The sequence below is a fragment of the Rhodococcus sp. C1 genome (assembly GCF_020809065.1).
In the GTDB taxonomy this organism is placed as follows: domain Bacteria; phylum Actinomycetota; class Actinomycetes; order Mycobacteriales; family Mycobacteriaceae; genus Rhodococcus_F; species Rhodococcus_F qingshengii.
Genome location: NZ_CP078080.1, coordinates 4,255,001 through 4,312,671 on the forward strand (window position 1 = coordinate 4,255,001; position 57,671 = coordinate 4,312,671).

Sequence of the window (57,671 nt, forward strand, 5' to 3'; positions counted from 1 at the left end):
TCAAACTCTCCGTTGAAGACTCTAGATATCACCAACCCGAAGGCCGGCTAATCAGTCATAGACAAAAAGAGTCAAATCACTAGCAAAAAACTCAACTAGCAAAAAATGTGTCGGCAACCATTCAGACGGAAGAATGAACAATCACCGACGAAAAATACTCACACCACACACAAACCAACCAAACCCCAAGAGGCGGTTGATCATTCGCGGATGTGAAGTACCAAAAAAATTTTGGCACTGACATTCATCGACACACTGTTGAGTTCTCAAAGAACACGCACACACCATCACCACGACCCTATGGCCGCCGCTCCGGGGCAACTTTTCCAGCCTATCCCAACCAAGTCACCGGCGCAAACCGGAACCCCGTGAAGAAAAACTGGATTGTGTTCGCCAGGCACTTCGTACAACCTCGTGTCACTCACCCTCGCAGGTGGGAGTCGGTGTCCGTGTCGCTCTGACCTGGACAAAGTTACGCGAAGATCAACACAACACCAAATCACCAGGTCAGAGCACTGCAGTCGGTTAACAGGCGATACTTTTCTCGAATTTTTGCTTCTCGCGATGACTTTCTGCGCCCACTGCGGTCTGTATGAGCAGGAACCAACAGGAACCGAAGCGTTCAGTAATCAATCAACCGAGTTCAAGGAGCACCCAATGTCTCGCCTTCTCTTCGTCAACATGCCGGTCAAGGACGTCGCCGCTACCCGTGCATTCTTCAGTGGCCTCGGCTTCGAGTTCAACGACATGTTCAGTGACGAGAACACTGTCTCGATGATCGTCAGCGATTCCGCCACCGTCATGTTCCTGAACGAACCGCGTTTCGGGGACTTCATCGCCGACGACATCTGCGACACGTCGAAAGCTCGTGAAGCACTGATGTGTGTGTCGGCCGACAGCAGGGAGGAAGTCGACACCTTCGTCGACGCAGCGATTGCTGCCGGCGGCAGCAAGTGGATGGAGCCCCAGGATCACGGCTTCATGTACGGACGCGCATTCCGCGACCTCGACAATCACGTCTGGGAGGTCATGTGGATGGACCCGGCTGCGATTGTTCCCCAGCAGTAACGCACAGCAACAGCAGTAACGAGCAGTCGCGCGGGTCCCTCCATACCGGAGGGCTCGCGCAACTCCTTGCCCCTACAACTCGGCAGGGCCCCTACAGCTCGGCAGGCAATCCGAACCGTGCGAACAGAATCAGATCGAAGAAACACGTCACGTGCGAGATCCCGGACTCGGTGACATCGAGAACGTGCAACTGGAAAGCGCGGTGAACACCATCGGGCTCGCGCATGTAGAGGCCGAACGCCGGCTGACCGTTCGCAGCGGTCGGAAGTAGGCGCATCGCTCCTGGTCCGTCGGCCGGGCATTTGGTTCCGATGAGTTGCCCGATTGCCTCGGGGCCCTGGTACCAACCCTCGAACGGAGGCATCTCCCAGATGGCTTCGCGCGTGAACAGTTCGACGATGGCCTCGACGTCGTAGCTCTCGAAGCTGTGCACGTAGTCGCGAAGCAACTTCCGGGCAGCCTCGGTAGTCGGTTCCACGAGATCGTCCTCGGTGGGTCCGATGTGATTGATCTGCGCGCGAGCCCGCTGCAGCAGGCTGTTTACCGCAGTGGTTGTGGTGTCCAGCGCCTCCGCAACTTCCGACGCCTTCCACTGGAGAACGTCACGCAGAACCAGAACCGCACGTTGGCGCGCGGACAAGTGCTGCAAAGCGGCGACAAGGGCGAGCCTGACCGAATCGCGATTGACGACCATGACGGCCGGATCATTGACGTCGCCCAACGCAGAATCGGCAATCGGTTCCAACCAGGCAATCTCGTTGCGCTCGATCAAATCGTCGGCCGGGTCCGAACTAGGTGCGCCGAGGCCGGTCGGGAGGGGACGCCTCGATCTCCCCTCCAGCGCGGTCAGGCAGGTATTCGTCGCGATGCGGTAGAGCCAGGTCCTGAGAGATGACTGGCCCTTGTAACCGTCGAACCCGCGCCAAGCCCGGATGAACGTCTCCTGGACCTGGTCTTCGGCGTCGTGAATCGACCCCATCATGCGATAGCAGTGCGCCAGCAACTCGCGGCGGTACGGATCGGCAAGAGTGAGGAAATCACTGTCCAACGCCTGATCGACTGTCATTTGTTCAGACTAGTGGCCGAGCGCCCGAAACACAGGCGTCGGCGAGAATTCGATCAGGCAGGCGCCTGCACCGCAGTCAACCTGGATCTCTTCCGGAGAACGAACCCCAGTGATTCGTAGAGTCTGATCGCATTCGTATTCGATTGCACTGCATGGAGAAATGGCAGCTCGCCGCGCTCGCGAATCCCGGCAGCGACGGCACGGATCAGCGTCGTACCCAGGCCTCGACCCCGAAAGTCGCTGTCAGTGCACACCGCACTGATTTCCGTCCATCCCGGAGGGTGCAACCGCTCCCCCGCCATGGCAACAAGTCTTCCGTCGACGCGAATGCCGTAGTAACTGCCCATCTCGACGGTACGAGGAAGAAACGGTCCTGGCTTGGTGCGCTCGATCAATGCCAGAATTTCGGGAACGTCGCCCGTTCCGAGAAGTTCGACCGACGGATCAACGGAGACTTCGAGTGCGGATCCGTCCATCTGCACCGAGCCGAACTGATCCACAACGCGCCACCCTTCCGGCGGGCGGTGATCAAATCCTCGCAAACCTACTGTGCCGCCAGGACCTACGAGTGTGCGTAGGTTCTCCCAGTCCTCGGCGTCCAACTCGGGCGGATGACCGACAAACGGCGCGACCGTCGGGTCGTATCGCGCAACTCTCCCTGCCCAGCGAGCGAATTGCGCATGATGTCCGCGAAGTCCTTGTCGCACAGGATCGTCCAGCGGATGGGTGCCGACATCCGTGTCAACTGTCTCGACAAACGACGCCAGGGTCGCCTCCGTGGTCATCGAACCTCTTCCTGCCCTATTTGCCTGTGATGGAGGCGAACGAACCTCCCCGCCCACCTCTATGACAACGCTAGGAACACTTGCTGTCGTAGTCGCCGGATAGAATCAAGATGATTCTGACCTCGACCTGTATTTCCGGCGTCAATCAGGGCTCGATTGCAGATCTGCACCAGGACATTCGTCGCGACGCCTCACCAACCGGAAGGCTATTTGGCATGAGCAACTCCGACCCGATCAGGTCTGCATTCGACCAGTTGCCCCTGAAGGAGATGGACGCTGCAACGCTGGTCTTCGCCATCGAGAGCGCCGTCGACGAGCTGGCGATCTCGGGTGAAACCCTACGGCTCGCCATGGAGGTCGCGACCCTTGCGCACCTCGATCAGTTCAGAAAGAACGGGATCAAGTCCGACGAGGATCCCTACATCGTTCATCCCCTACGAAATGTATTGCGGCTGCTTCGGTACGGGTGCTCCGATGTCGAGATCCTGAGCGCAACCGCGCTTCACGACACGGTCGAGGACCGACCACACGCCGTCATCGCGCTCCTCGGTGGCCAGACTGCAGACGACATGTCCGCATCCGAAGCGCAGGAACGTGCGTCAACACTCATCGCCTCGCGCTTCGGCCACAGAATCTCCGAACTTGTTGAGGCAGTGACCAATCCAATCGACTACCCACACGACAACACCACCGCCGGATATCAGGATCACGTCATCCGCGCGATAGCGGATCCCGCAGTGTTCCTCGTGAAGTTCAGCGACTTCGTCGACAACGCGGGAAGCGTGAAGTACCTGAACGGGACCGACAGACTGAGACTGGTCACGAAATACGAACCACTCGTGGAGCACTTCAAGCGGACTTCACTTGCTCTCGGCAACGCATTGCACCTCCCTCCCTCAGGACTCGACGCGATCGCAAAGCACATCGCAACCATCGAAGGCGATTTCTCGCATACGGTCCGACCGGACATAAAAAATACTCGCCAGTAGTACCGATCAGTAATAATCGAGCAACCCAGAGAATTCTCCGAATATGCGATTTTGTTACCAGTGAGTATTCACTTTCTTGCCGATTTCATAACCATCGTGATCCGTGTCACAAGTCCGAATTCCATTGCACCGCAATGATTTAACGCCATATGTGTAACCGTGGTTCACGTTGACTAATATTCTTCAATTCGCCCAGGTGACATGAGCGTCGACATACTGCATTCTTAGATAAACCAGGGATTCCCTGGAAGCAGACACAATATGTTGCTGATTCGTGATTGGAGCGGTTCTGAGTCCACGCCTGCAGGGTGGCGCACAAGGCACACAGTGTCTCAGCGCACACAGCGCTTCGGTGCACACAGTGCTTCAGCGCAGGGGACTCGACGAACCGGAAGGGCAATCACTTGCCGACGCGCAACCGGGGGAAACACAGCGCATCGCGGCGTAGTTCACGAACCGGGGAATCCGGGTATGTGGGACACGGTCGGCTCATATCGCAACGTACGTGACGAAGAATCTCATCAAGGACGGTGGCAGTGACAATGTTCAAACGAATCGCAGTGGTCAATCGAGGTGAGGCCGCGGTCCGGCTGATCAGGGCTGTACGCGAACTGAACGCCGAACACGACTACGGCATTCGCGTCATTGCACTGCACACCGAGGCCGAGCGCCGCGCCATGTTCGTCCGCCAGGCCGATGAGGGCGTGACCCTGCGCAGCACCGGCACCGGTAGCCCGTATCTCGACTACGCCGAACTCGAGCGAGCACTCCTCGCAGCCAAGGCTGACGCAGTCTGGGTCGGCTGGGGCTTCGTGGCCGAGGATCCCGCCTTCGCGGAGATCGTCGCGAAACTGGGCATCACGTTCATCGGCCCGAGCGCCGACGCAATGCGCCTGCTCGGCGACAAGGTTGCCGCCAAGATCCTGGCCGAGAAGGTCGGCGTACCGGTCGCCCCGTGGAGCGGCGGACCGGTCGAAACGCGCGCCGACGCTCGTCGTCATGCTCAGTCCATCGGATATCCCCTGATCATCAAGGCCCGAAGCGGCGGCGGCGGACGCGGTATCCGCAAGGTCTGGGCCGAAGACGAACTCGAAGTTGCACTCGAGCGCACGCAGGGCGAAGCAGAGCGGTCCTTCGGCGACCCCGTCGTCTTCCTCGAACGCCTTGTCACCGATGCACGCCACGTCGAGGTACAGGTCATCGCCGACAACCACGGCAATGTCTGGGCTCCGGGCGTTCGCGACTGCTCGATTCAGCGTCGCAACCAGAAGGTCATCGAAGAATCCGCCTCCCCCGTCCTGACCGAAGAACAGTCGGACCACCTCAAGAAGGTTTCCGCCGAACTGGTCAAGGCAGCCGGGTACCAGGGCGCAGGCACGGTCGAATACCTCTACCAGCCCGAGAACAAGCTCTTCACGTTCCTCGAGGTCAACACCCGCCTGCAGGTCGAGCACCCGATCACCGAGGTCACCACCGGAATCGACCTCGTCAAACTGCAGATCCTGGTCGCCAGTGGTGACGAATTGGTCGGTGACTGCCCGCCCGCATTCGGCCACGCCGTCGAAGCCCGCCTCAACGCCGAAGACGCCGACAACGATTTCGCGCCGGCACCCGGCACCGTTCAGCTCCTCAAGTTCCCGCTCGGCTCCGGCATCCGGGTCGACACCGGCATCGCTGCCGGGGACGTGATTCCGCCCGACTACGACTCGATGGTCGCGAAGGTCATCGCGTGGGGCCGCAACCGCTCCGAGGCACTTGCGCGTCTGCGCACTGCCCTTCGTGAAACCACCGTTGTACTCGACGGCGGCACTACCACCAAGTCGTTCCTCCTCGATCTACTCGATCGCGACGAGGTCATCTCGGCATCCGCGGATACCGGCTGGCTCGACCGCACGGGCGCCCTCACCGGCACCACTCGCCGCGCGGACGTCGCGCTGATCGCCACCGCCATCGATGCTTACGACGCCGAGGAGTCCCTCGAGCGTGCGGCCTTCCTCGCCTCGGCACGTGGCGGCCGCCCACGCGCCAATCACGCGATCGGCCGTACCGTCGAGCTCAACTACCAAGGTCAGGCATACAAACTGACTGTCGGGCGTATCGGCCCGCACCGCTACCGCGTCGACGGAGACGCCGGAGACATCGAGGTCGACGTCGATCGTCTCGGTGACTTCGAGTCACGGCTGGTGATCGGTGATCGCCGCTTCCACGTCGTTTCCGTCGTGAGCCCGGCTCGCTATCTCGTCGAGGTCGACGGCATCAGCCACCAGATCAGCCAGGACGACGCCGGCGTAGTCCGCGCGCCGGCTCCCGCCGTAGTGGTAGCAGTACCGGTCGCGGTCGGCGACGACGTCGAAGCCGGATCCACTCTGGTCGTGCTCGAATCCATGAAGATGGAGACCGCGGTTCGCGCTCCGTACGCGGGCAAAGTGCGTGAGGTTCTCGCTACCGTCAACTCCCAGGTCGATGCCGGCGCACCGCTCCTGCGCGTCGACCAGGTCAGTGAGGAAGCTGTCACGGAGAAGGCTCCGCGAGTCCAATTCGATCTTCCCGCAGCAACTTCCGGGTCCGATACCCGCGCAGATGCACTGGCACAGCTGGAAGCACTGACCGCGATGATCAGTGGCTACGACGTCAGCGGCAAGCACGCAAACGCTGTTCTGGCCGAATACGACGCACTTCGCAGCGCACTCGAATCCGAGGACCGCGAACTGGTCCAGGCAGAACTGGCTGTGCTGACCACCTTCGCCGACATCTGCGAACTCTCGCGCAACAAGCCCACCTCGGGCGAGTCCGCGAAGGACGAGTCCGTCCACAGCCCCCGCGAGCACTTCCACACCTTCCTGCACTCACTCGACTCCGAGCGCGAAGGTTTGCCGGCGTCGTTCCGCACGAGACTCGAACGGGCACTTCGCCACTACGACGTCACCGATCTGGAAGATCGCCAGGCCGTCGAGGAAGCGGTGTACCGACTCTTCCTGGCTCTGCAGCGCATGGAAGCCCAGATCCCGGTCATTGCAGCACTTCTCGAAGGCTGGCTCGTCGGCGACAAGGCTCCCGGTTGCTCGGCGCAGGAGCTCAACGAGGTTCTCGATCGACTCATCGTCGCGACGCAGGTCCGCTACCCCGTCATCGGCGACGTCGCCCGCAACCTTCGCTTCCGGTTCTTCGACGAGCCGCGCATCCGCAAAGTTCGCGAAGACGTCTACGACGGAGTACGCGGCAACCTCGCCTACCTCGAAGAGCAGCCGGACGCTGCAGATTTCGACGAGCGAATCGCCAATCTCGTCGCCACTCCCGAACCACTCCTGGACCTGTTGGGTCGAAAGATCGGCCTCGGCAACCGCGATGGCGGCCCTCTGCTCGAGGTCATCACGCGTCGCTACTACAAGATTCACTCGTTCGAAGACGTCCGCGTTTTCGAGCACGTCGACCGCCGTTTCGTAACCGGTAACTTCGACCTCAAGGGCGACGGGCTGCATCTGGTCTCGACGGTGGCCGAATTCGACGCTCTCGGAACGGCTCTCGACGATGTCGCCACGATCGCGCAGGATGCTCCATCCGGTCGCGGGCTGGTAGTCGACATCTACCTCGACTGGCCTGATCAGCCCGCCGACGGCGACGCGCTCGTCGAGACGCTGCGCACCGAACTCTCGCGCAACGAGACGATCACACGGTCTCGCCGCGCGACGGTGATCATCTGCAACCCGAACGGGGATCCGGTCCGGTGGGTCACCTTCCGCCCCGTCGACGGCGAACTGGTCGAGGACCACATCATCCGCGACATGCATCCGCTCACGGGTCAGCGTCTGGACATGTGGCGTCTGAAGAACTTCAACGGCAAGCGTCTGCCGGCTCCGGAGAACACCTACCTGTTCCACCTCTCCGCCAAGGAGAACCCGAAGGACGAGCGCCTGATCGCTCTCGCGGAAATCCGTGACGTGACACCGCAGCTCGACGACGAAGGCCAGATGGTTGCGCTTCCGGCCATCGAGCGCACACTTGCCGCGTGCCTCGACGGCATCCGCCGTGCGCAGTCCCAGCGCGGAGACAAGCGTCGACTGGCAGCCAACCGCGTCGTGCTGTACGTGTGGCCGGTCGCCGACGTTCCCAGCGAACGCTTCTCCGTGATCGCTCAGAACGCAGCCCGACTGACCGTCGGCGCCGGGCTAGAAGAGATCACACTCATCACCCGCCTGAAGGACCGAAAGGGCGGCGCGCCCAAGGAAGTTGCGCTGCGATTCTCCTACCGCGCAGGTGCCGGTGTGGTCATCAACAAGACCACGCCTCCCACCGAACCGCTGCTCCCCCTCGACGCGTACGCCCAGAAGGTCCAGAGTTCGCGGGCACGCGGCACGGTGTACCCGTACGAGCTGATTCCGCTCCTGACCGGCACCAAGGGCACCTTCGTCGAGCACGACTTCGACGAAGCGGGCGTCCTCTCACCTGTCGAGCGTCCGTACGGGCTCAACAAGGCCGGCATCGTCGTCGGCCTCGTGAACACTCCGACGCCGCGCTATCCCGAGGGAATGACCCGTGTCGCGCTCTTCGGTGACCCCACCAAGGCGCTCGGTACCGTGGCCGAGGCCGAATGCTCACGCGTGGTCGCTGCCATCGACCTGGCCGAGAAGTTGAACGCCCCGGTCGAGTGGTTTGCACTGTCCTCGGGTGCCACCATCTCGATGGAGAGCGGCACCGAGAACATGGACTGGGTCTCCCGTGGCCTGCGCCGGATCATCACCTTCACCCAGAACGGCGGTGAAATCAATATCGTCGTCACGGGAATCAACGTCGGCGCTCAGCCCTACTGGAACGCCGAAGCCACCATGTTGATGCACACCAAGGGCATTCTGGTGATGACCCCGGACAGCGCGATGGTGCTGACCGGCAAGCAGTCTCTCGACTACTCCGGTGGTGTGTCGGCCGAGGACAACTTCGGTATCGGTGGTTACGACCGCGTCATGGGCCCCAACGGCCAGGCACAGTATTGGGCCCCCGACCTCACTGCGGCGTGCGAGATCCTGTTCCGTCACTACGCACACTCGTACCTCGCTCCCGGCGAACGGTTCCCGCGCCGCGCAGCGACGACGGACCCTGTCGATCGCGACGTGCGTAGCTTCCCGCACACCCACCCGTCGAGCGACTTCGAGACGGTCGGCGACATCTTCTCCTCGGCGAAGAACCCGGATCGCAAGAAGCCCTTCGACATTCGCACCGTAATGCGTTCGGTGGTCGACCAGGACCACTCTGTTCTCGAGCGTTGGGCCGACATGGCCGGCGCCGACACCTCGGTCGTTCTGGACGCGCACCTCGCCGGACATCCGGTCACAGTGGTGGGCATCGAATCCCGCGCGATCCCACGTAAGGGGCACTTCCCCGCCGACGGTCCCGACACCTGGACGTCGGGAACGCTGTTCCCGAACTCGTCGAAGAAGACTGCCCGCGCGATCAATGCTGCGAGCGGCAACCGTCCGATCGTGGTGCTGGCCAACCTGTCCGGCTTCGACGGTTCCCCGGAGTCGCTGCGCAACATCCAGCTCGAGTACGGCGCCGAGATCGGCCGCGCCATCGTCAACTTCGACGGACCGATCGTGTTCTGCGTCGTCTCCCGCTACCACGGCGGCGCGTTCGTCGTGTTCTCCGGTGCGCTCAACGACAACATGGAAGTTCTTGCTGTCGAAGGCTCGTTCGCGTCGGTACTCGGCGGCGCCCCCGCCGCCGCAGTGGTCTTCACCCGTGAGGTGAACACCCGCACCAACAACGACCCGAAGGTGCAGCAACTGGAGGCAGACTTGGCAGCAGCCAAGGATGACACGGAGAAAGCACATCTGCGCGTAGAACTGAACGCTCAGCGCATCGCCGTCCGCTCCGACAAGCTCGGCGAAGTGGCATCCGAATTCGAAGCGATCCACAACATCCAGCGGGCCCGAGAGGTCGGCTCGGTGGATGAGATCGTCCCTGCCGCAGAACTGCGTCCGCAGATCATCGCAGCAGTCGAACGCGGCATGAAGCGCGCACTCGCGCAGTAAGTTTCTCCGCACGTCGAGCGGTCCCGCGAAATGCGGGGCCGCTCGATTTGTGTCCAGGCCTCGATTTGTGTCCAGGCAGCGCCTGCGTCAGACGCCCTCGAGCGCCTCTCCGATCTCTTCGAGGACGTGATTGTGCTGCTCTGTTGCGAGCAGATGCCCCGCTGCAATGGTGACTGCCACGGGCCACTCGATGATCTCGAAGGCGACCATCAGTCCCATCACCGCAAAGTAGGCGATCTGCTCGGGTCTCGGAACAGGGATGGCACCGACGATCGGTAGCTCCAACTCGAAGCTCCGTGCCGAACGGACGGATTCGACTACCGCGCGGTGATCGACGGGGTTCGTGTGGTCGACGGTGTTCTGGGACATGTCACGATTCCTCAGGATTCATCTCGGGTCGCCCGGGAGTTCGGCGACGTGTCACTTCCAGCAGCGACGCTCACAAGCGTGTCCGATTCACCGGTTTCCGCTTCTTTGATTTCCACGTCGCTGATTTCCACGCTGTCGCGGGCGCTGACTCCCCCGGTTCGGGAGGTGTACGCAGTGCTCGTTCGCGTCGGGATCTTGCGAATCGTCGACTGACCGTTCGCGTTCTCCTCAGTTGCGGCAATCCGCTCCAACGCCCGCGGGGCCAGCGCCGCGAGCAGCGTCGCCGCCGACGCGCAGCCCACCGCTTGGCCCCAGGCGATGGGACCGAGCGGCGTGCAACCGAGAAATTGGCTCACCACGGGTGTGCTGACGAGCGTCGCCAGCGCCGCAGCGGATCCGGCAACGGTTGCGACCACCAGCGGACTGCGTGATTCGAGCAGCGTCTGCCCCAGTTGGGTGCCCACCAGGGCAACCAACGCCACCGTCGACGCTCGCCGCCTCCTACCGCTCGCCCGGGCCAGAAGCCACGCTGCCAGCGCACCGATTGCCGTGGCACCGCCGCGGACAGCGATCGTCTGCCACAACGCATGAGCGTCCATCTGTTCGGACTTCTCGGATCCGTTCTCGGACGGGGTGCTCACCGCAAGCGCGGCAGCGGGCAAGGCGTCCGTCATCAGATTGACCAGTAGCAACTGCCTTGCGTTGAGCGGTGATTCGCCGGACAACGCAGAACCGATCAGCGCGAATGCGACTTCACCCGCGTTGCCTCCGAGCAAAACCCCTACCGCTGATCTGACCCGCCGCCACAATTGACTGCCCTCGTCCAATGCGTCGGTCAGTCCGCCGACACGGCCGTCGAGGAGCACGATGTCTGCGGCGCCGCGCGCCGGATCACTGTCGGTCGACGCCACCCCGATTCCCACGCTGGAAACTCGGATCGCCGCAGCATCGTTCGCGCCGTCACCGACCATGGCGCACACCCGCCCGTCGGTCTCCAACGCTTGCACGATCTCGACCTTCTGCTCGGGTGTCACGCGCGCAAAGACGCTGCTGCCGCGGACCGCATCCCGTCTTTCGGCGCGAGAGAAGTTCTCCCAGTCAGGACCGGTGACAACATCCTCGCGTGCGACGTCCAACCCCAGTTCGGTGGCGACCGCGGCCGCTGTTGTCGGATGATCCCCGGTCAGCACGCGCACTTGCCGTCCGTCGCCTCGAAGTTCTCGAACAAGTTGCGTTGCTTCGGGTCTGAGCGTGTCCGAGAGTCCGAGAAGGCCGACCGCTTCCAACCCCTCGGAGCAACACTGTTCGAGAAATTGCGAGTCTTCGCCTGCGCGTCGCGCGTCGTGTTCCGACAACTCGCGCTGGGCGACGGCAACCACCCGCAGTCCGCGTCCGGCCATGCTTTGAACGTGCTTCGCCGACACAGCATTCGGATCTCGTCCTGCTTCGGTCACGAATTCCGGCGAACCTTTGAGTGCGATCCGCCTGCCGAGCAAAGCTGCCGAGTACGGCCGCCCCGACCTGAACGGAACGAGGTTGTTCGCCTCGACGTCACCGAAAACCGAAGCATCGTCCAGAGCTTGCTGGGCTGCATCGACGACGGCGGCATCCGTCGAATGAAACACGCGATCGTCGCGACTTCCCAAGGCACTGCGCGCCGCAACTTCCAGAATCTCGCTTTCGTCCCAGCCGTCGACGCGTTCGACCGCGGCCACCCGTAGCTTGTTCTCGCTGAGGGTTCCGGTCTTGTCGAAGCAGACCACGTCGACACGACCGAGCGCTTCTATCGATCGTGGCGCACGAACCAACACTCCTGCTGCAGTGAGCCTTCGCGCTGCGGCCTGCTGAGCCAGAGTGGCAACCAGAGGCAGCCCCTCCGGCACGGCAGCCACAGCCACGGCCACACCTCCGGTGACGGCGCGGCGCAGACCGGTACCACGAAGCAGACCCGCGACTGTCACCAACGCCCCACCGCCGATACTGGCCGGCAGGGTCGCCCTCGTGAGTTCGCGAAGTCTGTTGGTCAGGCCCACAGCAGGTCCGGATCGGGACACACCGACATCGGCACGCCTGGTCACCGTTCGGGCTCCGATGGCCGTGACCACGCCACGACCGGATCCGGCAAGCACTGTTGTCCCTGCGTAGGCCATGCACCGTCGCTCGGCCAGTGGCATCCCAGGGGTCGGGTCGGTCTGCTTGTCGACGGGCAGGGACTCTCCCGTCAACGACGACTCGTCGACTTCCAGTGATTCGACGCTCAACAGGCGACAATCTGCGGGCACGATGTCCCCGGACTCGATTGCCACGACGTCACCGAGTTCGAGCGCGTCGGCCGCTGTCTCGACCGTGCCGTCGTTGGTTACTCGCCGAGCTACCGGTTCCTGAGTCCGCAAGAGCCGCTGCACCGCCCGCTCCGAATGAAGCCGTTGAACAGCGGACATCGCGGCATTGCCGACCAAGACCGAGCCGACCAGGACGGCGTCTACCGGTGAACCGAGGACTGCACTGGCAGCGGAGCCGGTCGCCAACACAGGCGTCAGTGGATCCGCCAATTCTGTTCGCAACGCCGACAATCCGTCACGGATCAACCTGAACCGTGCGGGCGCTCGCACACGAGCTTCCGCACGGTGCGGTGTATGTCGGATGGATTCGGATAGTTCGCGAACGACAGCATCACCGTCCATCTCATGCCAGGTATCGCTCGGAGCACCGACAGGGACGGGCGCTTTAATCACAGATCGGGACAAGGTGTATCCGGTCCACAGTCCCGCGGCCGAACCAGCCGTGACCGGCCCCGGCCCTGCCCCTCGAACTCCCGGAAGCATGATCAAGGCACCCAATGCCGAAGAACCTGAGGAGAGTTCGACACCGCGCCTCGTCGCTGTTCGAGCAGCCGGGAGCGCATGGACAACCCGCCACGCCCCGGCCAAGTCGGTGTGGATGTCGGCACTCACGTGCTCGCCACTCGGTGGTGAAATCCCGATGCGTAGCACTGCCTGTCCCGATATCGCCCTACTCGACACGATCGCAACTGTCCGACCCTCGGCCACCAACGCCGAGAGAGCCTCGCGCAGGCCGGCTTCGGCAGTCGATTGCGCCGGATAGAGCTCGTCGAATCCACTTCGCAGTGATCCGAGCCCGTCGTCGTCGATCGTGACGGCTGCGACCCCGGCCGCACGTATTTCGCCTATCAGTGTTTCCGCCAGACCTTTTCGCACGGGTCGCACGACCACTTCGGCGCCGCCGATGCGGTGCCTTCCCACTCCGACAGTTCCGTCGTTCAGAGCTTTCCTGGCTTGTTCCCACACTGCGACGCGATCCGACTCGGCCACCTCTCGTATGTCGGAAACCCGGAGCGAGTCGTCGAAGAGGACGCTCGGATCGACGAGGACGGTGTCAATACGATCGAGCATGCGTAGAGCCGCAGAGTCCGAAACGGCGGTGTGGTGCGTCCGACACAGACCGTATGACACACCAGCAGCGAATGATTCGCGCGACATCCGAAGCGGCCGCGGCGCCGAAACCTTGATACTCGTCGCGACGGTGTCACCGCCGGCGGACACGGTAGCCAGTGCAGCCCCGGCCGCCAGCTGAACCCCAGCGATCCTGTCGGCATAACGCTCCCCCGGACCACTCGGGTCAGGCCTCGTGGAAGCACCGCGACCGCCAGGTTCGAATGACCACACCCGCCGAGAGTTTCGCGCCGCCAGAGTTTCGCGCAGCAGCATCGTCCGCAGCCCGAAATCCACGCCCAATGACGCAGGCGCATAGGTCAGAACATCCGCGAACGACGTCGCCGACTCCAATGCGAAGTCGGTGAGCGAACGGCCAAGGCGCTGTTCGATTCGCCGACGCACCCGGGGTTGATAATTGATCGCCGACGCGGCCGCCGAGACATAGGCGGAACCTGGGATTCGCGGGGCACCGAATATCGATCCCGCTGCTGCAGGAATCATCCCCACACCCGCCAACGCGAGGGTGCCGGTCCGCAACGCCACGTCACTGACAGCGGTTCGCGGAATCGTCGAACCGCCCACCAACGCGAGTCCCGACAACGCCAGGCGCGGCGGCAAAGTTGCCACCGACACCGCACGCCGGGCCATCGCTGAGAACATCAGTGAGTGGATCGAGTGTGCGAAGAACTGTGAGTTCGATCCTGTGACCGGCCGGCCGCCTTGTGGGAGTTTCCGCTCGATTCCTTCTTTACCTGTTCCGGCTTGCTCGTGCGGCCAACCGCCTTGACCTGGCGATCCGGCCGACCGCTCTTGCGATCCCATTCGTGGAGTACCAGGGCCGTGCCGCCGACTGCCAAGAGCACCGGCCATTCCACCAATCCCGCCGCACCCACGGCCGCCATCGTGAGAACCGCCGTCGGCGTCGAGGAACTACCCGCACGAATTCCGTCTCGGACACCCTCCGCCGATCCGCGTATCCCGCCCGTCACTCCACCGATCACTCCACCGCCGACGGCTCCGGCCACCGTCGTCGTTGCGTCTGCCACACCACGAACGACGCGGGTGGCTTCGTCCACAATCATCATCGGACGCTCCTATCAGCAGTCCATCGAAGAATTCAGTATTTGAGGCCATACCCAACACCGACGGCGGCAATCACGATCCGATACATTTTTCGGCGAACCTGGCGAGGGCGCGCCATCGCCAGCGCCGTGAGAGGGTACGGTGCGGGATGCAGCGACCACCTTCATCGACGGGAGTTCCACACAGTGGCGATCATCGGAAATTCGGACCTCGACATCTTCCGACTTAGCTTGGGCGGCAACCCTTTCGGATGGACAGCAGACGAGAAGACGTCCTTCGAGATCCTCGACTCGTTCGCCGAAGCCGGTGCAAACTTCATCGACACCTCCGACTCGTACACGGCGTCGGCTCCCGGCAATTCCGGCGGGGAATCCGAAACGATCATCGGGAAATGGATCACCGATCGGGGACTGCAGAACGACATCGTCGTCGCCACCAAGGTGGGTAGCCATCCCGATTTCAAGGGCCTGAAGGCCGACAACATCGCGGCCGCAGCTGAGGCGTCGCTGCAGCGCCTGCAGACGGACTGCATCGATCTGTACTACGCGCATTTCGACGACCCGCAGACTCCGCTCGAGGAAACTCTCGAAGCCTTCAATGCGTTGGTCGTCGCGGGCAAGGTTCGCTATCTCGGAATCTCCAACTACAGCCCCGACCGCGTCCGGGAGTGGCTGCGGATCACCGAGGAGAACGGTTACGCCGCGCCCATCGCGCTGCAACCGCACTACAACCTGGTTCACCGCAAGTCGTACGAACCCGAACTTGCCCAGATCGCCACCGACAACAACATCAGCGTCTTCCCGTACTTCGCTCTCGCTTCCGGCTTCCTGACCGGAAAATACAAGACCCGCGCGGACATCGAAGGCAGCTCCCGCGAACGACTGACGGCCGGATACTTCAGCGACGCCGGACTCGACGTCGTCGCGGAACTGGCGACAATCGCGCAGGCACACGACAGCGAGATCTCGACCGTCGCGCTGGCCTGGCTGCTGACTCGACCGGGCATCACCGCACCGATCGCGAGCGTCAGCCGGCCCGAGCAGCTCCCGGCGCTACTGGACGCCCCGAATCTGGTGCTCTCGTCGAATGAACTGGACACTCTCGAACGGGTGTCGGCGGCAGTCGGAGCCTGAGATCAGGCAGTTTTGAGATGAGCGCCGAGGGCCGTGTTGTTGATCGTCCAGAACGACCAACCGTCATGGCTCTCGGTGTCGCCTGAGATGTGACCGGTGACGGCATTTGCGGCCGCGGTCGGATCTGGGAATCGGCGGCCTTCCATCGGTCCGCGCATGATCTCGACGACCTCGGTGGTTTCGTCGAAGCGCCCGACCCAGCGATATCCGTGGCAATCGGCTGTCATCTCGAGGCGATTGTCGACGACTTCGATCTCCTCGACACCGCTGGCGCGACGCTTCTTCGCGGCGACTGGCGACGTCTTACGCTTGGTCGCAACCGGGGTCTCGACGTAAATGCTCGGATCCTTGACCGCGGCCAAGCCCAGCGCATCCCAACGATCGTGACCGTGCACGACGCGCCCACGCGGAATCGCGTGATGGCCGGTGCGATTACGTCCGGGGCTGTCCATGATCCACAGGTCGACCTCGGCGCGGATGTCGTCGGCGACCTCGTTGGAGGGCAACATGTAGAACTCGTGCGGATCTGCTGCCAGGTCGACGAACACCCAGAACTCGGAGCGGGTGTCGTCACTCTCGAGCGACTCGTCCTGACGCCTGGCCTGCCAGTCACCGTCGAGCTTGGACCGCACGCGGACGATTCGGCTGACACCGTCAGCGCCCGTCACCTCGACGGGATTACGACGTGAGTGCGTGAGACGGACAGCCTTGCCCCCACGCTGCGTAGCTTCGGAAATGAACGCATTGATGCCGCGGCTTGCGGTGTCTTCCATGATCGACCTGTCTCGAGCGGGTACGCCCGCATCACCGGATCGGCATCGGGGTCGAGCATTGAGCGAAATCCCGGCCTTTACTTCGATCGTGTGGCCGGTCAGTACCCCCGACCTTACAGCTCCGGCGACGGCCTGACTACGGCGCCCGACGCTCGTTCCCAGAGGTCAGCAGTGCAATGTCCCCGTAAAGCGCCGCCCGGTGAGCGAACATCAGCTCTTCCACACCGTCGAATTGATCCCCGACGTAGTGCGTGTTTGCAGCCGAAAGTTCACGTGAGCCCGAGCGCGCGAGTAGGTCGTCGATCCGGCTGTCGAGGCTCGCTGCATGCGCAACCGCGCGCTGCGAACTCAACTGATCCTCGGCCCGTGCGACCAGGTCACCGATCCGCGCGAGGGCCGCGACGCGCTCGACCAGCTGGTCCCAGACCGCGCCGAGCGCTTCCCTGCGCGAAGCGATTCCAGCTCGGGTTCCCTCGTCGCGTGCCAGTGCAGCCGCGTCGTCCAACTCCGCAAGAATCGAACGCAGCGCGACGGTGTCGACCGCGATCTGGGTGATCTCGTCGGCCAGGTCGAGTTGGTTGCGCTGAATGACGAAGTGGTCGGAATGCCACGCGCTGGAGCTTTCGATCCGGTCGAACAGATTCCCGGCGAGGTAAAGCAAGGCGTCGTACTCACCGGCGCGTCCCTCGGGTTCTGAATCGACCAGTCCGTCGAGGACTTCCGCGATGCGCCTTCCGGCATCGGCGATGACACCGGTTCCCTGGACCTTCCCGAACTGGGCGGCAAGTTTGTCGAGTGCTGCGTTTCCACTGCTGGCCACGACACCGAGCCCCACCGGCAGCTTGGCTGGAACCGGTGTACGGGTGAGCCCGGCAAAGAGAGCCTCGCGTTGCTCGACGTCGAGATGCAGGCCGTCGCGCCGGTCCTTGCGGATGGCACGGACACTGCTCGCGAAGTGACGATTGGAATGCACGATCGCCGATCGCATCGACTGAACGCGCTTGTCGAGCGCCTGCACCCGTCGTTCGAGGACAACCTGAACAGGGCCGATGCGAGTCGCGAGCAGTCGACGTCTGGTGCGGGCCAGCTCGTCGGTGAGATACCGCAACTCCGAGAAGCCGCCGATCTCCGGGAACGAACGTCCGACACTGCGCCGGTTCGCCAGGATCGATCGCGTCGACTCGTCCCCATACCCCCCGGCAATCAGCAGCGCGACATCATCGGACAACTCCGGCCGGTTCGACTCGACGGTTCCCGCCGCACACCACTCCCTCACTCGGGTGGAGATGAGCGTTCGCCGTTCGGTCACCGATGCCACGACAAAGACGTCGTCAGTTCCGTCTCTCATCTCACGGCCATCCGTCATCTCACGCCTCCTGCTGGGTGCCGGTTACCACTGTTCCAGAATCTGCCGACACGCGCCCGACCCCTGCGACCCAGCTCGACGCACCCCTGCCATACCGTAGGCGGGTGACCTCCCTGCGATCAGACGCGCACGCAGGTCACTCGCGCGCATCGAAGACTGATCCAGCAGTTCAACCGCTGCTTCCCGACCTCGCGATCGAACAACTTCAGTCCTTGTTGCATGTACGTTCCTGGACTCTCGCGGAATGGTTCGCGATGGCCGACCAACGCGGATTCCTCGCGCCCGCGGCCAGTGTCCCGCTCTTCATGGAAGCCGCGCTGAAGTATCCCGAGCACCGCGAGGCGCTACTTCGCCTCGCCGGTCGACGCGGGCAGTACCTGGCGGAGCAGAACCCGGATTGGGCCCAGCTACGACGAATCGGATCACGCCGGGACGAGCTGTGGCTTTCGCCCGATCGGGACGACCGTACGGCCTGGTTCGATTACATACGTACGGTCGACCCGGAACTGGCGAGCGAAGAGCTCGAGATCGCTTGGGACGACGAGGCCACGGCAAGCCGGCTGCACTTCCTCGACCATCTCGACGTCGGGCTGGGTGAACACGACTACGCGCTCCTCGAGCGTGCACTCGACGATCCAGCCGTGCGGGTCCGTGAGCGTGCAATTCAACTACTACGGCAACTCCCCCGATCTCCGTTTGCCTCTCGAATGGTCACTCGGGCTCGGTCCTGGGTGCGGCTCGAGACGAAGCCCTTGCGGCCGCGCCTTGCCGTCCGATTGCCCGGCTCGCTCGACGACCTCGCATTTCGTGACGGCATCGAAGACGTCCACTACAAGAACAAGGGCATCCGGCGCTGGTGGTTACGGCAAGTCGTGACCGCCACTCCGCTGACGCTGTGGGAATCTATGGCCGGTTCGCCACGCGAGGCCCTCACCATCCCCATCGAGAAGCAATGGCGCGCGGTGATGATCGAATCATGGATTGCCGCAACCGTTCTCCAGAAGAACACCGCGTGGGCGTCGGCATTTCTGGAGCGGGACGGGCGCACGACCGACCGGAGAATCGTCGCCATCGCGGACCCACGCGAGCGCGTCGAGTACATCGTTGCCGGCCACGCGGACGAGTACCTTCTGGGCGTCGACGGCAGCGCACTACTCGACGGCATCGACCGCCCATGGCCCCTGGCCGTCGCCGAAAAGTTGTTGAATGCCTTGGAGAACGAAGCGATGGAGCATGCTGCGACGGGTGAGGACTTGGGCATCCACTCGCGTCACAGTCACTTTTCCACCCTGCGAAGCGTGCAGGCGCGCTTCCCTTTCGACGCCGTACCGCTTCTGCAGGACGCGGCGGCACGAACGAGCGACCCCGGGTGGCAACAAGCGTTCACCGACAGCGCCGTCAACATCGAGCAGCGCCGACTCCGCTTGGACGTCCTGCGCAATCACCGCTGAACGACGAAGGGGCCGCATCCTTGGAACGGAATGCGGCCCCTTCGTCGTTCGTGAAAGATCAGACCACGCTGACCATCTCGTGATCAGCCACACCGGCGGCCAACACCCGAAGGTGATCTTCGGTGCTGCCGAGGGTGTGCTCGATGGCGACGAGACGGCTCACGTAGTGCCCCACCGGGTACTCGGCGGTCATACCGATACCACCATGCATCTGGATCGCCTCCTGGCCGATGAGCCGAGCCGAACGCCCGATTTGCAACTTCACCCGCGAAGCGATCACTGGATCGACGACGCCGTCGGCAAGGGACATCGTTGCGTACAGACTCATGCTGCGTGCCAACTCGAGCGAGACGTACAGGTCGGCGGCGCGGTGTGTCAGTGTCTGGAACTTTGCGAGGGGAACCCCGAATTGCTTACGCGTCTTGAGGTATTCGGTGGTCAGGCGTAGCGCCTCTTCCATCGCTCCGACAGCCTCGGCGCACAGCGCGGCCTGCTCACGGATCTGCGCGGCCTGGATCAGAGCAGTAGCGTCACCGCCCTCACCGAGTGCTTCGGCCGGCGTATCGGTGAACTCGATCTGCGCCCCGCGCAACCCGTCGTGAGTGGCGTAGGACTTGCGTACCAAACCGGAGGCATCGCTCTTGACGAGGAACAGTCCGACGCCACCGCTGGGGAGCGCAGCGCTCACGACCAAGATGTCCGCCGTCGCGCCGTGGCCGACGGGATTCTTGATACCGGTGATGGTCCAGCCGCCGTCGACCTGGGCCGCCGCGGTGGCCCGTTCGGTTGCCGGCCAACGGATTCCGGGTTCCTGGTCGGCGAACGCGAGGAACGTGGTGCCCTCGGCCACTCCGGGAAGAATCGACGAGCGCTGCTCTGCGCTGCCCCCTTCGGAGATGAGCCCGCCCGGCGTCACGACCGCGTCGAGTAGCGGCTCGGGTGCCAAGCGTCGACCGATCTCGGTCATGACCGCGCCGATTTCCACTGGGCCGGCGTCCATGCCGCCGTCGTCCTCGGAGAATGTCAGGCCGAGCAAGCCGACCTCGGCCAACTGCTTCCAGACCTGCGGGCTCCACCCGGGATCGGAGTCGATGATCGCGTTGCGCTTTTCGGCGTCGTAGCTACGCGCGAGGAGATCCTTGGTGGTGTCGCGGAGAAGTTTTTGTTCGTCGTTGAGTTCGAAGTCCATGCCACGCCTCACAATCCGAGGATCGAGGAGGCGATGATGCTGCGCTGCACTTCGCTCGATCCGCTGTAGATGGATACCTTGCGGTAGTTCAGGTACGTCGGGGCAGTGTGCTGCGCCCAGCTCGCGGAGGCGATGTCGCTGCCCGCGTCGTACGGCAGTGAATCAGGGCCGGCCACGTCCATCAGCAGTTCGACGCTCGCCTGCTGCAATTCGGAGCCACGAAGCTTGAGCAGCGACGACGCCGGGTTCGGCTGGCCGTCAGCGGAACTGGCGACCACCCGGAGCTGAGTGAGCTCGAGGGCAAGCAATTCGTTTTCGAGTTCGGCGAGGCGAGCAGCGAAGAGCGGATCTTCGAGCAGTGTTCCGTTGCCGACCTTGACCTCGGCAGCGCGGGCCTTGGCCTGGGCCAGACGAACCTTCGAGAAACCGACGCGGGTGACACCGGTGCGCTCGTTGCCGAGCAGGAACTTGGCGTAGCCCCAGCCCTGGTTCTCTTCACCGACCAGGTTCTCTCCCGGAACGCGGACGTCCTCGAAGAACACTTCGTTGACCTCGTAGCCGCCGTCGATCAGCTTGATCGGGCGGACCGTGACGCCAGGCGTCTTCAGATCGACAAGGATGAACGAGATGCCGGCCTGACGCTTGGGCGCATCGGGATTGGTGCGCACGAGGCAGAAGATCCAGTCGGCGTACTGTCCCAGCGTCGTCCAGGTCTTCTGACCATTGATGACCCAGTCGTCGCCGTCGCGGACCGCACGGGTCTTGAGCGAAGCGAGATCGGAACCGGCCTCGGGTTCGGAGAATCCCTGGCACCACCAGATGTCGAGGTTCGCAGTCGCCGGAAGGAACTTCTCCTTCTGCTCCTGCGAGCCGAAGGCCGCGATGACCGGACCGACCATGTTGGCGTTGAACGCCAAAGGTTCGGGAACCGACGCAAGCTGCAGTTCGTCGAGCCAGATGTTGTGCTGGACCGGGGTCCAGTCCTTGCCGCCCCACTCGACCGGCCAGTGCGGTACCGCCAGACCGTGAGCGTTGAGGATCTGCTGCGCCTCGACCATACGGTCGCGCCCCAACTCCTCGCCGTGGGCGTACGCCTCCCTGATGTCCGCGGGGATTTGCGTACGGAAGAACGTCCGCATCTCGTCGCGGAACGCTAGTTCCTCGTCGGTCAATGCCAGGTTCATCGGGATTCCTTCGCACTCGAAACCGGATTCATGTTCGGTTCGACCGTACCCCGACAGCTATGGAGGCGGAACAGGTACCGCAAAAGACGGCACTCGGGGCCGACCTCCTACACGGTTTTCAGGACCAACAGGTAACCCCCGCCCGCGGCGTCGATGCTTGTTTCGACATTCAACGCGGGAGCCAGACGCGACAACCGATCGATCAGCCAATCCGACGCTTCCTGGGCGTCGTCCTTGCCGGGGCAGCGAGCGACGGCGACGCGGCCACCCTTTCGCTCAAGCTGCTCCACGACCCCGATGATCGGGGCGGGATCCACGACGAACAGCCGATCCGGCCATTCCACAACAGGTTTGACCGCACCCTTCTTGGTGTTGCATGCGCGGTGCGCCAAGCGTTCGACGCCACCTTTGGTCTTGCCACCCTTTTTTGCGGTGTTGATGCTGTCGATACTCGGGCCGCGCGGATCATTGACGGACATATCGGGATCGACCGGTTCGTCACACAGCCAGCAGCGCCAGGATTCACGTTCGCCGACTTCTTGAAGGGTGCTCATGTGGCAACGGTACCGTGCGCACTTTCGGCTGCTTCCGCTACCAAAAGTGCGCACGGGGCCGAAGGCCCTACATGTCTGCAATCGCCTCCAGCGGCTTTGTCTTGGCCGCTCGGTTGGCCGGCCACAGCGCCGCCAAGACACCCACCACACCCGAGCCGATCAGCATTCCGACCACCTGACCCCACGGGATCGTGATCTTGTCGAGGCCCTGATCCGCGAGAGTGCTCACGAAGGCCCAACCGAACGCGATGCCGAGAACAACTCCGACCGCCGCGCCGTACACCGCGATGAGGACCGACTCGAGGTAGATCGTGCGTCGCATCTGTCCTCGCTGCATGCCGACAGCTCGCAGCATTCCGATTTCTCGTCGCCGCTCGACCACCGAGAGTGCCAGGGTGTTGATGATGCCCAGGATCGCGATCACGACCGCGAGTGCAAGCAGTCCGTAGAGGATCGCCAACAACGTGTTGATCTGCTGGCCCTGAGTTCCCTTGAACTCCTCACGATCCTGCACCTGGACGACGACGTACTTCTCCGTGGCCGTTTCGAGCTCGGATCGCAGCGTTGTCAGATCCGCGCCAGGCTTCGCCTTCACCAGCACCACGAAGTCCGGCAGACTCTCGGCCGGCATCAGCTTCCTGTACGCCTCGTCCGAGACGATCCACGAGCCGATCAGCTGGTTGTCCTCGAACACTCCCGCGACAACGGTCTGGTACTCGACGCCGCCAGGACCGGTCAACGTCTGGGTCGAGCCGACAGTCCAGCCCTTGTCATCCGCAGTCGACTTCGAGACGAGCATGTTGTTGCCGGTCAGATCGACCGTGCCCTCGAGGATCTTGTACTCGAGCACGCCTTCGATCGGGCCGTCGAACGAAGCGCCCTGCTCGTCCTCACCGTCGACCTTCGCACGCACTCCGTGCAACGACGTCGCGCTCTGCACGTCGGGCACCTGTCGGACCGCGTCGGCCGCACCTCGCGGCACGCCGATCGCGTTGGGACCGGTCAGGATGTAGTCGGCCGAAACACCCACGTCGACAAGAGCATTGATGCTCGCCTTGGCCGAGGAACCGAACACTCCGATGACCGTCACCAGCATCAGACCGAGAGTCAACGCGAATGCCGTTGCGGCCGTGCGACGGGGATTGCGCACCGCATTGGTACGAGCCAATCGCCCTATGGCACCGAACGGCTTGGCGAACACGGCACCGAGCGCGCCGACGATCGGCCGCGACAGCGCGGGAGCCCCGAGAAGCACCGCGATGATCAACGAGAACGCACCGAGGCCGACGATCAGCGCCGCGCCACCACCGGTACCGCGAGAGCCGAACACGAGCAGTGCCACACCGATCACGCCGAGAATCGCACCGATCAACGTCCGCACTCGCAGTGAGTCACCGGTGGAGGCGAACTCCTCACGCATGGCCGCCACCGGCGGGATCTTCGACGCACGACGAGCCGGGGCGTAAGCGCTGAGCGTCGTGACGACGACGCCGACCACCAACGCGACGATGATCGTGCGGGCACCCACCTGGAGCGGGCCTTCCGGCAGACCGACGTCGAATGTGTTGAGGAGACTGCGCAATCCGTAGGCGAGACCGATACCGCCGAGCAGACCGATGATGCTGCCGATGAGTCCGACCACGAGCGCCTCGGTGACCACCGAACGGCCGACCTGCGCTCGGCTCGCACCGATCGCACGCAGCAGCGCCAGCTCACGAAGACGCTGCGCCACGATCATCGAGAAGGTGTTGTAGATGATGAACGTTCCGACGAGCAGAGCAATCGCGCCGAACGCCAACAGGAAGTAGTTGATGAAGCTCAGCGCCGAGTCGACCTCGGCCTTGGTCTCCTCACGAACCTGGTCGCCGGTCTGCACCTTGAGATCGGGGAAAACCTGCTCGACGCGTTGCTGCAGTTCCGTCTGCGACACCCCGTCGCCCGCGACGTCGATGTACTCGACGTGTTGGCCGTCGGTGAAGAGTCCACGGGCCTGCTCGTCGGTGAAGAGCGCGCCGATGAACCCGCCGGTGTCACTGCCCGCCCCCTCGTAGATACCGGACAACGTCACGTCCACGATTCCGCGGGCCGGTGCCAGAACCTTGGCGGAGTCCCCCACCTTCAGTCCGGCTCGCTCGGCGGCGCTGGTGTTCAGCGCGACCTGACCGGTCTGCGTCGGAGGCGCGCCCTCGACGAAGGTGTCGGGTTCGGCAATCGCCTGGCCCGGCGGTAGGTAGGACTGACCGATACTCGGCGCGCCGCCGGTCTGAACAGCGCCGCCGTCTGCGTTGATCAGGACGATCTGTCCACTGACGGCCGGGGCTACCGCTCGGACGCCGTCGACTGCGGCAAGTTTGTCGACATCCTCGACCGGAACGCCACTGGTGTTGCGCTCTTCCATCGATACCCGGACGTCGACGCCCTGGGCGGTGTTCTCGAAGATCGAATCGAAAGTCTTCTGGAGGGTGTCGGTGAAAACGAACGACCCCGCGACAAAAGCCGTGCCAAGCACCACGGAGAGAACCGTCAGCGCAAGTCGCACCTTGTGTGCCGCCAAGTTGCGCAGGGAAACCTTGCGCATCGGCGAGTTGCTTACCGAAGCCATGTGCTCAAGCCCCGGCTTCCACGTTCACGACCGCCTGCGGAGCGTCCAGACGCTTCATCCGGTCGAGGACCGAATCCGCCGTAGGCTCGCGCAATTCGTCGACGATCTTGCCGTCCGCGAGGAACACCACCCGGTCGGCATACGCCGCTGCCCGCGGATCGTGCGTCACGATCACCACGGTCTGGTTGAACTCGTCGACGGCCGCCCGCAGGATCGAGAGCACCTCACCGGAGGACTTCGAATCGAGGTTTCCGGTCGGCTCGTCGCCGAAGATGATCTCCGGCTGACCCGCCAGCGCACGCGCACACGCCACACGCTGCTGCTGACCACCCGAGAGCTCTCCCGGCCGATGATCGAGGCGATCCCCGAGACCCAGCTTGGTCAGGACGCTGTTCAACCAGGTCGGGTCCGCTTTGCGTCCCGCGATGTCGAGCGGCAACGTGATGTTCTCGAGCGCGGTCAGGGTCGGCACCAGGTTGAACGCCTGGAAAACGAAACCGATGCGATCGCGTCGCAATTGGGTCATCTGTTTGTCGGAAAGCGTCGTGAGTTCCGTGTCACCGATGAGAACGGAACCCGAACTTGCGGAATCCAGACCGGCGAGGCAATGCATCAGCGTCGACTTACCGGAACCGGACGGCCCCATGATCGCCGTGAACTCACCGCGGGCGAAATCTGCGGACACCGAACTGAGGGCGTGCACCTGGGTATCTCCGGTGCCGTAGGTCTTGGACAGGCCGACTGCGCGGGCCGCGACATCCTGGGCGTGCGAACTCATGATCGCCTTTCCTGTTCACTTCGGTGCTAATTTGCGGGCGTGACGGGCGCCCGTGAAAACACGGACGCCCGCAATGGTTGGTTCCATCCTGTCGGGTGGCGGGCGCGCCCGCCATCGGGGACCACCCTGATATCTGCGGCCGAGCCGGTCAGGGTCGGGGGAATGCGACCCCTCCTGCTTGTGCGCATTGACTGGAAACAGCGATACGAAGACCGGGCGCACATTAACCTTGTGACACCAATCACACGAGAGAGGCGGCCGAATGTCCGACGCCACCGCTGGAATCATTTTCGATCGGCTAGAGCACTGGGCGACGGTCAAGCCTGATCAAGCAGCGATGACCTTCCAAGGGACCGAATTCACGTGGGCTCAGTGGCGGGACCGCATCTTGCGTATCGCCGCCGCCCTCGCCGAATCAGGCATCGGTGCCGGCGACACTGTCGCGTTCGTCGACAAGAATCATCTGTCCTGTCTCGAAGTCACCTACGCCGCCTCACTACTCGGCGCCGCGAATGTCGTTCCCAACTGGCGACTTTCGAGCGAAGAGCTGGATTACGTCCTCGCGGACTGTGGCGCTCGCATTCTGTTCGTCGGCAGCGAACTACTCCCCCAGGTCGTCGCGATGCGAGACCGCTTGACGGCCGTCGAATCGATCTTCGCCGTCGGCGGTGAACACGACGAATTCGAGCCGTGGATCGACGAGGTCACACCGCTGCACTCCCGCCCCGAGGTGAGCCCCGATGCCACCGCTCTGGTTCTCTACAGTTCCGGGACGACCGGTCGCCCCAAAGGTGTCCAGCTCACGCATCGAAACCTGTTCGCGCACAGCAACAATGTCCTCGAAATCCTGCCGGCCCACGAGGATCACCGATTCTTGATCGCGATGCCGATGTTCCACGTCGGCGGAACGTGCTACGCCATCATGGCAATTCACACCGGTGGCCGCTGTTACTTCACGAGAGAAGCCGACGGACCGTCGATCTTCGCCGGTCTCGCCGCCGGAGCCAACATCGCCTTTCTCGTCCCACCGGTCATTGCCGGAGTCCTGGCCGCAGGCGAGCAGGCGGTCGCCGCCTTCAAAGCATTCAAACGCATCACCTACGGCGCCGCCCCCATGCCGCTCCCACTGTTGCGCGCGGCACTCGCAGCGTGGCCGGACACCGAATTCGTGCAGGTCTACGGCATGACCGAAATGGCAGGCGTCATTACCGCGTTGATGCCGGACGTTCACCGCGACGAGTCGCAGGTCGAGCGCATGGCATCAGCAGGTACGGCGATCCCCGGCGTCGAGATGCGCGTGGTGGACCCCGTCACGCTCGAGGACGTGCCCACCGGAACGACCGGTGAACTGTGGTGGCGATCCGAACAGTGCACACCCGGATACCTGGGCAAGCCTGAGGCGACGGCCGAAACGATTACCGCAGACGGGTGGCTACGTAGCGGCGACATGGGCCGCGCCGACTCCGACGGCTTCGTCTTCATCGAGGACCGCCTCAAGGACATGATCATCACCGGCGGCGAGAACGTCTACTCCCCCGAGATCGAACGAGTACTGGTGGAGCATCCGGCAATCGCCGAGGTCGCGGTCATCGGCGTTCCCGACGACCGTTGGGGTGAAACCGTCAAGGCTGTCGTGGTTCTCACTGCCGAAGCGCAGATCGACGAAGCCGAACTGATCACCTATACACAGGAACGCCTCGCAAAGTTCAAGTGCCCGACCAGTATCGACGTCGTCGAGATTCTTCCCCGCAATCCCACCGGAAAGATCCTCAAACGCGACCTCCGCAAACCGTACTGGGAGAACCGCGAACACAAACTGGTCTGAGTTCGCGTGCTGTAATGGGGCGGTGACTTCGCGCCGCCCCACCACACCCAATCCGACCGATCCGTGCCCGTGCGGCAGCGGCAACGCGTTGGCCGAATGCTGCGGCAAGTACATCAGCGGAGTAGCGCACGCACCGACCGCCGAAACCCTGATGCGTTCGCGTTACACGGCTTTCGCTGTGATGGACGACGAATATCTCACGCAGACTTGGCATCCCGACCATCGCCCAGCCCAACTCGATCTCGACCCCGACCAGAAATGGCTCCGGTTGGAGATCCTGGACATCGAACGGGGCGGGCTGTTCGATTCCGACGGCGTCGTTGAATTTCGCGCTCACTGCACATTCGGACGCGAGCGGGGAATGCTCCACGAACGCAGTCGATTTGCGCGAACAGAGGGTAAGTGGCTCTATGTCGACGGCGATATCGGTTAGGTAACTCCGGGCACCGCCGCCGCGGATCCCGATAACGCGAGCCCTACGATCGAGTCATGACAACGAACCGGACGAGATCATTTGCCGCTGTCGCTGCCATCGCAGTGGGCGTGAGCCTGACTGCCTGTTCGCAGGACGCGGAGACCACTCCCACGGCAGCCACCTCGGCCGTCACCTCGACCTCGACCTCGAGTGCAGCAGCGTCGACCACAGAACCAGTCCCGACGGACAGCTCCGACAAGACGTCGGCTGCGGGCACCGAATCCAAGCTCACCGTCGTCGACATCCGAGTGGGCGAGCACGACGGATTCGATCGTGTCGTCTACGAAATGGGCGGAACCGGCACACCCGGTTGGCGCGTCAAGTACGTCGACGCGGCGACGCAGGAAGGCAGCGGTAAGCCCGTGGACATCGAGGGTGCCGCAGTGATCCAGGTCCTGATCGACGGTTCCGCATATCCCTTCGACAGCGGAGTCGAGCAGTACTCCGGCCCCAACCCGGTCCCCGGCGTCGGCGGAGTCGTGACCGAGGTCAACGGGTCCAACGTCTTCGAGGGAGTCACGCAGTCGTTCATCGGCGTGACCGAGAAGCAGCCGTTCACGGTCACGACGCTCAGCGACCCTCCTCGCGTGGTGGTCGACGTGGCCCGCTGAGGCCGCACTTGACCTGAAGTTTGGTTGAGGTTCTACCTTCGTGTCGTACCGGCCACGTAATCTTCGTGGCCGGCGACCGGAGGGGCGAAGTCATGAGTATGGAAGTCACCGCGTGGAACGCGATGTACAACGCGATGCACGCGCAAGAAGATCGGCGCCCGTTCTCGAAGGCGACACTGAAGCGGATCGCGACGTTCGCAGTTCCACAGAAACGCAACCTCAGCTGGTACCTCGTACTGAGTGTCGTCACTGCTGCGCTTGCCGTGGCAACACCTGTCCTGGCCGGGCGTGTGGTCAACGCGATAGTCGGCGGCGACGCCGTCGACGTGGTCGTCAAACTTGCCGCCCTGATCGCACTGGTTGCACTTCTCGAAGCCGCTCTGGGACTGTTGACCCGGTGGCTCTCGGCCAGCATCGGCGAAGACCTGATCCTGCATCTGCGCACCACCGTCTTCGATCACGTCCAGAAGATGCCCATCGCGTTCTTCACCAGAACTCGAACCGGAGCACTGGTCAGCCGTCTCAACAACGACGTCATCGGCGCTCAGCGCGCCTTCAGCGACACCTTGTCCGGAGTGGTCAGCAATCTGGTCACCCTGGTGATCACGCTGATCGTCATGCTCGGGATCTCCTGGCAGATCACCGTCCTCGCGCTGCTACTTCTCCCGATCTTCGTCATCCCCGCACGGCGCATGGGCGCAAAACTTGCAGCACTCAATCGTGAAGCAGCCAACCATAATTCGCTCATGAGCACCCAGATGACGGAGCGGTTCTCCGCTCCCGGCGCGACTCTGGTCAAGCTGTTCGGCCGCCCGTCGCAAGAATCTGCGGAGTTCGCGGTTCGCGCCAGGCGTGTGCGCAACATCGGAGTCCGGACCGCAATGCTGCAGTCCGTCTTCGTCACAGCACTGACGCTGGTCTCGGCCCTTGCTCTCGCCCTCGTCTACGGACTCGGCGGCTTCTACGCGCTGCGCGGACAGTTGGACGCAGGCGCCGTCGTGGCGATGGCACTGTTGTTGACGCGGCTGTACTCACCGTTGACCGCACTGGCCAGCGCCCGGGTGGACGTCATGAGCGCCCTGGTCAGCTTCGAGCGGGTATTCGAGATTCTCGATCTGGCGCCGCTCATCACCGAGAAGCCCGATGCACGCACGGTGCCGCAGGGCCCGGTGTCCGTCGAGTTCAAGAACGTCACTTTTGCTTACCCATCCGCGGACAAGGTGTCTCTCGCGTCCCTGGAGGAAGTCGCGATCCTCGACACCCGCGGCGGCGAGGACGTGTTGCACGACCTGTCGTTCCGCACCGAAGCAGGACAGATGGTCGCCTTGGTCGGCACGTCCGGTGCCGGAAAGTCGACCGTGGCGCAGATGATTCCGCGCCTCTACGACATCGACTCCGGTTCGGTCGAGTTGGGCGGCGTCGACGTCCGCGACCTCAGTGCCGATTCCATCCGGGAGACCGTCGGCATGGTCACGCAGGACGGGCACCTGTTCCACGAGAGCCTTCGATCCAACCTGCTCCTTGCGCGACCGGATGCCACCGAAGAAGATCTGCGTGAGGTTCTGGAGCGCGCACGGCTCACCGACCTGGTTGCGTCGCTGCCCGACGGACTGGAGACCGTGGTGGGTGAACGCGGTTACCGCCTCTCGGGCGGCGAGCGTCAACGCCTGACCATCGCACGCCTGCTCCTGGCCCAGCCTCGCGTCGTCATCTTGGACGAGGCCACCGCGCATCTCGACTCGACGTCGGAAGCTGCGGTTCAGGAAGCACTCGGCGAAGCACTCGCCGGGCGGACTGCGGTGGTGATCGCTCACCGATTGTCGACGATCCGTTCCGCGGACCTGATCCTTGTCGTCGAGGCAGGCCAGATCGTCGAGCGCGGCAACCATGAGGAACTGCTCGCGCGCGGCGGCCGCTACGCCGAGTTGTACCGCACGCAGTTCGACACCAACGCCCGGAAGAACGGCGCCCTCGCACCGACGCCGATCTGATACCGCGCAGCGCCTTGCCCCCCACACAGAAAAGCCTTGCCCCCCACACAGAAAACAGGCGCTGTCCTCCTCGCGGAGGGCAGCGCCTGTTTCAGTCTTCATGACAGTCGTTGAAGCTGTATGTCAGTCGTTGTAGCGATCGCGTCCGCCACCGCGGCGGTCGTCACGTCCACCACGATCGTCCCGGCCACCACGGTCGCCACGGCCACTCGGACGTCCCTGCGGCGGCCCGAAATCAGGCTGCAGCTGGATCAGGACGCCGGAGATGCGTGTGCGACGCAAAGCTTCGAGAGTCTCGTTGGAGAGGTCGGCCGGCAGCTCGACGATGCTGTGATCCGGGCGAATGCTGATGTGCCCGAAGTCGCTTCGACGAAGCCCACCCTCGTTGGCGATGGCACCGACGATGGCACCCGGAACGACGCGGTGACGCTTGCCGACTGCAATGCGGTACGCGGCCAGCTCCTGGCCCTCGGGCCCACGCGAGCGCGGGGCCGGGCCATCGTCGAAACGACGGGGAGGACGTGGTTCACGAGGCTCGCGCTCACGACGCGGCGGTGCCGGCGGCTCGGGAGAAAGCAAGAATGCTTCGCCGTCGCGCGACTGCAACGCCAGAGCGGCAGCGATGTCGATGAGCGGAACGTCGTGTTCCTGGTCGTAGTCCTCGATCATCTTGCGGAACATCGCGAGATTCTCCGAGGCCAGGCTCTCGGTGATGGAGTCACCGAACTTGGCCACGCGCTGGGCGTTGACGTCGTCGACACTGGGAAGCTGCATCTCCGCAAGCGGCTGACGGGTCGCCTTCTCGATGGACTTGAGCAGATGACGCTCACGCGGGGCGACGAACAGCAACGCGTCACCCTGACGACCGGCGCGGCCGGTACGACCGATGCGGTGGACGTACGACTCCGTGTCATGCGGGATGTCGTAGTTGACGACGTGGGAGATTCGATCCACGTCGAGGCCTCGAGCGGCAACGTCGGTCGCGACGAGGATGTCGAGGGCGCCGTTCTTGAGCTGACCGATGGTCCGCTCACGCTGTGCCTGGACGATGTCGCCGTTGATCGCGGCAGCCGAGTGCCCGCGGGCCCGCAGCTTCTCCGCCAGGTCTTCGGTGGCCTGCTTGGTACGGACGAAGATGATCATCGCCTCGAATGCCTCGACCTCGAGGACTCGGGTCAGTGCATCGAGCTTGCGCTGATGAGCAACCTGAATGTAGCGCTGCGTGATGTTCGAGGCGGTCGACGTCTTGGACTTGACGGTGATCTCGACCGGATTGTTCAGGTACTGCTTCGAGATCCGGCGAATCGAGCCGGGCATCGTTGCCGAGAACAGAGCGACCTGCTTGTCCCCGGGGGTGTCGCGGAGGATGCGCTCGACGTCCTCCTGGAACCCCATCTTGAGCATCTCGTCGGCCTCGTCGAGAACGAGGTACTTGAGATTGGTCAGATCCAGGGTGCCCTTTTCGAGATGGTCGATGACACGACCCGGGGTACCGACGACGACGTGTGCGCCGCGGCGCAGGCCCGACAGCTGGACGCCGTAGCTCTGGCCACCGTAGATCGGCAGCACGTTGAGTCCGGGGATGTGCGCGGAGTACTTGCCGAATGCCTCGGCAACCTGAAGCGCCAGCTCACGCGTGGGAGCAAGCACCAGCGCCTGGGTCTGCTTGATCGACGTGTCGATCCGCGACAGGACTGGAACTGCGAAGGCTGCGGTCTTGCCGGTACCGGTCTGTGCGAGACCGACGACGTCCTTGCCTTCGAGCAGCGGCGGAATGGTGGCAGCCTGAATGGGCGAGGGCGACTCGTAGCCCACGTCTGACAGTGCCTTCAGTACCCGATCATCGATGTCGAGGTCGGCAAATGTTGGGGGTTCGGGGTCACGCTCAATATCACTCATTTGACCAGCAGTTTAGCGGATAGAGTATAGACACGACGACATACCGGGGGTGCTTTTACGACAGATCCACCCTCCCAGCGGGTTTCGCCTAGCGTAGGAAGCATGACCGAAGCCACCGCAGCCACCCCCTCCCAGACCGTTGTCGCGATTGCCCAATTCGCCCCGGGGACGGACAAGAAAGCCAACCTCGAATCACTGCGATCACTGGCTTCCGATGCAGCAGCACGCGGCGCGAAAGTTGTCGTGGCGCCGGAATACTCGATGTTCACCGCACCGAAGACGGATGAGCGTTTGATCGAGTCCGCGGAGGACCTGGACGGCGAATTCGGTTCGGCGCTGGCGTCGGTCGCCGCGGAGTTCGGAATCTTCCTCGTGGCAGGAATGAACGAGCGGATCGACGACGTGAGCAGAATCTCCAACACCCTCGTCGCGATGGACCCGAACGGCGAACTGGTGGCGACCTACCGGAAACTGCATCTTTACGACGCTTTCGGTTACCAGGAGTCGGCCGTGATCCGCGCGGGCGAGATCACCGAACCGCAGACTTTCGGGTGCGACGGCCTGACCTTCGGCCTCCAGACCTGCTACGACCTGCGCTTCCCGGAAGTCACCCGGCGCATCGTCGACGTCGGCGCAGACATCTTGCTCCTGCCCGCCCAGTGGGTGCCGGGGCCGCTCAAGGAAGACCACTGGACCACTCTCGTGCGCGCCCGGGCCATCGAGAACACGATGTACATCGCAGCGGCAGATCAGAGCGCGCGCGGCGGCGCGGGTGCCAGCATGATCGTCGACCCGATGGGCGTCGTGATGTGTTCACTTGGCGAGCAGGTCGGGGTCGCCACCGCACTCGTTTCGGCTGCTCGCATCGCCGAGGTACGCGAGAAGAATCCCGCTCTCGCGCTGCGGAGGTTCACAGTCTCGTCGCGGTGACCTGCAGCGAGTAGCGTCGAACTGGTCGGGGTTCGAGCTTCTCGAGGACAACGCAGTGACCCAGTATCGGGATCGATCTTCCGCCGGCAGATTTCTGGCCGGGCGGCTCGAGACCTTGCGTATCGACAAGCCCGTCGTTCTCGGACTCCCGCGCGGCGGAGTTCCGGTCGCAGCCGAGGTGGCTGCGGCATTGAACGCTCCGCTCGACATCGTGGTGGTGCGCAAGCTCGGCAGTCCGTACAACCCGGAACTGGCGATGGGCGCTATCGGTGAGGGCGGCGTGCGGGTCCTCAACCACGACGTCATCGCAGCGGTTCGCGTCTCGAAAAGAGAACTCGTCGCCGTCGAACGCGACGAGCGAACCGAATTGGAACGGCGGGCGCATCTCCTGCGCGAGGGGCGGACCCCGGTTTCCCTCCACGGATGCACTGCGGTGATCGTCGACGACGGAATGGCTACGGGCGCGAGTGCCGCCGTTGCCTGCCGATGCGCGCGCACCGCGGGTGCTGCCTCCGTGATCGTCGCTGTCCCAGTAGCGTCCCCCGAAGCCATGAGAGTGATCGCGTGCTCCGCCGATCGGGTCGTCTGCCCCTTCGTTCCTGCCCTGTTAGGCGGCGTCGGTGCTGCATTCGAGGACTTTCATCAACTCAGCGACGACGAAGTGCTGTCCTTCCTCGCCTGAGTGCACACCTCTCCAGCCTGAGCACAGTCCAAGAGATCTCTGAGAATTTGTGATGTGTGCAACATTTCGCTCCTCGGTGCCGATAGCCCAAATGGAACAAAAAGAATTCGGCTTTCTGGAGGAACCGTGACCATCTCGACCGATACCGTCGACGCCGTCGCAGCTGCGTGCCGTGACCGCCTGGGCGACCCTTCCGCCTGGGTTGCGTCAGACGCTTATCGACAGAGCCTCGCCCTGTGCATCATCGAATCCGTTCAGTCCACGTCGGGCCACAGCGAAGTGACCGTCGTCGATCGCTACCTGGCGTACCGGAAAGCCCGCGAGGACAAACCCGTCACGGATGGCGCACGCGAACTACTCCGCACCTTCGAGGAAGCCGGCAGTTCGGACCAGTGGGCAGGCAAGATCGGCTCGTACAAGCGTCGCTACACGGCGACGGGTGTCCCGATCGAGGCACGGCACATCCAACAGGTCGCCGAGAAACTCCATCACTTGCGGATCAACAGCGTCGAGGACCTGCTGTCGGCCGCCGATTCCGACAACGCTCTCGAAGCCGTTCACCATGCCTGGGTGGACGCGTGCGGAGACGGTTCCGAAGTGACCTGGGCCCACCTGTTGATGTTGGCCGGAATTCCGCACACCGATCTGGGGACCGCTGCCGACACCTTCATCAGCGCGACACTCGGCACCACCGAGTTGCCGGGAGACACCTCGGAGATCCTTGCAGCTACTGCAGAGCAACTCGGAGTGGATCCGGACCGATTGGACTACGCAATTCGGCGGTGGCTGTCCGTGCACGGTCGCACGCTCCAACACGTCGCCTGAGTACCTGTAAACAGGCGGTCACACTAAACTGCAGGTCAGCGCCCGACCAGTTCTACCGAATAGTAACGACAGTGCAAAATGACGACTAATGTGATGCAATGCACATCAGAAATGTCAGTAGTCACTGGAGGGGTCAATAGTGCGCGAGTTCTCAGTTCCACAGTCGTTCTCAATTCCGGAGAACGTATCCATGGCCGACTCCGTGTTCCGTCACGCCGAAGAAGACCCCACATTCGTGCCGTTCAAGAGGCCGTCGAACGGTGGATGGGTCGACGTCACTGCAGCTGAATTCGCGAAGCAGGTCTCCGCAGTTGCCAAGGGCCTGATCGCGTCAGGTGTCGAGCTCGGCGACCGCGTCGCTATCCTGTCCGCGACTCGCTACGAGTGGGTCGTTCTCGACTACGCCATCTGGACTGCCGGCGGATGCACCGTCGCGATCTACGAGACCTCCTCCCCTGATCAGGCGCAGTGGATCCTCGAGGATTCAGCGACGACACTTCTGGTCGTCGAAACGGCCAAGCACGCGGAGACTCACAAGGAAGTCACCGACGGCGCAGAAGCCCTCCGCGAGGTTCTTGTCATCGAGTCGGGTGCGATCGACGAGCTGTCCAGTCGCGGTTCGGCAATCACCGACGAAGAACTGCACACTCGTCGTCACCAGGTCACCGCTGCCTCGCCCGCGACCCTGATCTACACCTCCGGAACCACCGGACGCCCCAAGGGTGTCCAGCTGACGCACTCCAACTTCTACGCCGAGTCCAACGCCTGCCGCCTGGCGATGCCGGAGTCCATGGTCCCCGGCAAGAAGACTCTGATGTTCCTGCCGCTTGCCCACGTATTCGCGCGGGCGATCTCCTTCGGCGCTTTCGACGCCAAGGTCACCGTCGCCCACACGTCGGACCTGACGACGCTGCTCGAGCAGTTCGCCGGCTTCAAGCCCAACTTCATCCTCTCGGTGCCCCGCGTGTTCGAGAAGGTGTACAACTCGGCTCGCCAGAAGGCAGTCGACGGCGGTAAGGGCAGCATCTTCGACAAGGCTGCTGCCACCGCCATCGAATACAGCGAATCCCTCGAAAAGGGTGGCCCCGGACTGGCACTCAAGCTCAAGCACGCGGTATTCGACAAGCTCGTCTACTCGAAGTTGCGCGCAGCTCTGGGTGGCGAGTGCGAGCGTGCAGTCTCCGGTGGCGCAGCCCTCGGCGCGCGCCTCGGCCACTACTTCCGCGGCGTCGGCATCCCGATCTACGAGGGCTACGGACTCACGGAGACCAGCGCCGCAATCACCGTCAACACCTCGAGCGCGCAGCGCGTCGGCACCGTCGGCAAGCCGATCAACGGCCATGCAGCACGGATCGCCGAGGACGGCGAACTCCTCCTGCAGGGCCCGGTCGTGTTCGCCGGCTACTGGCACAACGAGAAGGCCACTGCCGAATCCATCGTCGACGGCTGGTTCCACACCGGCGACCTCGGCTCGATCGACAACGAGGGCTACGTCTCCATCACCGGACGCAAGAAGGAAATCATCGTCACCGCGGGCGGCAAGAACGTCGCACCGGCAGGCCTCGAAGATTCCCTGCGCGCGCACGCTCTGATCAGCCAGTGCCTCGTCGTCGGCGACGGTCAGCCGTTCATCGGTGCACTGATCACCCTCGATCCGGAGACTCTGCCCGGTTGGGTCGAGCGCAACGGCCTGCCCGCCGGCACCCCGATTGCCGATCTGGTGAAGAACGCCGACCTGATCGCCGAGATCGACTCGGCCGTTGCCGACGCGAACAAGAAGGTCTCCAACCCCGAGCAGATCAAGAAGTACACGATCCTCGAGGTCGACTTCACCCAGGAGACCGGTGAATTGACGCCGACGCTCAAGCTCAAGCGCAACATCATTCACGAAGCTCACAAGACCAAGATCAGCGACCTGTACGCCTGATCGATCGTCTTTCACGAGTCTGGCCCGGTTCGAATGCGAACCGGGCCAGACTCGTTTCACTGTCCGGCGGAGAGTAGTTCCTTTTCGATCTCGGATGGAAGGCCGTGCACCGCACGATCCTCCCGCTGAGTCGGCAGAGTTTCCCGCTGCATCCACTCCCAGGTATCGCGCACGGTGTCTTCGACGGGCCGGCACCGCAGCCCTGCTTGCCCCGCCTTGGCGGTGTCGGCTTCGAGGAAGCCCGCGAACTCACCCTCCTGCGGCACCCAACACGGAAGTTGTGTCCACGGCTGCGCTCCAGCGGCCGCCAGCCTGTCCTCGTCGATCCACACGAGTTCAGCGTCCGAACCGGTGGCAACCACGCACGCCTGGAGGAGTCCGGAGGTAGTGGTGTGGCCGGACGGGCTGATGACGTCGTATGCCCCGCTGATCCCGGCGGCCAGTCCGGCCAAGACAAAGGTTGCGATGTCGCGGGCATCGACGTACTGCAACGGTCTGGTCGGCACTCCGGGAGCAACGACACGTCCGCCCGCCGCGATACGCTGCAGCCACCACGGCAACCGCCCGATGTCCTCGCGCGGGCCGAGGATCAACCCTGCCCTCGCGAGTAACGCGTCCGGGAAGGATTCCAGGACAGCGAGTTCGGCCCCGCGTTTGGCGGACGCGTAATCGCTGTAGTCATCGGAGGTCGCAGATGCGGCCACCACTGGTGAGGTCTCGTCTACGTGCAAGCCCCATTGGTAGACGGATCCACTGGAGATGTATGCGTACCGGTCGACGTGACCGAGTAAGACGCGCGCATTTTCCCCGATCACTCGGGGGCTACCCGACCAGGTGTCGACGACAAGATCCCATCGACGATCACCGAGCGCATCAACCATCGCACGCTGATCGGTGCGATCCGCGAACAGGACCTCCGCTGTAGGTGGTGGCGCTCCGGTGAGCCCACGATGGAGCACTGTCACCTCCCAGCCCCGAGCCAAAGCGGCATCGACGAGAGCGTGGCCGAGGAACCGTGTTCCTCCGAGCATCAACAGCTTCATGAGGGCCATCGTCACTTGAAAAGCGTCGTGCGGCAACACGTTCGTCTGGTAGCGCAATTTCCGGCGACTGGGGCACGGACGAACCGCTCAGATACCTCGTCCGGGATTGAGAACGTTCTTCGGATCGAATGCGGCCTTGACTGCAAGCATCATTTCGCGTTCGGTCTGGCCGACCATGTCCGCCATGTACGGCGCTTTGAGAACCCCGATACCGTGTTCACCGCTGATCGTTCCGCCCAACGCCAGTGCGCCGGCAACGATGTCGTCGAAAGCTCCGCGCGCACGATCCTGCGCACCCGGTTCGGCAGCGTCGAACACGATGGTCGGGTGGAGATTGCCGTCGGCGGCGTGACCGAAGGTTCCGATCGTGACGCCGTGGCGATCGGCCGCTTCACGAATGCATTCCAACATGGACGGCAACGCCGGCACCGGCACCGCGACGTCGTCGAGAAGTACCGTGCCCAACGCCTCGAGAGCCGGCAAGGCCATGCGGCGCGCGGCGGTGAACTCTTCACCTTCCACCGGATCGTCGGTGTGGAAAACCTCTCGGGCCCCGGCACTTTCGCACGCCGCGGCGCAGTCCGCTGCCTCGGCGGCCGCCGACCTACCGTCGCACTGGATGAGCAGCATCGCCCCGGCCGATTCGTCCAGCCCCATCTTGGTCAGCCGATTGACGGCGCCGATGGTGACGTCGTCCATCAACTCCATCTGACACGGTTCGGCCACTGCCGACACGGCGAGGACGGCATCGATCGCGGACTCCGCGGAATCGAAGAAGGCGACCACAGTGGTCGCGGCAGTGGGCGCCGTACGCAACCGCATCGTGGCTTCGACGATGACCGCGAGAGTGCCCTCCGACCCGACGAGCAGATGTGTCAGGTCCAGCCCCGCAACGTTCTTGCGCGTCCGTGCACCGGTACGGATCACACGCCCGTCGGCGAGTACCGCCGTCAGGGCCGCAACGTGATCACCGGTGACGCCGTACTTGGCGCAACAGATGCCGCCTGCATTTGTCGCCAGATTGCCGCCGATACTCGAGATGGACCGGCTTCCCGGATCCGGTACGTACCAAAGACCCTGCTGTGCAGCAGCTTCCGCCAGGTCACCGTTGATCACTCCGGGCTCCACCGTGGCGGTGCGCGCGGCAGGATCGATCTCGAGAATGCGATCCATGCCCGCGACGCTCAAGACGATGCATCCGTCGAGTGCGTTGGCGGCGCCGGCCAACCCGGTACCTGCCCCTCGTGTCACCACCGGAACGGCGAGTTCGTGGGCCACCGTCATGACCGCAACGACGTCGTCGACCGTCTTCGCCTTGACCAGCGCGGCGGGCCTTCCGGCTGCGGTGAGCAGTGATTGATCCCGGACGTACGCACCCATTCGGTCGGGATCGGTTGTCGCCCTGTCCCCCACCGCTTTCTGCAGACGCTCGCCCAACAGATCGATACTCGTGGTCATTGCGTTCGTCCTTCGTAGAATCCGCGCACATGGCGCTCGACCAAAACGGCAGCCTCGTCAACTGCACCGCGCTCGATCGCGTCGGCGATACCCTCGTGCTCTGCCAGCAGTGCGCCGAGCGTGGCCGCCGAGTTCTCGCGCGAGTCGAGTTCACTCAGCAGGTAGCCGGCGATGCTGTCGCGGAGAACCGTCATGACCAACCCGAACGCCTTGTTCCCGCCGGCTCCGGCCAGCGCAACGTGAAAGTCGACATCGGCGTCGTGGAATGCGACCGAGTCGTCGGCAAGGGTTGCGACGCGCATCCGCTCGATCGCAGCCCGGGCGCCGTTCGGCACCGCGACGACAGTGCGCAGCGCAGCAGCTTCGAGCAGCACTCGCAATTCGACAAGATCGCCCAATGGAACTGCACCCACCTGCAACGCCGTGCTGAGAGCTGTGGCTGCGGAATCGGCCGTATGCTCGTGCGTCACCCGAGGCCTGGCAGTAGAAGTGGTGTCCGCGCCGGTCAACAATCCCTGCGCTTGCAGGACCCGAAGGGCCTCACGGACCGTCGATCGCCCCACCGAGAACGTCTGCGCGAGTTCCTGTTCGGTCGGCAATGCCTCGCCGACGGGAAGCGAGCCGTCGAGTATGGCAGCACGGATTCTTCCCGACACGGCAAGGCTGAGCGGCATGCGCGACAACGGAGTCGTATCCATGCCGCGACGCTACCACCCCTTGCCTGCTTGTCTGACAAACTGTTTAATTGAGGAAATTCGTGACCCGGACCACAACAGAGAAGGTGCCGACCATGACCGACAAGCTCGAATTGGATCCCGCGACCACCGCCGTCGTGCTCATCGAGTACCAGAACGACTTCACCACCGAGGGCGGTGTCCTCCACGAGGCCGTCGCACCAGTCATGGAATCGAACGGACTCCTCGCGAACACCGCCGCGCTGGTCGATGCGGCCCGGGCGGCGGGTGTCACCGTGATGCACGCACCGATCACCTTCGCCGAGGGGTACAACGAAATCACCTCGCATCCGTACGGAATCCTCAAGGGCGTCGTCGACGGAAAGGCTTTCGTGAAAGGTTCGTGGGGCGCCGCTATCGTCGACGACCTCACTCCGAAAGACGGCGACATCGTCATCGAGGGCAAGCGCGGACTCGACACTTTTGCCAGCACCAACCTCGATTTCATTCTGCGCAGCAAAGGAATTCGCACGATCCTTCTCGGCGGCTTCCTGACCAACTGCTGCGTCGAATCGACCATGCGCACCGGATACGAGAACGGTTACCGGGTCATCACACTCACCGATTGCGTGGCAGGCACTTCGGTCGCCGAACACGAGAACGCGATCACCTACGACTACCCGATGTTCTCGCATCCCGTCACGTCGAAAGAGGTGCTCGGCGCGCTCTCCTGAGAGGACTACCTGGAATGCGCGAGAAGGAATTCACGGCTGACGTTGGTGACACTGGCGTGAACCTTCTCGTGCAGCAGGTCGTGACCGGCGTCCTCGAACTCACGCATCTCGACGTTGCGCAGCGTCCGCGCCCAGTCCCGGACGGGATCGACCGGGGCGATCCGGTCGTCGGTACCGTGAACGACCAAAACCGGGATGCCCGCGTCGGAGAGTTCCGCCCACCCGTGTTGCTCGACCGCGCTGCGCGGGATGCCGCACAGCACTGCGGAGGCAAAATCGTGATCGCGATGAGCCAGCATCGTCAGCGCCGTCACGGCACCTAACGAATGACCCATCACCGCCTGCGGAACTTCGGGCAGTTCCGCCAAGGCGATGTCAGCCAGCGCGGCTGCATCGGCAGCAAGATCGGAGAGCGGAGCCCCGACTCCCGGATCACCCTCCGACAAACCGTGCCCGGTGTGATCGATCGCCCACACGTCTATCCCCGACGCCGTCATTGCGCCCGCGAAGCGGTGATACTGGCCGCTGTGCTGGCCGAGACCGTGCAGAAAGACCAGTGACACCGTGGGCACCGCACCCCCTGCCGCCGGCCAATGCCGAAAGTGCACCTGACCGGTTCGTCCGTCGAAGAAAGGCATGATCGTCATTCTGCACGCCGCTACCGATATCCGCGGCTCGTGAGCGATTACTGGTGGGTTGCCTTGTCGGTGAGCGATGGCACAATCGCCCTGTGTTCCTACTCGATGATCAGATCGTCTACAGCGCCAGCGACCTCTCGGCTGCGGCCTTGTGCGAGTTCGCACTGCTGCGGCAACTCGACGCCCGAACCGGTCTGATCGCGGCCGAGGCCGCCGAGGCGGATCCGATGCTCGAACGGACGTCGAGCCTCGGCGACTCGCACGAGCGCGAACAGCTTCAGAAGTTCATCGATCAGCACGGAGACGGCGTCGTCGTCATGCCGCGACCGGAACACTCACGCGCAGGCCTGACCGCTGCCACGTTGGCCACCGTCGAGGCAGCACGATCGGGCGCGCCAGTCATTTATCAGGGAACCTTTTTCGACGGCCGATTCCTCGGGTTCTGCGATTTCCTCGTCCGCGAAGGCGACACCTACGCGGTCTACGACAGCAAGCTCTCCCGGCACGCCAAGGTGTCGGCACTTCTACAACTCGCCGCATACGCGGATGCGTTGGAGCGCAATGCAATTGCCGCCTCCGATCAAGTTCATCTACTGCTAGGCGACGGCAGCACGTCGTCGCACGACATCGGAGACATCGCGCCGGTATTCGCGGCACGTAGAGCTGAACTCGAACGAGTCCTCGACGAGCACCGCGCCGAGGGGAAACCGACACAGTGGCTCGACGATCGGTACCTGCGTTGTGGTCGATGCGACACCTGCAGCGTCGAGGTCGAAAGCCATCGAGACCTGCTGCTGGTTGCGGGTGTCCGCGGCAATCAGCGTGAACAGCTGATCGTCTCGGGGATCACGACAATCGACGAACTCGCCGCGAGCACCGGCCCAGTCGAGGGAATCCGCCGGGAAACACTCGACAAGCTCCGTGCACAGGCAGCGGTTCAACTACGCCAGGAACTGTCCGGCGACGCCGAATTCGAGGTCTACGAACCCTCGGCGCTCGGCGGACTCCCCATCCCCGACGACGGCGACATCTTCTTCGACTTCGAGGGCGATCCGCTCTGGGCCGAGGACGGGTCCACCGATTGGGGGTTGGAGTATCTGTTCGGTGTGGTCGAAGGGCCTGCGGACGACTACGTGTTCAAGCCGTTCTGGGCACACGATCGCGAGGGTGAGCGCCAGGCGCTCCTCGACTTCCTCGATTACGTCACCGCGCGTCGAGAAGCTCATCCAGGCATGCACATCTACCACTACGCCGCGTACGAGAAATCGGCGCTGTTGCGCTTGGCCGCACGTCACGGTGTCGGCGAGCAGACCGTGGACACCCTGCTCAGCGAGAACGTGCTCGTAGACCTGTACCCGATCGTCCGCGCGTGCCTGCGGATCGGACAACGCTCGTACAGCATCAAGAAACTCGAGCCGCTCTACATGGGTGAGCACGGCCGTGACGGTGACGTGACCAACGCCGCCGCCTCGGTCGTCGCTTATGCCGACTACTGCGAATTGCGCGACGGCGGACAAGCCGACCAGGCCAGGGAACTTCTTCAGGGCATCTCCGACTACAACGAGTACGACTGCGAATCCACTCTCCGCCTGCGCGATTGGCTCGCCGAGCGCGCCGCAGAACATGGTGTCGAACTTCGAGAGCCGACCGGACAGATCAAGATTCCACTCGAAGAACTCACCGAATCGGAAATCGCACTCCGCGACTTCGCCGGCCACAAGGCCGGTTCGACACGCACCTCCGATCAGCAGGCTGCTGCTCTATTGGCCGCAGCAGTCGGTTACCACAATCGCGAGCGGAAGCCGTACTGGTGGGCCCACTTCGACCGATTGGTCACACCGATCGAAGACCTCGTGGACATCCGCGACGTCATGGTGGTCGAGCAGTCCGAAATCGAAACGGACTGGCACAAGAGCACCGCGCGGCAGAAGAAGTTTCGTCGCCACATCCAATTGACCGGAAGTTTCGGCACCGGAACGTCTTTGAGCCCGGGCAGTGATCTTTTCGCGCTCTACGCAACCCCCTCCCCGGATGCCGTTGCAAGCGAGAACCCCACCCAGCGCGGCACCAGCAGCGTCAAGGTCACCGCCGTCGTCAAGTCCGAAGGGCTCGACGTGGTCACCGTGGAAGAACTGCTCAGCGGTGACGAATACATCGATTCCCCTGTCGCGTTGGCACCTGGTCGTCCGATTCCCACCGGACGCATGGAGAAGTCCATCGCCGCTGCCGCGTCCGACGCCAGCGAGAGCCTGCCCGAACTGCCACACATCGCGGCAGTCGACATTCTCAGGCGCAGCACCCCGAGAACCCTCTCGGGTTCAGCGCTGCCACCTGTCGGCACCGACAACAACTACGCCGACGCCATCACCGCCGCACTTCTCGACCTCGATGATTCCTACGTGGCAGTACAGGGTCCCCCTGGTACGGGCAAGACCTACACGGGCGCTCGTGTCGTCAAGACACTGATCGAACAACACCATTGGCGAATCGGCGTGGTGGCACAATCACATTCGGTGGTCGAGAACATGCTCGGCGGCATTCTGAAGGCCGGCGTGGACCCTGCACTGGTCGCGAAGAAGGGCAGCCGGAGCAAGACCGCAGAATGGCAGGACATCGCATCCGAAGAATATGCGGGATTCATCGCCGAGGCCGAAGGCGTCGGCTGTGTCATCGGCGGCACTGCGTGGGACTTCTCGAACACCGATCGTGTTCCAGCGGGCAGCTTGGACTTGCTCGTCGTGGACGAAGCAGGCCAATTCGCGCTGGCGAACACCATTGCCGTCGCGATTTCCGCGCGAAACCTGTTGCTGCTGGGCGATCCGCAGCAGTTGCCGCAGGTGAGCCAAGGCACTCACCCCGAACCGGTCGACGAATCGGCACTCGGTTGGCTCGCCGAGGGACACGGCGCACTGCCACCCGAACTCGGCTACTTCCTCGAGAAAACGTGGCGGATGCACCCGGATCTGTGTGCGCCCGTGTCCGCATTGTCGTACGAGGGCAAGCTGCATTCCCAGGAAACCGTGAGTGCGGCAAGAAAGCTCGACGGACTCGCTGCCGGAGTACACACGGTGTTCGTCGATCACCGCGGCAATTCCACCTACTCCCCGGAAGAGTCCCAGGAAATCGTTCGCCAGATCCAGGGCCTTCTCGGTACGCCTTGGACCGACCCGAGCGAGTTCGAGGGAACCAGGCCGCTGGAGCAGTCGGACATTCTCGTGGTCGCGGCGTACAACGCCCAGGTGGGCACCGTCGAGCGCGATCTCACCGAGGCCGGTCTCACGGAGGTCGAGGTCGGGACCGTCGACAAGTTCCAGGGCCGCGAGGCTGCGGTGGCAATCGTGTCGATGGCCGCATCTGCCGTCGAGGACGTCCCGCGAGGGATGTCGTTCCTGCTGTCGCGAAACCGTCTCAATGTTGCTGTCTCACGCGGCAAGTGGTGCGCGATCATCGTTCGATCGCACGCGTTGACGCAGTACATGCCCAGTACGCCTGCGGGATTGGTCGAACTGGGTGCATTCATGAGGCTGACGAGCTAGCCGAAGCCTGTCTTACCTGAAGCACTGCCCTACCCGAAGCACTGCCCTTCGCCGCGATAGGTGGGAACCGAGGTTCGGGTGCCGTCGGCTTCGACCACGTACACGCGGTCGAAGCGCTCGCACAGCTCGCCGGCCTTGGCGTGACGGAACCACACGCGGTCGCCGATCGCGATGTTTCCGGCTTCCTTCCCGGTGACCGGCGTCTGGACTTCGCCGGCTCCTTCGTTGCGGAGCAGTTTGAGACCAGCGGGCCAGACCGGTGACGGAACGCGGGTGGCTCCGGCAGGTCCCGACGCGATGTATCCGCCGCCGAAAAGGGTCGTGACCGACGGCGTCGGTTTGCGCACGGCCGACAGCGCGAAGAACAGCGCCGGATCGGGACGGAAGGCACGGTAGCGGTCGAACAGGGTCGGTACGTACAGTCCGGAGCCTGCTGTTACCTCGGTCACCACAGGATCGGCCGAGCTGACCTCCAGCGACCCCGTACCGCCGCTGTTGACGATCTCGAGTGCACCCACGGCATCGGTGACGGCCGCGACCACAGCGCCCCTTCTGGACGCCAATTCGCGGGCAGAGGCTTTCTTGACCCAACCGATCGGAGCACTGGTGTCAGGAAGGCCGGCAATCTGGGCTTCGTAGAACATCACTCCGACGACGGAGAATCCGCGTTGGCGCGCACGCGCCGCGAGTGCGGCGACCGCGCCAGGTTCGCGCAGTGGCGAGCGTCGTACGCCCAGATGGATCGGGCCGATCCGCAGTGACGCGTCGACGTCGAGACACACGCGGACAGGCGCATCCCCCGTCGACGCCGAACGAATGAGGTCCAACTGCGCATCGTCGTCGACCATCAAGGTGATCGATGCGAGAGCGGTGTCGTCGGCAGCGAGATCCGCGATGGCGCCACGATCGGCAGTCGGGTACCCCATCAGGATGTCCCGTGCGCCGAGCCCGACCAGCCACAGAGCCTCGCGCAGTGAGTACGCCATGATTCCGCGGAATCCGCCGGACGCGGTCAGTGTGTCGCCGAGAGTTTCAGCCAGAACCGTCCGACAACGAACCGATTTGCTCGCCACTCGCACCGGGGTTCCACCGGCGCGGCGCACCAGGTCGGCTGCATTACTGCGCAGTGTGGTCAGATCCAGAGCAGCCAGAGGCGGGTCGAGTTCTCGCGTGGCAGCAGTGAGTCGATCAAGGGTCCTGGTCACAGATGATCCAATCGTCGCGGCGTGCGACCAGTCAATCACCAATCCTGGACGTATGTCCAGGATTGCGGTTCTACTGAGGCGCGACCACGGCTTTGTTGGCGATTACCTGAACCATTTCTCCGAACTCGGCAATAGTCGCGTCGGAGTCACGATCGACCAGCCATCGCAGAACAAGGCCGTCGATCATTGCAAGACTCAGTCGCGCAATCGAACTCAACGGCTCCGTCCACACCGTGCCCGATATCTTGGCGCACTCTTCGAGAAACGACACCGCGAGCTCATCCATTATTCGGTACTGCTCAAATGCAACCGCCCCAGCACGTTCGGCTCCGAGATTGCGACTACGCAGTGCCTGCGCGGTAATTTCGTAGGTCAACAACTGACGATCCGGGGTTGCCTCGATAGTCGGCCACATTCCGGTCAGGCCGATGTGCAGCAATTCCCTGAGCCCCTGCACGCCACTGAGATCCGGCGCGTGGCGGACCTGCGCGAACGCATACTGCATCGACGCACTGAGTTGCAGAATGAGCGTTTCACCCATTGCCGCGATCAGCGCTTCCTTGCTCTCGAAGCAGTAATGAACGACGCCGAGCGATACCCCGGCCTCCTCTGCCACCGCCCTTACCGTCACAGAACTGACACCGCGCTGTTCCGCAATAGACAAGGCGGACTCGACCAATTGTGTGCGGCGTTCGTCCGCCGGGAGCCTGTTCAGCATCCAATGATCGTAGAACGCAAATGACAAAATCTTCGCGCAATACTTGCCTGGACGACCGTCCAAGTACATTATTGCGTAATGGCTTCGGACACTTGGCAGAACTGGGCGGGCACTCAAAGCGCCGCGCCGCGTCGCTTTGCGACGCCGACAAATACCCGTGAACTTTCGTCGTTGGTCGCCGAGGCCGCCTCGCGTGGCCAACGTGTGAAGGCCGTCGGCGCCGGCCACTCGTTCACCGGTGTCGCGGTCACTGACGGTGTCCTCGTCAGCCTGGACAACTTGAGCGGAATCGACTCGATCACACCGACCGACGACGGTGCCCTGGTCACTGTTTTTGCAGGCACTCGCCTTCATGCTCTCAACGACGCCTTGTGGCACCGCGGATATGCGATGGCAAATCTCGGTGACATCGACGTCCAGTCACTGGCCGGCGCGACGTCCACCGGCACGCACGGCACCGGCGCACGATTCGGCGGTATCGCCACACAGATTCGCGGAATCGAGATCGTTCTCGCCGACGGATCCGTCGTTACCGCAAGCGCCGACGAAAACGTCGAGTTGTTCGAAGCGGGCCGCCTCGGGTTGGGCGCAATCGGCATCATTTCGAAGATCACTCTCGCCTGCGTTCCGCGATTCACACTTCGCGCAATCGAGGAACCCGACACGCTGTCTCACATACTGGACACCCTCGAGGGCGATCGCCTGGGCCTGGATCACTTCGAGTTCTATTGGTTCCCGCACACCGATCGTGTCCTGACGAAGAGCAATACGCGACTCCCCGGAGATACCGAACCCGATCCGGTGGGCAAGGTCCGCGCGTTCGTCGACGACGAACTCCTCTCGAACACACTCTTCGAAGGTGTCAACCGCGTTGCCACCCTGGCACCGGCCGCGATCCCGAGAATCAACAACGTGTCGTCCCGATTGCTCGGCGCCCGCGAGTTCACCGATCGCAGCTACCGGGTATTCGCGTCTTCGCGCCGGGTGAAGTTCAAGGAGATGGAATACGCGATTCCCCGCGAACACGTCACCGAGACACTCCACGAAATCGACCGCTGGATGAAGAAGTCCGGAACTAACGTCGCATTCCCCGTCGAAGTACGTTTTGCTGCCGCCGACGACCTCTGGCTCTCCACTGCTCACGGACGCGACACCGCATACATCGCCGTACACCAGTACCACCGACGCCCCGAAACCGAATACTTCGCCGCAGTGGAGGCAATCGCGCGCGCCGTCGACGGCCGGCCGCATTGGGGAAAAATGCACAACCGGACCGTCGACGACCTGCGTCCTACGTACGACCGACTAGACGACTTTGTCGCCGTTCGAGACAAGTACGACGCGAATCGTGTGTTCGACAACGAATACTTGCGTCAGGTACTCGGCGACTGACGGTCAGTGCCGCAGCAGTTCCGCTTTTCGCGCATCGCTCGCAAACGAGGCTTTGATCGAGTTCCGGGCGAGGGTGTCTCGCTCGGCCTCGGTCAGACCCAGGGCTCGGCCCAGTTCGGTAAAATTGTCGTCGACGTATCCCCCGAAGTAGGCCGGGTCGTCGGAGTTGACCGTGACGATCAAACCCATCTCGAGCATCGATCGAAGCGGGTGATCCGACAGCGAATCGAACACCCGCAGACGAACGTTCGACAATGGGCAGACCGTCAGTGGAATCTCCTCGTCGACCAGACGCTCGATCAGGGCAGGATCCTCGAGTGCCCGGACTCCGTGGTCGATCCGCTCGGCACCGAGAATGTCGAGCGCCTGCCAGATGTACTCGGGCGGTCCCTCTTCACCGGCGTGAGCCACAACGTGCAAACCCTCGGCACGCGCGCGAGCGAACACGTCCTCGAACAGTGACGGCGGGTTGCCGACCTCCGCGGAGTCGAGTCCGAGCCCGACGATTGGAGCCTGCAGGCGAATTATCTCGGAGAAGATCTCCTCGGCGTCTTTGACGGGCTGATCTCGGAGGATGGCGGCGATTGCCGCGCTGCTGAGCCCGAACTCGCGCTCACTCGATGCCACCGCATCCATGATCCCGTCCAGGACCTCGGTCAGCGGAACACCACGGACCACGTGCGCCTGTGGATTGAAGAAGAACTCGGCATGCGCGACGCCGGCGGCAGCCGCGCGGCGGAAGTACGCTCGCGTCAGGTCGGCAAAATCCTCCGCGGTGCGCAGGACGGCCATGTTGGCGAAGTAGAGATCGAGGAACGACTGCAGATCGGTGAACTCGTACCTCGACTTCAGATCGTCGATGTCCTTGTACGGCAAGTCCATTCGATTGCGCTCGGCAAGTCGGTAAATCTGTTCGGGTTCCAGAGAACCCTCGATGTGCATGTGCAGCTCTGCGACAGGTGTAGCCATGTCGGTGTTACCGCCCCTTCCAGACCGGGGCGCGCTTCTCGGCGAACGCCGTCGCGCCCTCGCGTGCATCTTCGGACGCGAACACCGGCGCCATGACCTGCAACTGCTTCGCGAAAGCTTCGTCGTCGGACCAACCGCCGGCCTTGACGATGATCTCCTTGGTGACCGCAACCGCGAGCGGTCCGTTGCGGGTGATGCGATCAGCCAGCTCCAGCGCGCCTTCGAGCGCCTTACCTGGCTCGGTCAACGTGTTCACGAAGCCGTAGCGGTAGGCCTCCTCGGCTGTGAAACTGTCACCGGTCAGGGCCAGTTCCAATGCCTTCTGGTACGGAATCCGCTTGGGCAGGCGCAACAATCCGCCTCCACCCGCGACCAGCCCTCGCTTGACCTCCGGGATACCGAACTTCGCTTCGGACGACGCGACCACCAGGTCGGTGGCAAGCACGAGTTCCGTGCCGCCTGCCAACGCGAAGCCCTCGACCGCCGAAATGATCGGCTTACGCGGCGGCCCTTCCGTGAATCCGAGACCGCGTCCCGGCACGAGTACGTTCTCGCCGGCCACGAATGCCTTCAGATCCATACCGGCACAGAAGTTTCCGCCGGCTCCTGTCAGCACCGCCAAGGACAGATCGTCGTCCGCATCGAGCTCTTCGACCGCAGCGGCCAATGCGTGACTGACCGCCGAGTTGATGGCGTTACGCGCCTCGGGCCGGTTGATGGTGATGATCAGTGTCCGCCCGCGCCGCTCGGTGAGAACCTCGTCCGCCATGATGTCCCTCTCGTTTGTCGACCACGCTCGCGTGACTACGCGACGTTGCGTTCGACAATACGGACGAAGCCATCGGGGTCGATCTGCGCGGTGTCGTGAGTGCAGAACCACCCCTGGGTGAACCTCGTCGAGGTCGCTTGCGGCGAGTTCCAATACCGACGCGTGACACTCGGTCCACGGCACAGCAACTCACCGAAACCACCTGGAGCATCCGGGCCGTACAACGCCACTTCCATTCCACCGAAAGCGATTCCGACGCTTCCGAGGTGGGTGGGCGCCGACTCGGTTGGCAGAATGAGACCAGCCCCACAGGTCTCGGTTTTGCCCCACCCGATCACATGCCGAGCGGCCGGGAACAGGGTCAGCAGCTTGGATTCCTGTTCGGCCGTGATCGGCGACCCGCTGCAATCGATCCACTGAACCGACCTCGAACCGGCACGCGCCGCCGGTCCAAGGGTGAGCAACCGTGGCTCGAGCAGGTCCTCGGGCCGCCCGGTCACGATGTCGACGGTATGCACACTCTCACGCCAGAAGTCGCCGGCGAGGACCACCGTTCCACCGACCACCAACGTCGCGAGCACGTGCACGAATTGCCGTACCGACTTGAAGTCATTGTCCACCAACAGATTGCGCACACCTTCGACGCCGTAATCGCGCGAGTGCAGAATGCCGACGATGGCGGAGAGCACGTTCTCGTTGCTCAACTCGACGCCCAGCATTTCACCCGAAGAATCGGCGGTGTACGCGAGGATCGCCATCTCCTCCGGGGCGGCACCGTCGTCGATGAACGGAACACCGTGTGGGAGTTCCCCGTCGAGCACCAACACCGAGCCACTGTCCGCGATGACGAAGTCCGCCGCGTCGTCGCTCAGATGAACACCCACGGAGACTGGAACACCGCCGGCGAGAATGACGCCGAGGCACGCCTCCATCCACCTCACCCCGGCGGCGACGCGAATGGCCACACGGTCACCGATCTCGACGCCTCGCGACTTCAGCCCGCCTGCGACCCGCGACGCCTCGGCCCACAACTCCGCGAAGGTGACCTGCTCGCCGTCGACCTCCTCCACCGCGATGCGTGAGGAGAATCGATGAACGGCGATATCGAGGAGTTCGGACAGCGACGGGTCGAGTTGGCTGTACCGAAGCACCCCGTCACCCGCACGGGTGACACGGGCGTCGGCGAGGAGCTGAGTCGAACACGGGTATTCCACAAGCGTCGACCGCATCGATACCTCCACGTCACTGACAACCCACCGGCCATTCGACTATATGACGTGGATCACAGTTCGTGGAGGTCTCTGGCGATAATCGTCGCAAACTTACTTTCCGGAGTAGACCGCTTTGCCCGGTCCGACCTCGAGGAAACTGCGGACAGCGCCGCGTAGGTCATCGGTGGCGAACAGCGCACCGGACACCCCGGGAGTCACCGAATCCGCGTGGGCGATCCCGCCGGAACGCCAGGCCGCCACGATCTGCTTGGTGGCGTCGTGGGCTCGCGTGGGCCCGTCCGCCAACCGGGCCGCCAGGGCACGCGCCGCAGCATCGACATCGTCGTGAACGGCATTGACGACGCCCCACGAGTGCAGAGTTGCGGCGTCGTAGAGATCGCCGGTCATGACCAACTCCCGAGCCCGTCCGGAACCGGCGCGCTCGGCCAAACGCTGCGGTCCACCCATGGACGGCGTCAGACCGACCACTGTCTCGACCAGTCCGAACTTCGCCTTCGGCGCCGCGAGGATGATGTCGCAGGCCAAGGAGATCTCGAAGGCAGCAGTCAGCGTCAGCCCGTGCGCCGCGTAGATGACCGGGCACGGCAACGCCTCGAGCGGATGGCAGATCTGGGCGAACAGTTCGCGCCACAATTCCGCTCCCTGCTCCGGGTTCAGTCCGTCGAACACATGGACGTCGACGCCGGCCGAGTTGACCTTGCCCTCGGCGCGCAGAAGCACAGCGCGCGGTGGGTTTTCGGTCAGCGCTGCAACATCGGCGATGACCGCGTCGAACATGGCCTGATCGAACAGATTGAGTGGTCCGTGCGCGAACGTCAGGACAGCCACCTCGGCACCACCATCGGTGGTGAAGCGCTCGAGGCGGGTGGGATGCGATTCGGGAGCAGTCATGCCGCCACACTGCCACATCGAACCGGCCTACGATCGTCGGGTGGAGGGTCTGAGAAATGCACTCGCGGACGTTGTGGGACACCGGTTCGTCGTCGACGACGCCGACGTGTTGGCGACCCGTTCCACCGACCAGACAGGGCGCTACAGCGGGCGCGCCAGCGCTCTGGTCCGACCCGGAAATACCGCCGAAGTCTCGGCAGTGCTGAACGTGTGCCGCTCGCGCGGCGTACCGGTCACCGTTCAGGGCGGGCGAACCGGTCTGGTCGCCGGGACGGTGCCCGAGCACGACGACGTCCTGCTCTCCACCGAACGCCTCGAGGCGATCGGCGAAGTCGATGTTGCCGCCGGTCGGATCACCGTCGGTGCGGGAGTGGCACTCGCGCAGGTACATTCGGCGGCCGCCGCCGCCCGCCTGAAATTCGGCGTGGACATAGCTTCACGGGATACGGCGACGATCGGCGGCATGGTCTCCACCAATGCCGGTGGCCTGCACACGGTTCGATACGGGAACATGGCCGAACAGGTGCTCGGACTCGAGGTGGTACTCCCCGACGGAACTCATGTGCGCCGGTCACCGAAAGTGTTGTCCGACAATTCCGGATACAACCTGCCCGCACTGTGGGTGGGCAGCGAGGGAACTCTTGGTGTGGTCACGGCAGTCGATCTGAAACTACGACGGGTACCGAGTCACCGGGTCACGACGCTGACCGGTTTCGACCGACTGCAAGACGTCGTGGACGCGGGGCGTACGTTGCGCACTCTCGACGGCGTCGACGCACTGGAGTTGGTGGACGGCCGTGGACTCGAATTGGCCGCACGCCATTTGAACGCCGCGGTGCCGACGGGGCGACCGTGGTACCTGCTCGCCGAGGTGTCCGCGGCCCACGATCCGCTGGAAGACCTGGCCGAGCTGCTCGAACGCATCGACCCACCGCAGACCCCGGCAGTGGCGGTCGACGATCCCGGCTCGACGCGTTTGTGGGCGGCGCGGGAGTGTTTCGCCGAAGTGGTCGGACTGTTCGGTCCCCCACTGAAATTCGACGCGGCGCTGCCGCTGGACTCGCTTGCCACCTTCGCCGAGGACGCCGCGGCGGTGATCGCAAGTCGTGCCCCCGAGGCAATTCCGATCCTCTTCGGACATGTCGCCGAGGGAAACATCCACCTCAACGTCCTGAACTGCCCGAACGCCGACACCGTGTACCGCAGCGTCCTCGAACTGGTTCGCGATCACGGCGGAAACGTCAGTTCCGAGCACGGGGTGGGCTCGCTCAAACGCAACTATCTGGACCTGGCCCTCTCTGCGGAGGACATAGCCACGATGTGGGCGATCAAGCGAGCCCTGGACCCGAGCGACTATCTCAATCGTGCAGTGATGTTTCCCGACGCGCTTCGGCACTGACGGCCATCGCGTCGTCGTGTGCGTCGCCGCGCAGAGGCCGAGCGAAGCACACCGAAGCGACGAAGCCGATGAGCAGCACGCCGGCGGGCAGCCAGATCGACTCCGACATCGCCGTGCTGAACGGTTCACGGACGAACTCGGGTAGGTGACCCACTCCGGCTTCGGAACTGCCGCCGGTCAGACCCTGAGCCGCCAATCGTGCGGTGATCAGTGCTCCGATCGCGGCACTGCCGAGAACCGCACCCACCTGCCGGGTGGTGTTGTAGACGCCGGCGCCGGCGCCGGCCTGCATCGGAGGCAGGTTGTGTGTGGCGGTGGCCGCGAGCGGTGACCAGATGCATGCGTTGGCGAAGCCGATCAGGCCGATCGGCAGGAGCAGTTCCCAGATCGCGACGTCGGGAGACATAACCAATGCCAGCCAGCCCAGGGCGATCGCGAACAGCAGGAAGCCGGTGCCCGCAATGTAGCGCGGATGCGTCTTGTCGACGAGCTTGCCGATGATCGGCGCAAGAATGCCGGTCAGCACGGCCATCGGAACGAGGAGGAGCGCCGACTGCGTCGGGGAGAGTCCGCGAACTGCCTGGGTGTAGAACATCAGCGGAAGGACCATCGACGTGATCGCGAAGCCCATCGCGGTGATCGCGACGTTGGCGAGCGAGAAGTTGCGGTCCTTGAAGAGTTCGAGTGGGAGCAAGGGCTCGTTCTTGTTGCGCGACTGGTAGAACACGAACACCGCGAGCAACACCACACCGGCGCCGATCAGACTCCAGACGAATCCGTTCCAGTCGTACGAACTGCCTTCCTGGATTCCGAACACGAGCAGGAACATGCCTGCGGCGCTGAGAATCACGCCGGGGATGTCGAACTTGTGCTCGCTGGTCGGCAACGACGGAACAAGCTTCCACGCGAGGAGGAAGGCGATGACACCGACCGGGACGTTGACGATGAAGATCCATTCCCAGCCGAGATTGTCGACCAACACACCACCGGCAAGCGGACCGACCAGCGTCGCAACACCGGCAACCGCGCCCCACAGGCCCATTGCGGCGCCACGCTTGTTCGGCGCGAACGTGCGTGTGATGACGGCCATCGTCTGAGGCGTCATCATTGCGGCGCCCAGCCCCTGGAAAGCCCTTGCCACGATGAGCATCTCGACGCTGCCGGACAGACCACACCACAGTGAAGCGCCGGTGAACAGTACGAGGCCGATCATGTACAGGTTCTTCGGTCCGAACCTGTCACCGAGCCGGCCGGTGACGAGCAGCGGCACCGCGTACGCCAGCAGGTACGCGCTGGTGACCCAGACGACCTTGTTGATGTCGGTGCCGAGGTCCTCCATGATCGCAGGGTTGGCGACAGCGACGATGGTGCTGTCCACCAGAATCATGAAGAACCCGATACACAGCGCCCACAGCGCGTGCCAGGGATTGACCTGCTTTTCCATCTTCAGTCCTTAGGTAGTGCGGACGAGCCTGCGGAGCCGGCCAGCCGGTCGAGAAGTTCTTGTGAGAGCCAGGGCATTTCGCCGCTCTCGATGTCTGTCACCAACGCGCCGATCCACTCTCTTTCGGCGACGGTCAGTGCGTGGGCGTAGTCCGCGCCCACCGTGAAGATTCGTGGTTTTTCCGCCGCCTTCAGCGCTTCGTAGTCGGCCTCGAATTTCGCGATCGTCTTGTCGAGGTGCGCGAGACGAATTCGAAGCATCTGACACGCGGTGGACGCGGAGAGGTTGTGCATTTCGGCGAGCGCGAGCGGCAACCGCGGATACTCCCGCACCGGAACCGCCAACATCTCACGTAGTTGATGCTCGAGGGCCTCACGGCCCCGGGCGGTGATCTCGTACGTCGTCCGTTCGGGCCGGTTGCCCTCACGATCGGTCCCGATCGAAGCCAGAAGTTCCTGCTTCTCCAACCGGGAAACCGTGTGATAGAGCGATCCCGGCTTGATCTTCACCAACTGATCGCCCCGGCGAACCGAGGCCAGTTGATACATCTCGTACGGATGCATCGAACGCTCGGACAGCAGGCCCAGAACGGTGATTCCCAGAGGCGTCAGAGACACGTCACCCATGAGTCCCCCTCCCTGACAAGCCGCAATTGACTATTTCTTGACTATTCCACCTGAAATAGTCCACATGGAATATACGACCTCTGTCCATCTCGATCAACCCGTTCGAATCGGACTAGCCTGTAGCGAGTGGACGAACATCACCTCGACATCATCCGACTCGCTTGGGCACGTGAACTGGGCCTCGGCGACTCGGCACTTCGGCCGGCACACACGGCCCGCGTCGTCGGCGACGACATCCACGTTCTCGATCTGGCAGGCTCAGGTGCGATCGTCGGGCCGCAGTGGTTCATCGAGCGCACCGAGGACATCTCCGTCGACGCCCTGCTGCAACCGGCGCGCCTGCTCGAGATCGCCGGCGATCACGGCGGCCGAATCACCGGCCCCGTCGATCTCGCTTTCCTCGGCGACTACACGGACGCGCCACCCGACGAGCAACTACTGATTTCCCACGACATCGACGATGCCCTCGCCGTCGCTGCGCTGTGCCCACCCGACGACAGCACCACAGCCGACCTCGGGAACCGGACGCGGTGGTTCACCGCCCTCACCGATTCCGCCGAGGTGCTCGGATGCGCGGCATACTCCGAATTTCAGGGATTCGTGGCAGATCTCACGACCCTGACTGCTCCAGCGCATCGCCGTCACGGAATCGGCTGCGCAGTAACGCTTCTCGCTGCGGAGGACGCTCTCGATTCCGGATTGATCCCGCAGCTACGCACAAGTCGCGGCAGTGCGATCGGAGCGACGCTTCCACGTAAAGCCAAATTCGACGTTCTGGGGGCATACGCTCGGGTACACGTGCACCTGCCCAGTTGACACTCGAACGAGAGGGACCGCAGATGAGTACGGAAGACGGCGCGAGCGAACCGACATTCGTCGAAGAGGGTCGTGAATTCAAACGCGACACCAACTACATCCCGACCCGGATCACCGAGGACGGCCGCGACGGGTACCCCGTCGAACCCGGGCGATACCGGTTGATCGTGGCACGTGCCTGCCCGTGGGCAAACCGCGCCATCATCGTCCGCCGCCTACTCGGCCTCGAAGACGTACTGTCGATGGGCATCTGCGGTCCGGTTCACGACAAGCGAAGCTGGACTTTCGATCTCGACCCGGGCGGCGTCGATCCCGTACTGAAGATCCCGCGACTGCAGGACGCATACTTCGCCCGAGATCCCCACTACCCCAGGGGAATCACGGTGCCCGCCATGGTGGAGATCGCCACGGGCAAGGTGATCACGAACGACTACCCACAGATCACCCTCGACTTCTCGACGCAATGGAAGAAGTACCACCGCGAAGGCGCGCCGGATCTGTACCCGGAGCCATTGCGAAACGAAATCGACGAAGTGGCCGAGTACGTTTTTCGCGACGTCAACAACGGCGTCTACCGCTGCGGTTTCGCCGGTTCACAGCAGGCGTACGACGAGGCATACGACACGCTGTTCGCTCGCCTCGACTGGCTCACCGAACGTCTTGCCCGGCAACGTTTCCTGGTGGGCGACACCATCACCGAAGCCGATGTGCGCCTGTTCACCACGCTGGCGCGGTTCGATCCCGTCTATCACGGCCACTTCAAGTGCAACAGAAGCAAACTCAGCGAGATGCCGGTGCTGTGGGACTACGCGCGCGATCTGTTCCAAACTCCCGGATTCGGTGACACCATCGACTTCACACAGATCAAAGCGCACTACTACATCGTGCATTCCGAGATCAATCCCTCCGGAATCGTGCCCAAGGGACCGGAATTGACACACTGGCTCGAACCGCACGGACGCGAACAGTTGGGTGGCCGACCGTTCGGGGACGGCACACCACCTCATCCGCCCATCCCGTCGGAAGTGGTTCCGGCAGAGCACTGGGCCACCAGGTAGGTCGCGGGGGGCTACTCCCCTGCGTACGTGCCG

Annotated in this window: 45 protein-coding genes and 1 rRNA gene (2 of these 46 running past the window's edge); 19 read left to right on the forward strand and 27 right to left on the reverse strand. The window is 63.4% G+C overall.

Translation table 11 applies throughout. From position 1 onward, the window contains the following. Positions 1-16, reverse strand: a 16S ribosomal RNA gene (locus KTR60_RS19380) (it extends 1,502 nt beyond the left edge of the window). Positions 17-657: 641 nt separating this feature from the next. On the opposite strand from KTR60_RS19380, the gene KTR60_RS19385 reads away from it, so the two are divergent. Further along, a complete protein-coding gene (locus KTR60_RS19385; protein WP_228401162.1) occupies positions 658-1,068 on the forward strand; it encodes a VOC family protein in 411 nt (136 codons plus the stop codon). A gap of 91 nt (positions 1,069-1,159) precedes the next feature. Here the strand turns inward: KTR60_RS19385 and KTR60_RS19390 are convergent, their stop codons facing one another. After that, positions 1,160-2,134, reverse strand: a complete 975-nt coding sequence (locus KTR60_RS19390) for a sigma-70 family RNA polymerase sigma factor (RefSeq protein ID WP_228401163.1) — start codon at positions 2,132-2,134, stop codon at positions 1,160-1,162. Positions 2,135-2,187: 53 nt separating this feature from the next. Continuing rightward, positions 2,188-2,919, reverse strand: a complete 732-nt coding sequence (locus KTR60_RS19395) for a GNAT family N-acetyltransferase (protein WP_070161784.1) — start codon at positions 2,917-2,919, stop codon at positions 2,188-2,190. A 215-nt stretch (positions 2,920-3,134) separates the two neighbouring features. On the opposite strand from KTR60_RS19395, the gene KTR60_RS19400 reads away from it, so the two are divergent. Together KTR60_RS19400 and KTR60_RS19405 are read left to right on the forward strand one after the other, a co-directional pair. Next, complete coding sequence (locus KTR60_RS19400; RefSeq protein ID WP_228401164.1) at positions 3,135-3,908, forward strand: hypothetical protein; 774 nt, start codon at positions 3,135-3,137, stop codon at positions 3,906-3,908. 542 nt (positions 3,909-4,450) lie between these two features. Further along, the gene (locus KTR60_RS19405; protein ID WP_030536903.1) at positions 4,451-9,934 is read left to right on the forward strand and encodes a carboxyl transferase domain-containing protein; all 5,484 of its coding nucleotides are present in this window, start codon (positions 4,451-4,453) and stop codon (positions 9,932-9,934) included. An 87-nt stretch (positions 9,935-10,021) separates the two neighbouring features. Here the strand turns inward: KTR60_RS19405 and KTR60_RS19410 are convergent, their stop codons facing one another. From KTR60_RS19410 to KTR60_RS19420, 3 genes are read right to left on the reverse strand one after another with little or no spacing between them, the layout of a single operon-like run. Then, on the reverse strand, positions 10,022-10,303 hold the full coding sequence (locus tag KTR60_RS19410) for a hypothetical protein (protein WP_030536904.1): 282 nt from the start codon (positions 10,301-10,303) through the stop codon (positions 10,022-10,024). Between the two features lie 11 nt (positions 10,304-10,314). Continuing rightward, positions 10,315-14,418, reverse strand: a complete 4,104-nt coding sequence (locus KTR60_RS19415) for a cation-translocating P-type ATPase (protein ID WP_228401165.1) — start codon at positions 14,416-14,418, stop codon at positions 10,315-10,317. Further along, the gene (locus KTR60_RS19420; protein WP_030536906.1) at positions 14,418-14,843 is read right to left on the reverse strand and encodes a hypothetical protein; all 426 of its coding nucleotides are present in this window, start codon (positions 14,841-14,843) and stop codon (positions 14,418-14,420) included. Before KTR60_RS19420 ends, KTR60_RS19415 begins: the two co-directional genes overlap by 1 nt. 183 nt (positions 14,844-15,026) lie before the next feature. Between KTR60_RS19420 and KTR60_RS19425 the strand changes: the two genes are divergently transcribed. Beyond that, the gene (locus KTR60_RS19425; protein WP_007732210.1) at positions 15,027-15,974 is read left to right on the forward strand and encodes an aldo/keto reductase; all 948 of its coding nucleotides are present in this window, start codon (positions 15,027-15,029) and stop codon (positions 15,972-15,974) included. A gap of 2 nt (positions 15,975-15,976) precedes the next feature. Here the strand turns inward: KTR60_RS19425 and KTR60_RS19430 are convergent, their stop codons facing one another. Beyond that, the gene (locus tag KTR60_RS19430) at positions 15,977-16,747 is read right to left on the reverse strand and encodes a hypothetical protein (protein ID WP_003945109.1); all 771 of its coding nucleotides are present in this window, start codon (positions 16,745-16,747) and stop codon (positions 15,977-15,979) included. A 136-nt stretch (positions 16,748-16,883) separates the two neighbouring features. Beyond that, on the reverse strand, positions 16,884-18,113 hold the full coding sequence (locus tag KTR60_RS19435; protein WP_228401166.1) for a hypothetical protein: 1,230 nt from the start codon (positions 18,111-18,113) through the stop codon (positions 16,884-16,886). A gap of 104 nt (positions 18,114-18,217) precedes the next feature. Between KTR60_RS19435 and KTR60_RS19440 the strand changes: the two genes are divergently transcribed. Then, on the forward strand, positions 18,218-19,564 hold the full coding sequence (locus tag KTR60_RS19440; RefSeq protein ID WP_228401167.1) for a DUF5691 domain-containing protein: 1,347 nt from the start codon (positions 18,218-18,220) through the stop codon (positions 19,562-19,564). A 58-nt stretch (positions 19,565-19,622) separates the two neighbouring features. Here the strand turns inward: KTR60_RS19440 and KTR60_RS19445 are convergent, their stop codons facing one another. The 5 genes from KTR60_RS19445 to KTR60_RS19465 form a co-directional block, all read right to left on the reverse strand. After that, complete coding sequence (locus KTR60_RS19445) at positions 19,623-20,753, reverse strand: acyl-CoA dehydrogenase family protein (RefSeq protein ID WP_042450334.1); 1,131 nt, start codon at positions 20,751-20,753, stop codon at positions 19,623-19,625. A gap of 8 nt (positions 20,754-20,761) precedes the next feature. Beyond that, the gene (locus tag KTR60_RS19450; RefSeq protein WP_007736177.1) at positions 20,762-21,937 is read right to left on the reverse strand and encodes an acyl-CoA dehydrogenase family protein; all 1,176 of its coding nucleotides are present in this window, start codon (positions 21,935-21,937) and stop codon (positions 20,762-20,764) included. Positions 21,938-22,044: 107 nt separating this feature from the next. Then, a complete protein-coding gene (locus KTR60_RS19455; RefSeq protein WP_007736175.1) occupies positions 22,045-22,491 on the reverse strand; it encodes a hypothetical protein in 447 nt (148 codons plus the stop codon). Positions 22,492-22,558: 67 nt separating this feature from the next. Next, positions 22,559-25,093 carry an ABC transporter permease gene (locus KTR60_RS19460; protein ID WP_019749299.1) on the reverse strand — a complete coding sequence of 845 codons (2,535 nt, stop codon included), beginning with the start codon at positions 25,091-25,093 and terminating at the stop codon, positions 22,559-22,561. Positions 25,094-25,097: 4 nt separating this feature from the next. Beyond that, positions 25,098-25,871: an ABC transporter ATP-binding protein gene (locus KTR60_RS19465; protein WP_003945134.1), complete on the reverse strand. Its 774-nt coding sequence runs from the start codon at positions 25,869-25,871 to the stop codon at positions 25,098-25,100. Positions 25,872-26,133: 262 nt separating this feature from the next. On the opposite strand from KTR60_RS19465, the gene KTR60_RS19470 reads away from it, so the two are divergent. From KTR60_RS19470 to KTR60_RS19485, 4 genes are all read left to right on the forward strand, one after another. Next, positions 26,134-27,696, forward strand: a complete 1,563-nt coding sequence (locus KTR60_RS19470) for a long-chain-fatty-acid--CoA ligase (protein ID WP_003945105.1) — start codon at positions 26,134-26,136, stop codon at positions 27,694-27,696. A gap of 22 nt (positions 27,697-27,718) precedes the next feature. Then, positions 27,719-28,129, forward strand: a complete 411-nt coding sequence (locus tag KTR60_RS19475; protein ID WP_228401168.1) for a YchJ family protein — start codon at positions 27,719-27,721, stop codon at positions 28,127-28,129. A gap of 56 nt (positions 28,130-28,185) precedes the next feature. Next, complete coding sequence (locus KTR60_RS19480; RefSeq protein ID WP_228401169.1) at positions 28,186-28,782, forward strand: hypothetical protein; 597 nt, start codon at positions 28,186-28,188, stop codon at positions 28,780-28,782. A 92-nt stretch (positions 28,783-28,874) separates the two neighbouring features. After that, positions 28,875-30,773, forward strand: a complete 1,899-nt coding sequence (locus KTR60_RS19485) for an ABC transporter ATP-binding protein (protein ID WP_019749303.1) — start codon at positions 28,875-28,877, stop codon at positions 30,771-30,773. A gap of 123 nt (positions 30,774-30,896) precedes the next feature. On the opposite strand, the gene KTR60_RS19490 is transcribed toward KTR60_RS19485, so the two are convergent. Then, positions 30,897-32,672, reverse strand: a complete 1,776-nt coding sequence (locus tag KTR60_RS19490) for a DEAD/DEAH box helicase (RefSeq protein WP_003945121.1) — start codon at positions 32,670-32,672, stop codon at positions 30,897-30,899. Positions 32,673-32,774: 102 nt separating this feature from the next. On the opposite strand from KTR60_RS19490, the gene KTR60_RS19495 reads away from it, so the two are divergent. From KTR60_RS19495 to KTR60_RS19510, 4 genes are all read left to right on the forward strand, one after another. After that, complete coding sequence (locus KTR60_RS19495; protein ID WP_050656184.1) at positions 32,775-33,602, forward strand: carbon-nitrogen hydrolase family protein; 828 nt, start codon at positions 32,775-32,777, stop codon at positions 33,600-33,602. Positions 33,603-33,657: 55 nt separating this feature from the next. After that, entirely contained in the window at positions 33,658-34,284 is a 627-nt protein-coding gene (locus KTR60_RS19500; protein ID WP_208690437.1) for a phosphoribosyltransferase, read from the forward strand. A 126-nt stretch (positions 34,285-34,410) separates the two neighbouring features. Next, entirely contained in the window at positions 34,411-35,109 is a 699-nt protein-coding gene (locus KTR60_RS19505; RefSeq protein WP_003945151.1) for a hypothetical protein, read from the forward strand. Positions 35,110-35,248: 139 nt separating this feature from the next. After that, complete coding sequence (locus KTR60_RS19510) at positions 35,249-37,036, forward strand: AMP-dependent synthetase/ligase (protein WP_042450345.1); 1,788 nt, start codon at positions 35,249-35,251, stop codon at positions 37,034-37,036. A gap of 56 nt (positions 37,037-37,092) precedes the next feature. Here the strand turns inward: KTR60_RS19510 and KTR60_RS19515 are convergent, their stop codons facing one another. From KTR60_RS19515 to KTR60_RS19525, 3 genes are all read right to left on the reverse strand, one after another. Beyond that, the gene (locus KTR60_RS19515; RefSeq protein WP_228402294.1) at positions 37,093-38,088 is read right to left on the reverse strand and encodes an NAD-dependent epimerase/dehydratase family protein; all 996 of its coding nucleotides are present in this window, start codon (positions 38,086-38,088) and stop codon (positions 37,093-37,095) included. 78 nt (positions 38,089-38,166) lie between these two features. Then, positions 38,167-39,537, reverse strand: coding sequence for an FAD-binding oxidoreductase (locus tag KTR60_RS19520; RefSeq protein ID WP_228401170.1), 1,371 nt, complete (start codon positions 39,535-39,537; stop codon positions 38,167-38,169). Beyond that, positions 39,534-40,235: a FadR/GntR family transcriptional regulator gene (locus KTR60_RS19525; RefSeq protein ID WP_073513009.1), complete on the reverse strand. Its 702-nt coding sequence runs from the start codon at positions 40,233-40,235 to the stop codon at positions 39,534-39,536. Before KTR60_RS19525 ends, KTR60_RS19520 begins: the two co-directional genes overlap by 4 nt. A 92-nt stretch (positions 40,236-40,327) precedes the next feature. On the opposite strand from KTR60_RS19525, the gene KTR60_RS19530 reads away from it, so the two are divergent. Beyond that, on the forward strand, positions 40,328-40,945 hold the full coding sequence (locus KTR60_RS19530) for a cysteine hydrolase family protein (RefSeq protein WP_030536921.1): 618 nt from the start codon (positions 40,328-40,330) through the stop codon (positions 40,943-40,945). Between the two features lie 5 nt (positions 40,946-40,950). Here the strand turns inward: KTR60_RS19530 and KTR60_RS19535 are convergent, their stop codons facing one another. Continuing rightward, complete coding sequence (locus tag KTR60_RS19535; RefSeq protein ID WP_003945142.1) at positions 40,951-41,592, reverse strand: alpha/beta hydrolase; 642 nt, start codon at positions 41,590-41,592, stop codon at positions 40,951-40,953. Positions 41,593-41,675: 83 nt separating this feature from the next. Here KTR60_RS19535 and KTR60_RS19540 point away from each other — a divergent pair, with 83 nt between their 5' ends. Next, positions 41,676-45,119: a TM0106 family RecB-like putative nuclease gene (locus KTR60_RS19540; protein WP_228401171.1), complete on the forward strand. Its 3,444-nt coding sequence runs from the start codon at positions 41,676-41,678 to the stop codon at positions 45,117-45,119. A gap of 29 nt (positions 45,120-45,148) precedes the next feature. Here KTR60_RS19540 and KTR60_RS19545 read toward each other — a convergent pair whose 3' ends face one another. After that, entirely contained in the window at positions 45,149-46,324 is a 1,176-nt protein-coding gene (locus KTR60_RS19545; RefSeq protein ID WP_007736155.1) for an amino acid deaminase/aldolase, read from the reverse strand. Between the two features lie 70 nt (positions 46,325-46,394). Then, positions 46,395-47,042, reverse strand: coding sequence for a TetR/AcrR family transcriptional regulator (locus tag KTR60_RS19550; RefSeq protein WP_020908434.1), 648 nt, complete (start codon positions 47,040-47,042; stop codon positions 46,395-46,397). A 78-nt stretch (positions 47,043-47,120) separates the two neighbouring features. On the opposite strand from KTR60_RS19550, the gene KTR60_RS19555 reads away from it, so the two are divergent. Then, positions 47,121-48,434, forward strand: coding sequence for a D-arabinono-1,4-lactone oxidase (locus KTR60_RS19555; RefSeq protein WP_228401172.1), 1,314 nt, complete (start codon positions 47,121-47,123; stop codon positions 48,432-48,434). 3 nt (positions 48,435-48,437) lie between these two features. On the opposite strand, the gene KTR60_RS19560 is transcribed toward KTR60_RS19555, so the two are convergent. The 4 genes from KTR60_RS19560 to KTR60_RS19575 all read right to left on the reverse strand — a co-directional run bounded on the left by KTR60_RS19560 (position 48,438) and on the right by KTR60_RS19575 (position 52,295). Beyond that, complete coding sequence (locus tag KTR60_RS19560) at positions 48,438-49,403, reverse strand: adenosine deaminase (RefSeq protein ID WP_003945144.1); 966 nt, start codon at positions 49,401-49,403, stop codon at positions 48,438-48,440. Between the two features lie 7 nt (positions 49,404-49,410). Beyond that, a complete protein-coding gene (locus KTR60_RS19565) occupies positions 49,411-50,172 on the reverse strand; it encodes a crotonase/enoyl-CoA hydratase family protein (protein WP_003945127.1) in 762 nt (253 codons plus the stop codon). Between the two features lie 35 nt (positions 50,173-50,207). Next, a complete protein-coding gene (locus KTR60_RS19570) occupies positions 50,208-51,401 on the reverse strand; it encodes a class I adenylate-forming enzyme family protein (RefSeq protein ID WP_030536925.1) in 1,194 nt (397 codons plus the stop codon). 93 nt (positions 51,402-51,494) lie between these two features. Beyond that, positions 51,495-52,295, reverse strand: coding sequence for an enoyl-CoA hydratase/isomerase family protein (locus KTR60_RS19575; RefSeq protein ID WP_007736151.1), 801 nt, complete (start codon positions 52,293-52,295; stop codon positions 51,495-51,497). On the opposite strand from KTR60_RS19575, the gene KTR60_RS19580 reads away from it, so the two are divergent. After that, positions 52,294-53,694, forward strand: a complete 1,401-nt coding sequence (locus KTR60_RS19580; protein ID WP_228401173.1) for an FAD-binding oxidoreductase — start codon at positions 52,294-52,296, stop codon at positions 53,692-53,694. The genes KTR60_RS19575 and KTR60_RS19580 overlap by 2 nt on opposite strands. Here the strand turns inward: KTR60_RS19580 and KTR60_RS19585 are convergent. Both KTR60_RS19585 and KTR60_RS19590 read right to left on the reverse strand, forming a co-directional pair. Next, complete coding sequence (locus KTR60_RS19585; protein WP_228401174.1) at positions 53,654-55,138, reverse strand: DHA2 family efflux MFS transporter permease subunit; 1,485 nt, start codon at positions 55,136-55,138, stop codon at positions 53,654-53,656. The genes KTR60_RS19580 and KTR60_RS19585 overlap by 41 nt on opposite strands. A 2-nt stretch (positions 55,139-55,140) precedes the next feature. Beyond that, complete coding sequence (locus KTR60_RS19590; protein ID WP_007736146.1) at positions 55,141-55,764, reverse strand: PadR family transcriptional regulator; 624 nt, start codon at positions 55,762-55,764, stop codon at positions 55,141-55,143. A 126-nt stretch (positions 55,765-55,890) separates the two neighbouring features. On the opposite strand from KTR60_RS19590, the gene KTR60_RS19595 reads away from it, so the two are divergent. Then, a complete protein-coding gene (locus KTR60_RS19595) occupies positions 55,891-56,580 on the forward strand; it encodes a hypothetical protein (protein WP_007736143.1) in 690 nt (229 codons plus the stop codon). A 23-nt stretch (positions 56,581-56,603) separates the two neighbouring features. After that, the gene (locus KTR60_RS19600; RefSeq protein WP_042450363.1) at positions 56,604-57,638 is read left to right on the forward strand and encodes a glutathione S-transferase family protein; all 1,035 of its coding nucleotides are present in this window, start codon (positions 56,604-56,606) and stop codon (positions 57,636-57,638) included. 11 nt (positions 57,639-57,649) lie between these two features. Here KTR60_RS19600 and KTR60_RS19605 read toward each other — a convergent pair whose 3' ends face one another. Continuing rightward, positions 57,650-57,671, reverse strand: partial view of a VOC family protein gene (locus tag KTR60_RS19605; RefSeq protein WP_228401175.1) — the end only. The gene runs 389 nt beyond the window's last position; 22 of the gene's 411 nt are visible here — the last part of the coding sequence; its start codon lies beyond the right edge, outside the window — the gene reads right to left on this strand; it ends in the stop codon at positions 57,650-57,652.

Bases quoted from the DNA above. Each gene is read 5' to 3' on its own strand.
- KTR60_RS19450 (WP_007736177.1), bottom strand. From the start codon at position 21,937: ATGAACCTGGCATTGACCGACGAGGAACTAGCGTTCCGCGACGAGATG.
- KTR60_RS19525 (WP_073513009.1), bottom strand. From the start codon at position 40,235: ATGGATACGACTCCGTTGTCGCGCATGCCGCTCAGCCTTGCCGTGTCG.
- KTR60_RS19520 (WP_228401170.1), bottom strand. From the start codon at position 39,537: ATGACCACGAGTATCGATCTGTTGGGCGAGCGTCTGCAGAAAGCGGTG.
- KTR60_RS19445 (WP_042450334.1), bottom strand. From the start codon at position 20,753: ATGGACTTCGAACTCAACGACGAACAAAAACTTCTCCGCGACACCACC.
- KTR60_RS19570 (WP_030536925.1), bottom strand. From the start codon at position 51,401: ATGCGGTCGACGCTTGTGGAATACCCGTGTTCGACTCAGCTCCTCGCC.
- KTR60_RS19585 (WP_228401174.1), bottom strand. From the start codon at position 55,138: ATGGAAAAGCAGGTCAATCCCTGGCACGCGCTGTGGGCGCTGTGTATC.
- KTR60_RS19495 (WP_050656184.1), top strand. From the start codon at position 32,775: ATGACCGAAGCCACCGCAGCCACCCCCTCCCAGACCGTTGTCGCGATT.
- KTR60_RS19470 (WP_003945105.1), top strand. From the start codon at position 26,134: ATGTCCGACGCCACCGCTGGAATCATTTTCGATCGGCTAGAGCACTGG.
- KTR60_RS19580 (WP_228401173.1), top strand. From the start codon at position 52,294: ATGCCGCCACACTGCCACATCGAACCGGCCTACGATCGTCGGGTGGAG.
- KTR60_RS19465 (WP_003945134.1), bottom strand. From the start codon at position 25,871: ATGAGTTCGCACGCCCAGGATGTCGCGGCCCGCGCAGTCGGCCTGTCC.
- KTR60_RS19385 (WP_228401162.1), top strand. From the start codon at position 658: ATGTCTCGCCTTCTCTTCGTCAACATGCCGGTCAAGGACGTCGCCGCT.
- KTR60_RS19550 (WP_020908434.1), bottom strand. From the start codon at position 47,042: ATGCTGAACAGGCTCCCGGCGGACGAACGCCGCACACAATTGGTCGAG.
- KTR60_RS19420 (WP_030536906.1), bottom strand. From the start codon at position 14,843: ATGATGATTGTGGACGAAGCCACCCGCGTCGTTCGTGGTGTGGCAGAC.
- KTR60_RS19490 (WP_003945121.1), bottom strand. From the start codon at position 32,672: ATGAGTGATATTGAGCGTGACCCCGAACCCCCAACATTTGCCGACCTC.
- KTR60_RS19455 (WP_007736175.1), bottom strand. From the start codon at position 22,491: ATGAGCACCCTTCAAGAAGTCGGCGAACGTGAATCCTGGCGCTGCTGG.
- KTR60_RS19410 (WP_030536904.1), bottom strand. From the start codon at position 10,303: ATGTCCCAGAACACCGTCGACCACACGAACCCCGTCGATCACCGCGCG.
- KTR60_RS19590 (WP_007736146.1), bottom strand. From the start codon at position 55,764: ATGGGTGACGTGTCTCTGACGCCTCTGGGAATCACCGTTCTGGGCCTG.
- KTR60_RS19575 (WP_007736151.1), bottom strand. From the start codon at position 52,295: ATGACTGCTCCCGAATCGCATCCCACCCGCCTCGAGCGCTTCACCACC.
- KTR60_RS19485 (WP_019749303.1), top strand. From the start codon at position 28,875: ATGAGTATGGAAGTCACCGCGTGGAACGCGATGTACAACGCGATGCAC.
- KTR60_RS19535 (WP_003945142.1), bottom strand. From the start codon at position 41,592: ATGACGATCATGCCTTTCTTCGACGGACGAACCGGTCAGGTGCACTTT.
- KTR60_RS19435 (WP_228401166.1), bottom strand. From the start codon at position 18,113: ATGACGGATGGCCGTGAGATGAGAGACGGAACTGACGACGTCTTTGTC.
- KTR60_RS19530 (WP_030536921.1), top strand. From the start codon at position 40,328: ATGACCGACAAGCTCGAATTGGATCCCGCGACCACCGCCGTCGTGCTC.
- KTR60_RS19560 (WP_003945144.1), bottom strand. From the start codon at position 49,403: ATGGCTACACCTGTCGCAGAGCTGCACATGCACATCGAGGGTTCTCTG.
- KTR60_RS19415 (WP_228401165.1), bottom strand. From the start codon at position 14,418: ATGTTCTCAGCGATGGCCCGGCGTGCGGTGTCGGTGGCAACTTTGCCG.
- KTR60_RS19390 (WP_228401163.1), bottom strand. From the start codon at position 2,134: ATGACAGTCGATCAGGCGTTGGACAGTGATTTCCTCACTCTTGCCGAT.
- KTR60_RS19460 (WP_019749299.1), bottom strand. From the start codon at position 25,093: ATGGCTTCGGTAAGCAACTCGCCGATGCGCAAGGTTTCCCTGCGCAAC.
- KTR60_RS19600 (WP_042450363.1), top strand. From the start codon at position 56,604: ATGAGTACGGAAGACGGCGCGAGCGAACCGACATTCGTCGAAGAGGGT.
- KTR60_RS19405 (WP_030536903.1), top strand. From the start codon at position 4,451: ATGTTCAAACGAATCGCAGTGGTCAATCGAGGTGAGGCCGCGGTCCGG.
- KTR60_RS19515 (WP_228402294.1), bottom strand. From the start codon at position 38,088: ATGGCCCTCATGAAGCTGTTGATGCTCGGAGGAACACGGTTCCTCGGC.
- KTR60_RS19400 (WP_228401164.1), top strand. From the start codon at position 3,135: ATGAGCAACTCCGACCCGATCAGGTCTGCATTCGACCAGTTGCCCCTG.
- KTR60_RS19395 (WP_070161784.1), bottom strand. From the start codon at position 2,919: ATGACCACGGAGGCGACCCTGGCGTCGTTTGTCGAGACAGTTGACACG.
- KTR60_RS19480 (WP_228401169.1), top strand. From the start codon at position 28,186: ATGACAACGAACCGGACGAGATCATTTGCCGCTGTCGCTGCCATCGCA.
- KTR60_RS19565 (WP_003945127.1), bottom strand. From the start codon at position 50,172: ATGGCGGACGAGGTTCTCACCGAGCGGCGCGGGCGGACACTGATCATC.
- KTR60_RS19430 (WP_003945109.1), bottom strand. From the start codon at position 16,747: ATGGAAGACACCGCAAGCCGCGGCATCAATGCGTTCATTTCCGAAGCT.
- KTR60_RS19555 (WP_228401172.1), top strand. From the start codon at position 47,121: ATGGCTTCGGACACTTGGCAGAACTGGGCGGGCACTCAAAGCGCCGCG.